Here is a 57,671-nt window from a genome sequence, read left to right on the forward strand (position 1 = left end):
CCATGCGGCGGCCGTTCAGCAGGGTCAGCGTGCGCATCGGCCCCAGGCCGCGCAGATTAAGCATCGGGCCTGCGGCACCGCTGTTGGTGCCCAGGGACAGCGACTGCGGCATCTCCAACACCAGGTCCTTGAGCTCGGTGTGGCCGCGGGCTTCGAGCTCCTCGGACTTGATCACCGACACCGGCAGCGCCGTCTCGCCGGCCAGGCGCTTGATGGAGGAGCCGGTGATCTGGATGCGCTCCAGCGTCGCGGGGGCATCGGGGGTTTGCGCATGGGCCGTGGCCATCAGGCTCAACACGGCGCTGGCGCACAGGGTCAGGCGGGCGTGCGGGTTTTTCATGTTCATCGTGTCTCCGTGGTGCTTCTTGCTTCGATGGCTCAGGGTGCCGGCACCCAGCCGCCGGGCGCGCCGGTGGCGATGGTCGAGTTCTGGAAGATCTCGGCGCGCGTGGTCAGGCCCGTGGCCGAACCGAGGGGCTTGGCCAACATGACATTGGTCGGCACATTGGCGACCTTGACCGAAGCCAGGCCCAAACGCGCGCTGACGTCCAGCGGCGCGCCGTTGAGGTCCATGCTGCCGACCTCGCGCCAGCCCACCGTGTCGGTGGTGCCGCCGTCGGCCGTGCCTGCCCAGGACGGTGGGTTGCTGCCGCAACTGCCCGTGCCCACGCCGGTCTTGCTCGTGCCCGTGCCTACGCACCAGCCGGCGGGCAGGATGTGCGAGCCCATCTTGGTGTTCACGAAGGCGATGTGGTCGATATAGGCCGTCGCCGTCGTGCCGCCACTGCGCGCCAAATAGGCTTGGCTCACTGCGGGCTCGGCGGTCAACCGGCTGTTCAGGAAAACAAAGCCTTTGTCGCCCGCGGTGGCGCGCGACTGCAGGATGAAGCCGGCCGAGCTGCTGGCCGTGTCGGCCACCGAGCGGATCTCGCAGTCCTCGAACAGGCTGGCCATCACGCTGCCCCAGATGAAGTCGACGTTGCCGGCCACCAGCGACTGGTAGATCCAGTTGTAGCCCTTGAGTTGCAACGTGTCCTGCTGGCTCAGGAAGTTCATCTGCTTGGCCACGAAGCGCGCGGCCGCAGCCGTCGTGCTGGTGTTGAAGTAGATGGCTTCGGCCTGGTTGTCCCAGCTCGTGCTGCGCACATGCGGGTTCTGCAGCGTGAAGTTCTGCAGCGTCAGCAGATCTGACGTCTCCACCAGCAGGGAGGAACGGCCGCCGCCGAGCACGCGGTGGCCCAGCGTCTTGCCCGAAGTGCTGAGCGCCGTGCCGGCGGCAGCGCTGCTCGCGCCGCTGCCCGAGTTCAGCGACTCAAAGTTGACCTCGCCCACCACCACGCCGTCGCGGCTCTCGCCGACGATGCTGAGGTTGGACACCTTGCGCAGCACGTTGAGCTCGGGGTAACTGCCATTGGCCAGGTGGATGGTCTTCGGTGTGGCAACGGTGTTGCAGCCATTGGCGGCCGGGCTGTTGGTCGAGCAGTTCTTCATGACCCAGTTCAACGCGCCTTGCAGCGTGCGGAAGTCGGCCGTCGTGCCCCCGTCGTCCACGTTGAGATTGGTGAAGCTCGCCGGAGCAGCGCGGGTGGTGAACTTCCAGCCGTCGGCCTTGGTGATGCCGGCGAAGGCGGCGCCCTTGATGGTGCCGACCAGCACCGAGGCGTCCATGGTCACGTAGTAGCTGGTGCCGAAGTCCAGCTTGTTGCTGTGCAGCTTGACGGAGGCCTTGGCTCCGCTGACGCTGAGGGGCCGGTACCAGACATAGCGCGCGAAGGTGGCACCGTCGGGCATGGCGCCGAGGCCCAACGCGTCGATCTCGAGGTTGCTGCGGGCCAGCACCGCCTGCGTGTCGCTGGACGACGGCGCGGTGCTCAGGTCGATGCTGTCCACCAGCACGTCGTCACTCGTGCGGTAGACGTTGACTTTGCCTGAAGTGCCAATGGCGGGCGGCGCATCGAAAGACAGGGACAGGCGCGTGTCGGTGTGGACGTTGGTCTCGTTCGCCGCAGGCGCCTTCGTGCCGCCCACCTCGCTGACGTTGCCGCTGCCGCTGATCTGCGTCGAGATCTTCCAGGCCCCCGCCAGGGCCAGGTTGTTGGCCTTGACCAGGGCCGCCGGCCGCGGCTTGTAGGTGTAGCCGGGCACGAAGGCCGTGCCGGCCTGCACGGCGCAGGCGCCCAGGGCGGCACCGTTGACGGTGGAGCCGCTGTCCCGGAATACGCCGGTGTGGTCGGAGCTGGCGTAGACGACGACGCTGTCACAACCCGCCGCGCCGTCGATGGCGAACACATTGCTGTGCGACAGGATATTGCTCGCCTTGCCCACACCGACGCTGTAGCTGTGCGGGTAGGGGTTGGCCGTCTTGCTGCCGACAAAATAGTTGTTGAAGACGTGGACCTGGCCAAAGCGCACGCGTGGCACGCGCTGGACCACGCCGTTGAAGACGTTGTTGGCGATGGTGATGCGCAGCTTGCCGGCATCGCTGGTCAGGCTGTCGGAGCCGCCGATCAGCATGCTCTTGTCATGCGCCGTGACGACGTTGTAGGAGACCGTGATCAGGTCCGCGCCCTTGGTGATGTCGATGGCGCCGTCGTGGCATTGCTTGGTCTTGCCGTTCTCGACGGGCAGCGTGTCGTCGGTGACGGGTGCGTCGGTGATGGTGTTGCGGTCGATCCAGACCTGGGTGGCGGTGACGATGCCGATGGCGTCGTAGGCCGAGTTCCAGTTGCCCAAGGCGCCATCGGTCGGGTCCCAGATCGGGCCGACGTCGCAGGGCGCGACCAGGTGCAGGTTGCGCACGATGACCTGGCTGACGCTGGTGATGTCTATCCAGGCATTGACGAAGCCGGCGCCCGGGCCTTCGCCGATCAGCGTGGTGTTGCTGGTCAGGCGCACGCGCGCCCTCACCTTCTGGTCGGCGGTGCTGGCGAAGGGCGTGCCCTCGGTCATGTCGATGGTGCCGGCCACCTTGATGATCTTGGCCGCGTTGCCGCCGTTGGCCAGCGCGTTCAGCAGCTCGGCGCGGTTGTGCACGGTGTAGATGTGCTCGGGCGTGGCGGCGCTGCCGCCGACGGTGCCGGCGCCCCAGCCGTCGCTGGGTGCGGTCTGTTGGGCGGCGTCAAGGGCGTGGACCGGCAGGCTCAGGGCCAGCAGCGCGGCGATGCCCAGGTGCTGGAGGGCTTTCATGCGACGGCCCTCCTGCGCAGGGCGATCACGCCCAGGCCAGCGCCCAGCAGCGCCAGGCTGCCAGGCTCCGGCACGGCGCTGACGGCGATCTGTGTCGTGAAGCTGCCGAACTCGCTCGTGAAGCTGACGTTGTTCAGCGTGAGGCTGACGGTGTGCTCATCCACCAGCTGCAGGCTGACGGTGCCGCCGGCAACACCCGTCATGTCCAGCGGCGCGAAGCCGGTGAGCGGCTGGCTCAGGCCGGCGAAGCTGAAGATGAAGCTGTAGCTGCCCGTCAGGCCGGTGGCGCCGGTGTTGTTCCAGACCTGCACATGGCCGTCACTGAAGAAATCGATACCGACCGCGGCGTCGCCGGTCAGGAATTCGAGGTCGGCAGCGGCCAGGGCCGTGGTGTTGCTGCCCGGCTCGTCGGCGAAGCCATGGTCCAGGCCGAGCAGCGTCGTGCTGGCGCCGCTGACTTGGGCCGTGATGAGGGTGCCGGCGGGCAAGCCGTTGACTGCCTGGGCGGCGGTGGCGATCAGCCATGCAGCGGCTGCGACCACCAGGGTCCTGTAGGTCTTCATGATTTGTCTCCGTGTGGTCGGGCTCGCCGCAGGGCGATCGACGCGTCTTCGGGATCAGGAGACCTGCAGGGTCCCGCAAGCAAAGAAGAGCACAGACGACAGGTCCATGCCCTTGCGGATCTAGGCGATCAGCGCCTTAGAACTTGTAGCGGCCACCGATGATGAACTCGCGGCCGGTGTAGTTGTTGACCACGACGTTGTCCATCGCCCGGGAGATGAACTGGTCGTTCGGCTGGTTGGTCAGATTGGTCGCTTCAAACGTCAGCTGCAGCTGCTTGTTGAGCTGGTAGCCCATCGACAGGTCGACATTGAAGGTCTTGTTCTTGCCGGCCACGTCCTGGTTGTTGCCCGCCGGGATGGTGGTCAGGAAGGCCGAGCGCGCCGAGGTCGACACGCGGCCGCTGAAGGTACCGTCGTCGTAGTAGACCGACAGGTTCCAGGAGCGCGGCGACAGGTTGACCAGGTCTTCCGTGACGGTGGCGGAGCCGACGGCGGTGGCCGACAACACGTATTCCATCTTGGACTTGACCTGCGTGTAGTTCGCCAGCAAGCCGAAATTCTTGCCCCAGCCCGGCAGGAAGGTGAAGGGCTGCTGCACGTTGATCTCGAAGCCGGTCAGCTTGCCGCCCGGGGTGTTGACGGGGGCGCTGACGCGAAAGATCTCGTCGCCGGTGAAGTTGCTTGGCAGCAGCGACATGGGCAGGCCGGTCTGGTTGTAGGGGATGTCGCGGCCCTGCGTCAGCACATAGCTCTTGATGTCCTTCTGGAACACGCCCAGGCCGATGAAGGCGTTCTTCGAGTGGTACCACTCGGCGCTCAGGTCCAGCGTCGTGGCGCGGAAGGGATCCAGCGAGGGATTGCCACCGGTGTAGCTCAGCGATCCCGTCGTGCTCAGCGTGCCGCCCGGGTTCAGGTTCTGCAGCGGCGGGCGCGACATGACCTTGGCCGCGGCGGCGCGCAGGATCAGGTCCTTGGCCAGGTTGACCGAGACATTGGCCGAAGGCAGCCAGTCGGTGTACTGGCGCGAGGCCGAGACCGCGCTGCCGCCGCCGGTGGCGAGGTAGCCGCTGGCGTCGATGGCGGTCTTCACATAGCGCGTGCCGACATTGCCGCGCACGGGCATGCCACCCAGGCGGGTCTCGAAGTCGGCCATGAACCATGTGCCGGTGTCGGTCTCGGTGATGGCGCGGTTGCCGCCACGGGCGCTGCCGTTGGTGATGGAGGTCAGCCTGTAGTCGCCCGGGCCGCCGGCCGGGCCGGTCTTCAGGCAGTTGCAGTAGATGTCATAGGCCTCGGCGATGGCGTCCAGGTTGGGGATGACCCAGGACGTGATCGAGCCATCAGGCAGGTTTTGGCCCTTGCCGAAGCCCGTCAGCGTCGTCACGAGGCTGGCCGGGATCACGTTGGCCGGCAGCGTGTTCATCGTCTCGACGGTGCGGCGGATGTCGTAGCTGGTGAACTTGAACTGCTTGTAGCTGGCGCCACCCTTGAGCGTCAGCACGTCGGGGATGACTTCCCAGGCCACGTCCGCGGTCAGCACGTCCTGGCGGTTGGTCACACCGTTGGGGCGGATGCGGATTTCGCTGGGCGTGAAGTTGGCGATGCTGGTCGAGCCGACGGGCACGCCGTAGATCTTCAGCGCGCCGTTGGGGTCGCTGGGGTTGAGGTTGCCGTAGCCGAGCAGCGGCGCGCGGTCGTCGCCGCGGGCGTCGAACACATAGCCGTTCACGTTGGGCGCATCCAGCGTCGTCGTGGTCTGGATGGGGTTCCTGAAGCGGGACGTCGCGCGGCCACCGCGCAGGGTCAGCTTGAGGGTGTCGGTGATGTCCTGCTCGACGGTCAGCGACGGCTGCGTGAACTCGGTGCTGAGCTTGTCGAAGCGCGATTCGGCGCGCACGTCGACGCCGTTGAACTTGCCGTAGAGCATCTGGCCGCTGGGCGCGAACTGCGCCTCGACGACGCTGGTCTGCTGCTTGCCGCCGGCCGACAGCGCGCGGCTGAAGGAGATGGCCTCCAGGAAGTCTTCCTGGCGGGTTGCCTCCAGCTTGCTGTACAGCATGTCGAAGGTGATCAGCATGCTGTCGGCCGGGCGCAGCTGGATGGCGCCGGTCAGCCCCAAGCGCTCCTGGTCATGCGTGAGGCGGCCGTAGCGGGGCAGGCGCGGGTGGAAGTTGGTGGCCAGCGAGGCGGCGTTGTAGGCAGCGAGGTTTTCCGGCGTGTTGGGCAGGCGGGCCACCGCCTGGGCGGCGGGGCCGCAGGTGGTGGCGGTGGAGCCGGTCGGCAGGTTGGCCGTCACGCCCTGGGGCGGGCACCAGCCGCTGAAGGCGTTGCCGCTGGAGGGGCCGTTGTCCCAGCGCACGGTGCTGAAGCCCTCTTCATAGACCTTGCGCTTGGAATAGGCGCCCGACAGCAGCACGCCGATCTTCTTGTCGGCAAAGGTGTTGGAGATCAGGAAGGAGGTCTTGGGCGTGGCCTTGCCGGACAGGTCGTTGTAGGTGCCTTTGACGGATACGGCGGCCGCGAACTTGTTCAGGTCGAAGGGGCGGGCCGTCTGCAGGTCGATGGTGGCGCCAAGCGAACCTTCATCCACGTCGGCCGAACTGCTCTTGCGCACGGTCAGCGAGTTGAAGAGATCGGCGGCGAAGACGTTGAAGTCGAAGGCACGGGTGCGGTTGGCGCCGCCGGAGCTGTCAGTACCGCCGGTGGTGGCCAGGGCCTCGATGCCGTTGATGCGGGTGCGAGCGAAGTCGCCGCCCAGGCCGCGCACGGTGATGTTGCGGCCTTCGCCAGCGTCACGGTCGATGACGACGCCCGGGATGCGCTGCAGCGATTCGGCCAGGTTGGTGTCCGGGAACTTGCCCATGTCCTCGGCCTTGATGACATCGACGATGCCCTTGTCCTGGCGCTTGGCGTTCAGCGCGCTCTCCAGCGAGGCGCGGATGCCGGTGACGGTCACGGTCTCCAGTTGCGCGGAGGGGGCCGGCGCGGTCTGGGCCCAGGCGGGCGCGGCAGACAACGTGGCAAGGGTGGCGGCCAGCGCCACCGGGCTCAGCGCCAAGCGGTGGGACGAGCGACGGAAAGGATGAAAGGCGGGCATGTGGTGTCTCCTGGTGCAGGCCGCCTGGGTGCGGTGTCGCGCCGGCGGCTCTCGGGTTATGCAAGGCTGTGAACCCGGGCGCACGCAGGGCACCCGTTGATTTCCTAAGCCGGCGACGCTGTAGTGCGAGCACCGGTTCTTTCGTCGTGACGACAGATCGTTGTCGCGGCGAGGGAAAAACTTGTCGGTCAGCGCAGGCCCGTCATGGGTAAACAGGGGCACATTGCTGAGTTCTTCGAAGTTCGTTGTGGACGATGATAGGGGGAAGATGCGAAAATCGGAACATCGGTTCACTAATTAGAAACCATGATTCCGCAACACTTGCGCGCTGCCTAAAGTCGTGGCATCGGAAAAAGTGGAACTGCGTTTCAACCAGCTGAACCACCTTGGCCACGACCCTCGCGCTGAACGGACGCAACAAAACATGGTGCTCAACAACTTCAACCTGGCCGGCAAGACGGCCATCGTCACCGGCTGCAACACCGGCCTGGGCCAGGGCATGGCGCTGGCGCTCGCCCAAGCCGGCGCTGACATCGTCGGCGTCAACGTGTCCGACCCGGATGAGACCAAGGCCGGTGTCGAGAAGCTCGGGCGCCGCTTCCTGGACATGCGTGCCAACCTGTCCGACGTGAGCGCCATTTCCGACCTGGTCGCCCAGGCCAGGACCTTCACGGGCGCGGTGCACATCCTGGTCAACAACGCCGGCATCATTCGCCGTGAAGACGCCATTAAGTTTTCGGAGGCCGACTGGGACGACGTGATGGACTTGAACCTGAAGTCCGTGTTCTTCCTGTCGCAGGCCGTGGCCAAGGTCTACCTGGCCCAGGGCAGCGGCGGCAAGATCATCAACATCGCGTCGATGCTGAGCTTCCAGGGCGGTGTGCGCGTGCCCTCCTACACGGCCAGCAAGAGCGGCGTCATGGGCATCACGCGGTTGATGGCCAACGAGTGGGCCTCGCATGGCATCAATGTGAACGCCATCGCGCCGGGCTATATGGCCACCAACAACACCGCCGCGCTGCGCGCCGACGAGCAGCGCAACAGCGCCATCCTGGACCGCATCCCGGCCGGCCGCTGGGGCAAGCCCGAGGACCTGGCCGGTCCGGTCGTGTTCCTGGCCTCGCAGGCGTCCGACTACGTCAATGGCTACACCATCGCCGTGGATGGCGGCTGGCTGGCCAGGTAAAACGCCCCTCGCCCAGCCTCGCCTGCTGAACGCGGCGAGTCTGGTCGGTCCCCCGAGGGGACGGCGATGCTTGCGGCATCGAGCCGCAAGCACATCGCCAGTCGGGCCGGCTTGGGAGCGGCCCGGCGCTCGGCCCCGAAACTTCTCACGCCGCGCCGACAGAAGCCCGCGCGAACGAGGATCAAGCCATGAAGTCCACCGAACGCAAGTTTGATTTCCTCACCCGCGAGGACCCCGACACCGGTGCGCGCGTCACGCGCCTGACACCGCCCGATGTCACCTGCCATCGCAACTACTTCTATCAGAAGTGCTTCACGAACGACGGTCGCAAGCTGATCTTCGGCGGCGAGTTCGGACCCAATCCGAGTCCGAACTGGAATTACCACCTGCTGGACCTGGGCACGCAGACGGCCATCCAGCTCACCGACGGCATGGGTGAGAACACCTTCGGCGGCTTCCTGAGCCCAGATGACAGGCACCTGTACTTCGTGCGTGACAAGCGCCAGTTCATCCGCCTGGAGCTCGCCACGTTGCAAGAGGAGGTCCTCTACGTCGTGCCCGACGCCTGGGTGGGCTACGGCACCTGGGTCAGCAACAGCGCCTGCACCAAGATCGTCGGCATAGAGATCGCCGCCGCCGATTGGTTCCCGCTGAATACCTGGCAGAAATTCAACGAGATGTTCCACAAGCGGCCGCTGTGCCGGCTGTTCAGCGTCGACCTGGCGACCGGCAAGCGCACGGTGATCCTGGAGCAACGCGGCTGGCTGGGCCACCCGCAGTACCGCCCGTTCGATGACAACACCGTCGCCTACTGCCACGAAGGCCCGCACGACCTCATCGACGCGCGGATGTGGTTCATCAACGAGGACGGCACGAACCGCCGCTGCGGCAAGGAGCACCTGGACGGCGAGAGCTGCACGCACGAGTTCTGGGTGCCGGACGGCAGCGCCATGATCTACGTCAGCTACAACGAGAAGTCGCCCGAGCGCTGGATCTACAGCCTGGACCCGGTCACGCTGGAGAACAAGCTGCTGACGGCCATGCCGCAGTGCTCGCACCTGATGAGCAACCATGACGGTTCGCTCATCGTCGGCGACGGCGTGGGCAAGGTCAGCCATGACAGCACGGCCAGCAACGCGATGCTGGTGGGCGACCCGTATCTGCACCTGTTCGACCTGAAAGCCGGCACGACCCGCCCCATCGCGCGGCACGACAGCGGCTGGGACGTCTACAAGGACGACCGCCAGGTCACGCACCCGCACCCGAGCTTCACGCCAGACAACAAGCAGGTGCTGTTCAGCTGCGACAAGGAGCGCGCGAACGGCGTCGAGCCGGCCCTCTACCTGGCCGACCTGTGAAGCTCGCGCTGGCCTTGGCCGCATCGCTTGCCGTAACGGCAGCTCAGGGGCAAGCACGCCCTCAGCTGCCGGCCGAGCAGGCCGCCGCGCACACCGCGGCGGCCTACCTCGGCGACTGGAAGCCAGGGCTGCTGGCCGACCTCACCGCGACCGCGCCTGACTTCGTCGTCAAGCCAGGTGAGTCGGTGCAAGCCGCCATCGACAAGGTGCCCGCTGAAGGGGCCAAGCGCTGGGTCATCCATATCCAGCCCGGCACTTACCGCGGTCCCGTCTGCATCAAGGACAAGGCACCGCTGGCCCTCGTCGGCTCGGCGCTTGACGCCAGCGCCGTGGTGCTGGTGGACAACCGCTTTGCCGGCAAGCCCAAGGGCGAGAACGAGCCCGCCCACCCCTGCTGGCCCGAACTCGGCAAGGCCTCCATCGGCACCAGCGGCAGCACCAGCATGCTGGTGCAGAGCAACGACGTGCAGTTGATCTCGCTGACTGTCGCCAACGACGCGATGGATGGCGTGCGCCGCGGCGAGGCCTATCCGCCGGGCGTGGGCGAAAGCGGCGGCGCGCAGGCCGTGGCGCTGACGCTGATGGGCGACCGCATCCAGCTCGAAGGCGTGCGCCTGCTCGGCCACCAGGACACGCTCTACGCCAAGCGCGCGAAGGCCGACCAGACCGCCCGCCAGTTGATCCGCCACAGCCTGATCGCTGGCGACGTGGACTTCATCTTCGGCAACGCGGTGCTTGTCATCGAGCACAGCACCGTCCTGACCCGCGCCAACCGCCGCACGCCGGGCCACGGCGGCATCATCCTGGCGCCCAGCACCGCGCCCAACGTGGCGCAAGGCTTTCTCATCACGCACAGCCGCCTGATCGGCGAGCCCGGCATCGCCGAGGGCGCCACCTCCCTCGGCCGCGCCTGGGATGCCGGCGTGAAGGCCGGCACGTGGCAGGCAGGCAGCAGCCCCAACGGCCTGGCCATCGTGCGCGACAGCGAGATCGGCGCCCATATCGGCCCCTGGTCGGCCAGCACCTCGCGCCGAGCTTTCGACGCTGCCAGCAACCGCCTGTTCGAGTTCAACAACCGCCCATGAAACGCCGCCACATCCTTGCCCTGAGCGCCCTGCCCGTCCTGGGCGGTTGCGCAGCCACTGCCCCCGCACCGGTGGAACTGCCGCTGGGTTGGGCCGGCGTCGGCAACACGACGGGCGGCGCCAAGGCCATCCCCGAACATGTCTTCGACGTTCACGATCGCGCCGGCCTGGACGCGGCGCTTCGCCTGGGCGACAAGCCCAAGATCATCCGCATCCACACCTTCATCGACCTCTGCCCCGGCGGCGTCGAGGCCTTCCGCGATCCCGAGTTCAACTTCGACGCCTTTGACCGCGCGTTCGACCCCGCCACCTGGGGCCGCGACGCCCCCCGGGGCCCACTGGAAGATGCCCGCAAGCGCTCCGAAAAGCGCCAGGCCGACGGCTCCGTCGTGCGCCTGCCGTCCAACACGACACTGCTGGGTGTCTCGCCGGGCGCCGGCTTCCTGCACGGCATGGTGCTGCTGGACAAGGTCAGCAACATCGTCATCCGCGACCTGCGCTTCTCCGACGCGTACGACCACTTCCCCGCCTGGGAGCCGCGCGACAACGGGCACGGCGAGTGGAACTCGGAGTACGACGCGCTGTCGCTGCGCGGCGCTGAGCGCGTGTGGGTGGACCACTGCCTGTTCGACGACGGCAACCACGCCGACAAGCTCGAGCCCATCCGCCTGGGCCAGCGCGTGCAGCACCACGACGGCTTGCTGGACATCACCAACGGCAGCGATCTCGTCACCGTGTCCTGGTGCCGCTTCCAGGCCCATGACAAGACCATGCTGATCGGCAACAGCGACGGCCGCATCACGGATGACGGCCTGCTGCGCGTCACGCTGCATCACAACCACTTCCACGCCTGCAAGGAGCGCACGCCGCGGGTTCGCTTTGGCCGCGTGCATGTCGTCGCCAACCTCTTCAGCGCCGAGCGCGCTGAGGACTTTGGCTACTCCCTGGGCGTCGGCATCCGCTCGCGCCTGTACAGCGAGCACAACCACTGGGAGTTGCCGCCCGAGATCAAGGCCGACCGGCTGATCCGCCGCCTCAAGGGCAGCGCCTTCACCGACCGTGAAAGCCGGCTCAACGGCCAGGCGGTCGACATCCTGGCCGCTTGGGCAGCCACGCACCCCGGCGAGACCATGTCCGCCGACGTCGGCTGGCGCCCCGACGAGTCCTACGACGCGGCAGCTTTGCGCCCGGCCCGTCCCGATCAATTGGTTGAGCAAATCCGCGCAGGCGTCGGGCCGCGCCGCGCCTGAGTCAGAATCCGGCTACTGAAACACGCACCCGAAAGAATCGAAACGATGGACGACGACATTGCTGATTCCAAGCAGCCGGAGTCGGTTGCCGCGGTGCTCAAGGTGTTCGCCATCCTGAATGCCCTGGGTGAGCGCAGTGACATCGGTATCACCGACCTGTCGGTGCGCCTGGCCATGCCCAAGGCGACGGTCTACCGTTTCCTGCAGACGATGAAGGGCCTGGGCTATGTGCGCCAGGAGGCCGACAGCGAGCGTTACGGCCTGGCCATGCGCATGTTCGAGATCGGCGCCAAGGCCCTGCCCTCGCCCGAACTCGTCGACCTGGCCAAGCACCACATGCAGATGCTGGCCGACGCCACCGGCGAGACCGTCCACCTGGGCAGCCTGATCGACAGCGAGATCATCTACATCCACAAGGTCGACTCGCGCCACATGCTGGGCATGTACTCGCGCATCGGCCGCCGCGCGCCGCTGCACTGCACGGCCATCGGCAAGGTGCTGATGGCCTGGGAACACCCCGAGCGCCGCGACCGCATCCTCGACGGCGCAGAGTTCAAGCGCTTTCGTGACAAGACCATCACGGAACGCCCGGCCTTCCTGGCTGAGCTCGAGCAGGTCAAACGCCAAGGTTTCGGCGAAGACCGCGAAGAGTTCGACGACCACATCCGCTGTCTGGGCGTGCCCATCTTCGACCGCCTGGGCCAGCCCATCGCCGGCATGAGCGTGTCCTTCCCGACCTTCCGCTTCGACGTCGAGAAGGCGCCCGAGGTGGTCCGGATGCTGCAGACGGCCAGCAAGGACATTTCCGAGAAGCTGGGTTGCACCAGCTATCCGATCACGATCGCGTCGTGAGTCGACCGCTCTAAAGCGTTGTCGCCCCTGGGACGCAGGGGTCCCGGTCAGGGTGCTTCAATGGCGGCTGTTACCTGAACAGACAGCCCCATGAGCCCCATCAATCGCCAGATCGTCCTCGCCTCGCGCCCCAAGGGCGAGGTCACGCCCGCCAACTTCCGCCTGGTCGAAGCGCCGCTCGCCGCGCTGGCCGACGGCCAGGTGCGCGTGCGCAACCATTTCCTCAGCCTCGACCCCTACATGCGCGGGCGCATGAACGAGAGCAAGAGCTATGCGGCCTCGCAGCCGCTGGACGAGGTGATGATCGGCGGCACCGTCGGTGAAGTGGTCGAGTCCAGGAACGCGAATTTCGCCGTCGGCGACAAGGTCGTCGGCATGGGCGGCTGGCAGGAGTACCAGACCGTCGACGCCACGCAGCGCGGCGTGCTGAACAAGGTCGACACCACCCACATCCCCCTGTCAGCCTATCTGGGCTCGGTCGGCATGCCCGGCGTGACGGCCTGGTATGGCCTGATGAAGATCATCAACGTGAAGGCCGGCGAGACCGTGGTCGTCAGCGCCGCCAGCGGCGCCGTGGGCAGCGTCGTCGGGCAGCTCGCCAAGGCGCGCGGCGCCCGTGCCGTGGGCCTGGCCGGTGGTGCGGACAAGTGCCGTTATGTCGTCGAGGAACTGGGCTTCGATGCCTGCATCGACTACAAGCAGCATCCCGATGTGAAGTCGCTGTCCGCCGCATTGAAGGCCGAGTGCCCGCAAGGCATCGACGGCTATTTCGAGAACGTAGGCGGCATGATCCTGGACGCCGTGCTGCTGCGCGCCAATGCCTTCAGCCGCATCGCCATGTGCGGCATGATTTCCGGCTACGACGGCCAGCCCATCCCGATGGCCGCGCCCCAGCTCATCCTCGTCAACCGCATGAAGGTCGAGGGTTTCATCGTGTCCGAGCACATGGACGTCTGGCCCGAAGCGCTCAAGGAGCTCGGCACGATGGTCGCCACCGGCAAGCTCAAGTTCCGCGAATCCATCGCCGAAGGCATCGCCGCGGCGCCCGAGGCCTTCATCGGCCTGCTCAAGGGCAGGAATTTCGGCAAGCAGCTCGTCAAGCTGGTCTGATGCGCTGGACCTGCGTCCCGTTCGACGGGCTGAGCACGACGCAGCTCTACGACGTGCTGGCCCTGCGGGCTGAGGTCTTCGTCGTCGAGCAGAACTGCGTGTTCCTCGACATCGACGGGCTGGACCGGCAGACCTGGCACTTGCTGGGCTCGGGCGACGACGGCAAGCTGAAGGCCTACGCGCGGTTGATCCCGCCGGGGCTGAAGGCGCCCGACGCCCTCATCGGCCGCGTCGTCACGTCGCCCGCCGCACGCAGCGGTGGTGTCGGCCGCGCGCTGATGGCCGAGGCCCTCGTTCACTGCGCGCGGCTGTGGCCCGCCCACCCGATCACGCTGCACGCCCAGGCACACCTGGAGCGCTTCTACGCCAGCTTCGGTTTTGCACCGGTCGGCGACCACTACATGGAAGACGGCATCTCCCACATCGAGATGCACAAGGAGACAAACACATGAGCAAGCAAACCGCCGTCATCACCGGCGCCGGCTCAGGCTTCGGCCTCGAAACCGCCCGCCTCGCCGCCCAGCGCGGCATGAACCTCGTCCTCGTCGACGTGCAGGCCGATGCGCTGGACAAGGCCGCGTCGGAGTTCAAGGACGTCGAGGTGCTGGCCCGCGTCGTCGATGTGGCCAAGGCCGATCAGATGGAAGCCCTGGCCGCGGCGGTGCAGGAGCGCTTCGGCGCGCCGCACTTCGTCTTCAACAACGCCGGCGTCGGCTCGGGCGGGCTGATCTGGGAGAACTCCCTGGCCGACTGGGAGTGGGTGATGGGCGTCAACGTGATGGGCGTCGTGCACGGCGTGCGCCTGTTCACGCCCATGATGCTGGCCGCCGCCAAGGCCGACCCGGACTATTCGGGCCACATTGTCAACACGGCGTCCATGGCCGGCATGCTGAACCCGCCCAACATGGGCGTCTACAACGTGTCCAAGCACGCGGTGGTGTCGCTGTCGGAGACGCTCTTCCAGGACCTGTCGCTGGTGACCGACCAGGTTCATGCCTCGGTGCTCTGCCCTTTCTTCGTGCCCACCGGCATCAACCAGAGCCACCGCAACCGCCCGAGCGAGTTGGCCGCGGCCAAGCCGACCAAGAGCCAGCTGATCTCGCAGGCCCAGACCGACAAGGCCGTGTCCTCGGGCAAGCTGACGGCAGCCGACGTGGCGGCGATGGTGTTCGACGCCATCGACTACAACAAGTTCTACATCTTCAGCCACCCGCAGGCCCTGGCCGGCGTGCAGACGCGTCTGGAGGACGTGATGCAGCTGCGCAACCCGACCGACGCCTTCGCCGACCGGCCCGAGATTGGCGCCGGCCTGCGCGCCAAGCTGCGCGCCGACTGAGCCCCTCCGAGGGCTAGCCGCCCCTGGCCACCATCAGCCGGCCCGGCCGCGGTCTGCTGCTCTCCCGTGATTGACCCGATTTGCTGGCGCTCCCTGAGCGCCGGCAGGCAGCGCCATGTCGAGCCTGCCCAGGGTTCCCGGCAGGTTCCAAAGCGATCCGAAATGGGATACTCGCCACACGGAACGACAGGCCACAAAAAATGAAACTGTCTTCCATTCCAACGAGAGACAGCACCTCATGAGCAGATCCATCTCGATGCGGCACACGCTGAGCTACGGCAGTGCCAACTTGCTGGGCAGCGGCGCCCTGGCCATCGCGGCGGCCTGGCTGCTCTATTTCTACACGACCTTCTGCGGGCTGACGGTGGTGGAGGCGGCCACGATCTTCTCCGTGGCCAGCATCCTGGACGCCATCAGCAACCCCGTGATGGGGTATATCAGCGACAACTTCTACAACACCCGGCTCGGTCGCAAATTCGGGCGCCGACGATTCTTCATATTGGTCGGCATCCCCGCGGTGCTGCTGTATCCGCTGATGTGGATCGAGGGTTTCGGGTTCTGGTACTACCTGAGCATGTATGCCCTCTTCGAGCTGGTCTACACCATGATCATGGTGCCCTATGAAACCCTGGCAACTGAGATGACCACGGATTTCGCCGTCCGCTCCAAGCTCACCGGTTCGAAAGCCATGTTCGGCAAGGGCGCCAACTTCCTGGCCGCCTTCATCCCGGCCCAGCTCTTCCTGATCTACAGCAAGGACTCGGCCACGCCCTTCCTGCTGACCGGCATCATCTACGCCCTCATCATGTGCGCGGCGATGACGGCGCTCTACCTGTCCTCCTGGGAGCGGCCCGTCAACGAGGTGGTGCAGGAGCGCGCCGGCAGCCTCGGCAAGGCCCTCAAGAAACTCGCGGTGGACATGCTGTCCACCTTCCATCTGAAGATATTCCGCAAACACCTCGGCATGTATTTGCTTGGTTTTGGGGCGGAATGGCTGTTCGCCTCGATATTCACGTATTTCATCGTCTTCTGCATGGGGCAGGACAAATCCGTTGTCGGCTACCTCAACAGTTTCAGCTCGGTGATGCAGCTGATATCGACGATGCTGTTCATCGGCCTGTGCATCAAGTTCGGCTTTGCAAAACCCTACCGCCTGGCCCTGCTTGTCGTCTGCGGCAGCGTGCTGGCCTATACCGCGCTGTTCTACCTGGGCTTGTCCAAGCAGACCACCGCCATTGCCCTCTTCGCCATCACGGCCGTGTTCGGCCTCGGAACCGGCGGCGTGTACTACATCCCCTGGACGGTCTACACCTTCCTGGCCGACGTCGACGAAGTGCTGACCGGCCGCCGGCGTGAAGGCATCTATGCCGGCGCCATGACCTTTGCCGGCAAGATCACCCGCTCGGCCATCGTCTTCGCCATGGGCTGGACACTGGGCCAGTTCGGCTTCCTGTCCGGCCAGGCCACCCAGCCGGCCATCGCCATCGACGCCATCATCGGCATCTTCACGGTCGGCGTGATCGGCCTGGGCCTGGGCGGCATCTACTACACCACGCAGATGAAGCTCGACCGCAGGAACCATGCCGTGCTGCTGGAGGAAATCGCCCGCATCAAGGCCGGTGGCCGCATCGCCGACGCCACCGCAGAGGCCCGGGCCGTCGCCGAAGAACTGACGGGCTGGAAGTACGAGCAGTGCTGGGGCAACAACGCGCTGGCGCCGGCAACGGCGAAACCGTCCGCAGCCGTCTGAGGCGGGAGGCGCTGCGAGCCCGGTTCCTAGAATCGGGCATGCAACCCAAAGATCCCACGGCCGACATCGCCATCATTGGCGGCGGGCCGGCCGGCCTGATGGCGGCCGAAGTGCTGGCCGCCGCCGGCCACGCCGTCACGGTTTTCGACGCCAAGCCCAGCGTCGGCCGCAAATTCCTGCTGGCCGGCAAGGGCGGCCTCAACCTGACCCACTCCGAACCCTTCGAGCCTTTTGTCGCGCGCTTCGGCGAGCGGGCCACGCACATCGAGCCGCTGCTGCGCAGCTTTGACGGCGACGCGCTGCGCGACTGGGCCGCGGGCCTGGGCGTCGAGACCTTTGTCGGCACTTCGGGCCGCGTGTTTCCGAAAGATCTGAAGGCCGCGCCGCTGCTGCGCGCCTGGCTGCACCGCCTGCGCGCGGCCGGCGTGAAGTTCGCGATGCGGCATCGCTGGACGGGTTGGGACCACGACGCCGCTCTGCGCTTCGACACACCCGACGGCGAGCGCCTGGTGACACCACACGCCACGCTGCTCGCGCTGGGCGGCGCCTCTTGGCCCCAACTCGGCTCGGACGGTGCCTGGGTCGAGCGGCTCGCCGCGCGGGGCGTCGACGTCGCGCCGCTGCATCCCGCCAATTGCGGCTTCGATGTTGGGCGCACCGCGGCCCACGCCGAAGGCCCCGGCTGGAGCGAACGCTTCGCCACCGAGTTCGCCGGCCAACCGATCAAGCCGGTCGCACTCGAGACCGAAGGCTTCGCCAATCGCGCCGGCGAGTTCGTCTTCACAGCCACAGGCATCGAAGGCTCGCTGGTGTACGCAGCGAGCAGCAGATTGCGCGAGCAGATCGCGCGCACCGGCTCGGCCACGCTGCACCTGGACCTGCTGCCCCAACTGGCGCCCGAGCGCGTGCTCGCCGAAGTGAAGCATCCGCGCGGCAGCCGGTCGCTGTCTTCGCACCTGAAGAGCCGCCTGCACCTCAACCCGCTCAAGCTCGGCCTGCTGCACGAGTTGCTGACCCGCGAGCAGATGCTCGACCCAGCCACGCTGGCCGCTGCGATGAAGCACCTGCCGCTGACGCTGCAGGCGCCCCGCCCCGTGGCCGAGGCCATCAGTACGGCCGGCGGCGTGCGCTTCGAGGCGCTGACTCAAGGACTGATGCTGAAGGCCCTGCCCGGCGTGTTCGTCGCGGGCGAGATGCTGGACTGGGAAGCGCCCACCGGCGGCTATCTGCTGACGGCCAGCATGGCCAGCGGGCGCGCCGCAGCCGCAGGGCTTGCGGCTTGGCTGACTTCTTGACAGTCACAGTTGGTTGCAACCCGAACGGCAGGCATCCCTAGCCCTTGGGTGCCGCGGGGATGGGGTGAGCCGAAGCGGCTCCTAGACTCCGCCGTCCCTGCTAACGACACATCTCATGACGCCCCTGCGCCTCGCCACCCTGGCTCTGAGCCTTACCGCCGCGTTTGTCCACCCGCCGGCGTCGGCCGATGCGACATTGCCGCCCATTGGCCTGGGCATGCCCAATGCGTCCAACCTGTACGGGCTGGAGCTGAACCAGTGGTTTGTCGCCACCAACGAGGCCACGGCCGCCACGATCATCGATGGCACGATCAGCCAGGACGGCGCCTGGTTGAAGTTTCCTTCCGTCGCCCAGCTGAGTCACAGCGCGACCGACTCGCAAGCCGCCAATGACAAGCTGGCCTCTGCCTTCGCACGCGTCGGCCCGACCAGCCTCGGGGCGTCGGCCTCCGCGCTGGCGCCATTGAATCCGACCGCCATCAGCAGCGTTGCAGTCGGCCATTCCTTCGTGGGCTACTGGGCCATGCTGGACCAGGACACGACCGTTCAGTTTGACCTGAAGCTCGATGGCCACCTGGCGACGACGGGTGACCGCGCGCTGGGCGCCGACCGATCGGGTTCGGCCGTCACTGCCTTCGTCGTCGGCTCGCAGGCCAACTTCACGGCCGAAAGCCAGTACGCCTTGTTCAAGACCGCGGGGCTCGATGCCTTCGAAGTCGGGGGTGATCCCCTGCTGCAGCAGCTCGTCGCTGCACACCCCAGCACGCAGACCCATCTCGACGTGTTCGGTGCGCAAAGCGACACCATGGGCCGCTCGCTGGACGTCGACACCACGCTGCATGTGAGCGCGAATGGCACGCGGATCGACTGCCAGACTCCCATCTCGCCAGCCTGCGGCCGCTACTTCTACATGGTGGGCGCCTTCCTGTTCACCGGCGCGCAGAACGGCGGCGCCGCCGACTTCTCGCACACGCTCGACGTCACAAGCATCCGCGTCGGCAACGGCGCGGCACAGCCCTTCAACGCCGTCTCGGCCGTGCCCGAGCCAGCAGCGGCTGCGATGCTCGTGGCCGGCCTTACCGGCCTGGGTCTGGCCACGCGCCGCCGCCTACGCTGCTGACCGCCGGTCTGCGCCAGCGGGCGGTGCCCTGCACGACGGAAAACCTGGAGAAGCGTGCGACGGGTTTCAGATACCCCGTTGCAGGAAGCCCGTGTGGGAAAATCGCAGGCTTTTCGCCCGATTTCCCGAGCCCGTTTTGGACAACAAGCTGATCGTTTCCCAGATTGCCGCCGAACTGAAGGTTCGGCCCGCCCAGGTGCAGGCTGCCGTCGAGCTGCTGGATGGCGGGGCCACCGTGCCCTTCATCGCCCGCTATCGCAAGGAGGCCACCGACGGCCTCGACGACATCCAGTTGCGTGAGCTCGACGCGCGACTGGCGTACTTGCGCGAACTGGCCGAGCGCCGCGAGGCCGTGCTCAAGTCCATCGCCGAGCAGGGCAAGCTGACACCCGAACTCGAGGCCGCCATCCGCACGGCGCCAACCAAGCAGGAACTGGAAGACCTTTACCTGCCTTACAAGGTCAAGCGCCGCACCAAGGGCCTGATCGCCCGTGAGGCGGGGCTGGAGCCGTTGGCGGACAAGCTCTTCGCAGACCCCTCACTGACGCCGCTCGATGAAGCCGCGAGCTTCATCAACGCCGAGGCCGGTTTTGCCGACGCCCACGCTGTGCTGGATGGCGTGCGCGACCTGCTGGCCGAACGCTGGGCCGAGGACGCTGTGCTGGTGGGCAAGCTGCGTGAATGGCTGTGGGATGTCGGCCTGTTCCAAAGCAAGCTGATGGACGGCAAGAGCCCCGACACGCCGGACCACGCGAAGTTCCGCGACTACTTCGACTATGCCGAGACCATCAAGACCGTGCCCTCGCACCGGGCGCTGGCGGTCTTCCGTGGCCGCACGCTGGAACTGCTGGACGCAAAGCTGGTGCTCGCCGAAGAGGTCGTCGCCGGCCAGCCCAAGGGACCGTCAGGGACCCCTTCGGTGTCCTTGGCGGAAGGCCGCATCGCCTCCCACCTGGGCTGGCGCCATGCCAATCGCCCGGGTGATGCACTGATCCGCAAGACCGTTGGCTGGACCTGGAAGGTCAAGCTCAGCCTGAGCCTGGAACGCGACCTGTTCGCCCGCCTGCGTGAGGCGGCAGAAGCCACCGCCATCAAGGTGTTCGCCGAAAACCTGCGGGACCTGCTGCTGGCCGCACCCGCCGGCAAGCGTGTCGTCATGGGGCTGGACCCGGGCATCCGCACGGGCGTGAAGGTCGCTGTCGTGAGCGACACCGGTCGCGTGCTGGACACGTCCACCGTCTACCCGCACGAGCCGCGCCGTGACTGGGACGGCTCGCTGCACACGCTGGCCAAGCTGTGCGCGACGCATGGCGTCAACCTGATCGCCATCGGCAACGGCACCGCCAGCCGCGAGACCGACAAGCTGGCCGGTGAGCTGATCAAGAAACTGCAGGCGCTGGACGCGTCGGTGCAGATCGAGCGCGTCGTCGTCAGCGAGGCCGGTGCGTCGGTCTACTCGGCGTCGGAATTCGCGTCCAAGGAGCTGCCCGACCTGGACGTGTCGCTGCGTGGCGCCGTGTCGATTGCCCGCCGCCTGCAGGACCCGCTGGCCGAGCTGGTCAAGATCGACCCGAAGAGCATCGGCGTTGGCCAGTACCAGCACGACGTCAACCAGAGCGAGATGGCCCGCGCGCTGGATGCGGTCGTCGAGGACTGCGTGAACAAGGTCGGCGTGGACCTGAACACGGCGTCGCAGGCCTTGCTGGCCCGCGTGTCGGGCCTGTCGGCGTCGGTTGCCAGCAGCATCGTGCGCTGGCGTGACGCGAACGGCGCCTTCAAGAGCCGCCAGCAGCTGCTGGATGTCAGTGGCCTGGGCCCCAAGACCTTCGAGCAGGCGGCAGGCTTTTTGCGCATCCGTGGCGGCGACAACCCGCTGGACTTCAGCGGTGTGCATCCTGAGACCTATCCGCTGGTCGAGAAGGCGCTCAGCATCCTCAAGCGCCCGGCCGCAGATGTCGTCGGCCGCAGCGAGGTGCTGCGCACGCTCAAGCCGGAGTTGCTGGCCGACGAGAAGTTTGGCCTCATCACCGTCAAGGACGTGCTCGCCGAGCTGGAAAAGCCTGGCCGCGACCCGCGCCCCGACTTCAAGGTGGCGCGCTTCAACGACGGCGTCGAGGACGTCAAGGACCTGCAACCGGGCATGCTGCTCGAAGGTACCGTCAGCAACGTCGCACAGTTCGGCGCCTTCGTCGACCTGGGTGTGCACCAGGACGGGCTCATCCACGTCAGCCAGTTGGCCAACAAGTTCGTCAGCGACGCGCGAGAAGTCGTGAAGACCGGCGACATCGTCAAGGTCAAGGTGCTGGAGGTGGACCTGGCCCGCCAACGCATTTCCCTGACGATGAAGCTGGACGCCCAGGCACCGCGAGGCCCGAAGCCGGACAACAACTTCCGCCCCGCGGCGCGCAATGAACGTGGCCCACGGGAAGCCCAGGCCCCGGCTGGCAGCGCGATGGCCGCAGCCTTTGCCAAGCTCAAGCGCTGACCTTAGTCATTGACACGGCGGACTGCCATGATCGCGGCCCGCATCGCCGGGCGTCGATTGATGCCGCCGAACTTGCAACTGGTCGCAGTACCTCTGCGCCATGACAGCGCTGCCGCTATGGTGCGCGCCGAATCGAACCCTCGGAGTCCGTCTTGAAAACCCCCGCCCTCGCCTTGCTGCTTCTGCTCAGCCCAGCCCTGGTCCTGGCCCAGCAGGAGGTCGACCGCGCCTCGAACAACTCGCCCACGCCCAGCAACAACCAGCTTGAACGTGTCTCGGTGACGCGCCAGCAGACCGACACCGACCTGCGCCGCCGCGAGCCCGTGGCCAAGCAGCTCTATGGCCGCGACGAGCTGGACAAATACGGCGACACCCAGCTCAGCGATGTGCTCAAGCGCCTGCCGGGCATCAACGTCTCCGGCGGCCAGCTGCGCATGCGCGGCCTTGGCGGTGCCTACACGCAGATCCTCGTCAACGGCGAGCCGGCGCCCCCGGGCTTCAGCCTGGACAACCTGAATCCCGCCCAGGTCGAGCGGCTGGAGGTCAGCAAGGCGCCCACGGCCGACCAGAGCGCCCAGGCCATCGCCGGCACGCTCAACATCATCCTGAAGGACGCCCCGCGCGTCGTGCAGAAGGACCTGCGCCTGGGGATGGCCTATGCGTCGGAAAAGCCCGTCGTCAACGCCGGCTTCACCTATGGCGACCGCGTCGTCGGCGGCCTGGGCTTCGTGCTGCCGATCAATGTCCAACAGTGGAATTTCGTCAACGAGAACGAGGGCGACCGCGTGCGTGACCACGGCCTCACCGGCCTGCGCAACAGCGGGCGCGACCGCTCGTTCGGCCAAGGCTTCAACATGGCGCCGCGCCTGAACTGGAAGCTCGGCGACGACGAGACGCTGAGCGTGCAAGGGTTCTTCATCCAGAACCGCTTCCGCAGCGAAGGCAGCAACACCACCGAGGTGCTGTTCGCAGACCCGGCCACGCCGAGCAAGAGCGTGCTGCCGCCCAGCCTGCTCGACACGACCCGCAACCGTGGCACCTTTTCGGCCCAGCGGGTCAACCTGCAATACAACAACCGCTTCGGCGAGGACCGCCGCATCGAGCTGCGCGCCGGTGTGGGCAGCGGCGGCGCGGACTTCAACTCCGGCTTCTTCGGCCGCAACAAGGACGGCACGCCGGCCATCGACCGCCTCACCACCGGCGAAAACCGCAATCGCAACACGACGCTGTCGGGCAAATACAGCCAGTACGCTGGCGATGCCCACACCGTGACCACCGGCGCCGAACTGGAACGTCGCACCCGTGACGAAAGCCGTCGCACCCAGCAGTTCGACTACCGCAAGGCCAACCCCAAATGGGAGGACCTGCTGACCGGCGTCGAAGGCCAGCCCTTCGACGCGACGATCACGCGCTCGGCCCTGTATGTGCAGGACGAGTGGGAGATCAACCCGCAATGGTCGGCCTATGCCGGCGTTCGCCACGAGCAGATCAAGATGGCCAGCGAAGGCGCAAGCAGCCAGTTCGCCAGCACCAGCAAGGTCACCACGCCATTGCTGCACCTGAACTTCAAGCCCGACCCCAAGGGCCGAGATCTGGTGCGCGCCAGCCTCACACGCAGCTACAAGGCTGCCGACGTGCAGCAGCTCATCGCCCGGCCAACCGTCAACACCGATTACGAGGTGCGCGGCCCCAACGCCCGCATCAACACCGAGCTCGGCCCTGACCGCATCGGCAACCCGCAGCTCAAGCCTGAACTGGCCACGGGGCTGGACGTGGCCTACGAGAAGTACCTGCCGGCCGGGGGGCTGATCTCCGTTGGCGTTTTCCATCGCCGCATCACCAACCTGATCCGCACCGACCGCCCGCGGTTGATGACGGTCGACTATGCCGACACGCAGCGCTACGTCATCACCCAGGTCAACCTCAGCAAGGCCACGACCCAGGGGCTGGAGCTGGAGGTCAAAGGCCGCGCCGGCGAACTCTTCCCCAGCCTCTTCGAGCCCAACACCAACCTCAACCTGCGTGCCTCGCTGAACCTGTACCGGTCCACGGTCGCTGATATTCCCGGCCCTGACAACCGCCTGGAAGGCCAGCAGCCGTGGCAATTCAACTTCGGTGCGGACTACCGACTCAAGAGCCTGCCGATCAACATGGGCTTCAGCGCGCAGATCGCGCCCGAGTTCGACGTGCGCCAGAGCGTGCTGCAGAGCCAGACCTCGCTGGCCTCGCGCTCGCTCGACGCCTTCGCGGCGATGCAGGTCAGCAAGCAGGACAGCGTGCGCGTCAGCGTCAACGGCCTGTTCCAGCCCCAGCAGGGCACGCGGGTCGTCATCATCGGCACGCCCGACTACAACCTGAACCGTCGCGACCCGGTGCCCTGGTGGGCCGTGAATTGGGAACACAAGTTCTGAGCCCGGCTATCTTCGACGCATGAGCTCAGGCGCCCTGCAGGTCTTTGCCGGCCCGGCTGCAAGAACGCGGCTGGCCGAGCGCGGCCTGCGCGCCGAGGACATCGGCCTGATGCCCGCCGCCGCCGGTGGCCCCAAGGGCCTGATCCTCAACGGCCTGGACCGTTTCATCTTCGGCGACTGGCTGGCGCATAGCCACCAGACCGTCCACCTTGTCGGCGCCAGCATCGGCGCCTGGCGCATGGCCACGGCTGCGCTGGCGCACCGCGACGTGCCCGATGCGTTCAACACCATGGCCGAGGCCTATGTGACGCAGGAGTACGACGTACTGCCGGGCGAAAAACGCCCGCGGCCCGAAGGGGTGAGCAAGCGCTTCGGCGAGATCCTGGGCGAAATCTTCCAGGGCCGTGAGGCTGAGGTGCTGGCCCATCCGCGGCTGCGCCTGCATATCGTCACGTCGCGCGGCCGGGCGGGCCTGCTCGCCCGGGAAGGCAAGTTGCGCACGCCGCTGGGCTATCTCGGCGCCTTCGCGGCCAATGCCCTGTCTCGGCCGCTACTGGGCCGCTTCCTGGAGCGCGTGGTCTTCTCCGACCCGCGTGACCGACTGCCGCTGAAACTCAACGACTTCACCAGCCGCGAGGTGCATCTGTCGCGCGCCAACCTGCGCGGCGCACTGCTGGCAAGCTGCTCCATCCCATTCTGGCTGCAGGCCCAGCACGACCTGCCGGGCGCACCGCGTGGCGCCTACTGGGACGGCGGCATCACCGATTACCACCTGCACCTGGACTACCGTGCGCTGCAAACGTCAAGTAGCCCACTGGTGCTCTACCCGCATTTCCAACGTCAGGTCGTACCCGGCTGGTTGGACAAGGCGCTGAAGCACCGCCACCGCTCGACAGATTTCCTCGACAACGTCGTGCTGCTCTGCCCTTCGCCGGACTTCATCGCCAGCCTGCCCGGCGCCAAGCTGCCGGACCGCAACGACTTCATGGCGCTGGACGCCACCGAGCGCCGCCGTCGGTGGCGAATCGCCGTGACGCAAGGCCAGCGCCTGGCCGACGAATTCGCTGCGTTGGCCCAGCGCGACTCCATTCAGGCGCTCAGCCTTTAGAATCGCCGCTCCTCCCCTCACAAGAGCGAGAAAGGCACCCTGGTTATGACACCGCGAACTACGACCACCTTCACAGGTACCTAGTCGGCCGCGGCTCGTCACGCCAGTCCTTTTCGGACTTCACCAATCAAGCGCGGCAAGTGGCCGCGCTTTTTTGTTTTCGCTCTTTCTCTGCGCTCTGGAGCACCCCATGATCTCGATTCAACTCCCCGACGGTTCCCGCCGTGAATACCCCGCTGCGCTGTCCGTCGGCGACGTCGCTGCCAGCATCGGCACCGGCCTGGCCAAGGCCGCCCTCGGTGGCAAGGTCGACGGCAAGGTCGTCGACCTCAGCCACGTCATCGATCACGATGCCCAGGTCGCCATCGTCACCGAGAAGGACGCCGACGGCCTGGAACTGATCCGCCATTCGACGGCCCACCTGCTGGCCTATGCCGTCAAGTCGCTCTATCCCGATGCCCAGGTCACCATCGGCCCGGTCATCGAGAACGGCTTCTATTACGACTTTGCCTACAAGCGCCCCTTCACGCCCGAGGATCTGGCGGCCATCGAAGCCAAGATGACCGAACTGGCAAAGAAGGACGAGAAGGTCGTGCGTCGCGTGCTGCCGCGTGACGAGGCCGTCGAGCACTTCAAGGCCATGGGCGAGGCGTACAAGGCAGAGATCATCGAGAGCATCCCCGCCGACCAGGACGTGTCGCTGTACGCCGAGGGCGCCTTCGAAGACCTGTGCCGCGGCCCCCACGTGCCCAGCACGGGCAAGCTCAAGCACTTCAAGCTGATGAAGGTGGCCGGCGCCTACTGGCGCGGTGACCACCGCAACGAGATGCTGCAACGCATCTACGGCACGGCGTGGGCGACGAAGGACGACCTTCAGAAGTACCTGCTGATGCTCGAGGAGGCCGAGAAGCGCGACCACCGGCGCCTCGGCCGCGAGCTGGACCTCTTCCATATCGACGAACACGCCCCCGGCGTCGTCTTCTGGCATCCCAAGGGCTGGACGGTGTGGCAGGAGGTCGAGCAGTACATGCGCCGCGTCTACCGCGACAACGGCTACCAGGAGGTCAAGGGCCCGCAGCTGCTCGATAGGACGCTGTGGGAGGCCACGGGCCACTGGGACAAGTACCGCGACAACATGTTCACGACGGAATCGGAAAAGCGCGACTACGCGCTCAAGCCGATGAACTGCCCGGGCCACATCCTGATTTTCAAGCACGGCGTCAAGAGCTACCGCGACCTGCCGTTGCGCTTCGGCGAGTTCGGCCAGTGCCACCGCAACGAGCCCACGGGCGGCCTGCACGGAATCATGCGCGTGCGTGGCTTCACGCAGGACGACGGCCACATCTTCTGCACGGAAGACCAGATCCTGCCGGAGTGCGTCGCCTACACGGCCCTGCTGCAGAAGGTCTACAAGGACTTCGGCTTCACCGACATCATCTACAAGGTCGCGACGCGCCCGGACGCCCGCATCGGCTCGGACGAGGTCTGGGACAAGGCCGAGCACGCGCTGATGGAATCGCTGCGCGCCTCGGGGGTCGATTTCATCATCTCGCCCGGCGACGGCGCCTTTTACGGTCCCAAGATCGAGTACACGCTCAAGGATGCTCTGGGCCGGCAGTGGCAGTGCGGCACGATGCAGGTCGATTTTTCGATGCCCGCGCGCCTGGGCGCAGAGTTCGTCGATGAGGATGGCCAGCACAAGACGCCCGTCATGCTGCACCGCGCCATCGTCGGCAGCCTGGAGCGATTCATCGGCATCCTGATCGAACAGCACGCCGGCGCCCTGCCCGTCTGGCTCGCTCCGACGCAGGTCGTGGTGGCCAATATCACCGACGCGCAGGCCGATTACGTGTCTGAAATTGTGAAATCGCTGCAAAAACAAGGGCTTAGGGCCTCAGCGGATTTGCGCAATGAGAAGATCACCTATAAAATCCGCCAGCATTCCATGCAAAAGCTGCCGTACATCCTCGTCGTAGGCGACAAGGAAAAGGCGAATGGCAGCGTTGCGGTACGCGCCCGTGGCAACCAGGACCTCGGCGTGATGCCCCTGCAGGACTTCCTCTCTCGGATCTCCGCAGACATCACCAACAAGGTCTGAAGCCTTCCGGGCGCGATTTGTTTTGTTTGGGCCTCTCGCCTTGGGGGCCCGTTGAAAGGTCTACACCATCGCTACGTTTGCTGACCGTCGTGCGATTCCGGAGCGCAAGCACCGGTTGAACCGCGAAATCATGGCTCCCGAAGTCCGCCTGAACGGCCCCGAGAACGAACCCATCGGCGTCGTCAGCATCCAGGAAGCCCTGCGTATGGCGGGCGAGCTGGACGTGGATCTGGTCGAGATCTCTGCCACCGCCAATCCGCCGGTCTGCCGGCTGATGGACTACGGCAAGTTCAAATACCAGGAGCAAAAGCGCGCTGCCGAAGCCAAATCCAAGCAGAAGATCATCGAAATCAAGGAAGTCAAATTCCGCCCGGGCACGGACGAAGGCGACTACCAGATCAAGATGCGCAATCTGCGCCGCTTCATCGCTGAAGACGGTGACAAGGGCAAGGTGACGCTGCGCTACCGGGGCCGTGAAATCACCCACCAGGACATCGGTATGCGCCTGCTGGAGCGGATTCGCGACGAACTGGCCGACGTGGCGATCGTCGAGAACATGCCGAAGCTCGAAGGTCGGCAGATGATCATGGTCCTGGCGCCCAAAAAGCGCTGAAGACCGAAGAGTTCAACCCGCCGGTTTGGTCGCCGACGGGTTCATTAGTCTCCTGAGGCCAACAAGTGCGCCGGGCTCACCGGCGCCGCCCCAGGGACACACTTAGAAGGAGCATCAACATGCCCAAAATGAAGACCAAGAGCAGCGCGAAAAAGCGTTTTCGCGTTCGTCCGGGTGGCACCGTCAAGCGCGGTCAGGCGTTCAAGCGCCACATCCTGACCAAGAAGACCACGAAGAACAAGCGTCAGCTCCGCGGCGCCGTCACCGTGCACGAAACCAACATGGGTCACATCGCTCAGATGCTGCCCTTTGCTGGCCTGTAATTCATCACTGACTCAAGGAGAAACACATGCCTCGCGTCAAACGTGGTGTAACCGCTCGTGCCCGTCACAAGAAGGTCTTGGCTCTGGCCAAGGGCTTCCGGGGTCGTCGTAAGAACGTCTTCCGCATCGCCAAGCAGGCGGTGATGAAGGCGGGCCAATACGCCTACCGTGACCGTCGTACCAAGAAGCGCGTCTTCCGCCAGCTCTGGATCGCCCGTATCAACGCTGCATCGCGTGGTCTGGGTCTGTCCTACAGCAAGTTCGTGGCGGGTCTCAAGAAGGCCCAGATCGAGATCGACCGCAAGGTCCTCGCCGATCTGGCCGTCAACGACCCGGCTGGCTTTGCCAGCATCTTCGCCAAGGTGAAGGCCGCGCTCGCCTGATTGCGATTCGCCCCGGCTCACGTCGGGGCACGCAAACTTTCAGGGCCGGCCCACCAGGGTCGGCCCTTTCTCATTCTGAATTCCATGTCTGATCTCGACGCTTTGCTGCAAGCGGCCACGGCTGATTTCGCCGCCGCGCCAACGCCCGCCGAACTGGAAAACGCCAAGGCGCGCTTCCTGGGCAAGTCCGGCCGCGTGACCGAACTGATGAAGGGCCTGGGCGCCCTCAGCATCGAGGAAAAGAAGACCCGCGGCGCCGAGATCAATCAGCTCAAGGTCGGAATCGAAGCCGCCCTCACCGCCCGCCGCGATGCGCTGGCCGCCGCCGAACTCGAGAAGCAGCTCAAGGCCGAGGCCCTGGACGTGACGCTGCCTGGCCGCCAGCGTGGCACGGGCGGTCTGCACCCGATCACGCGCGCCATGGAGCGCATCGAGGCGATCTTCGGCTCCATGGGCTTCGACGTCGCCGATGGCCCTGAGATCGAGACCGACTGGTACAGCTTCTCGGCGTTGAACAACCCCGAGAACCACCCGGCCCGCTCGATGCAGGACACGTTCTACGTCGACATGAAAGACGAGAACGGAGCCTGGCTGAACCTGCGCCCGCACACCAGCCCGATGCAGATCCGCTACGCGCAGGCCCACGCCAAGCGCTATGCCGGGCAAGACACCATGCCCGAAATCCGCGTCATCGCGCCGGGCCGCACCTACCGCGTCGACAGCGACGCGACACATTCGCCGATGTTCCACCAGGTCGAAGGCCTGTGGGTGGGCGAAAACATCTCGTTCAAGGACCTGAAGGCGGTCTATCTCAATTTCATCACCGCTTTCTTTGAGACCGACCAGCTGCAGCTGCGCTTTCGCCCCAGCTACTTCCCGTTCACCGAGCCCAGCGCCGAGATCGACATCATGTTCGAGAGCGGCCCGCTGAAGGGCCGCTGGCTGGAGGTCTCGGGTTCCGGCCAGGTCCACCCGCAAGTGATCCGCAACATGGGGCTGGACCCGGAGCGCTACATCGGCTTCGCCTTCGGCTCCGGCATCGACCGCCTGGCCATGCTGCGCTATGGCGTCAACGACCTGCGCGCCTTCTTCGACGGCGACCTTCGCTTCCTCGCTCAGTTCAAGTAATCAGCACGTTATGCAATTCCCCGAGTCCTGGCTGCGCGAGTTCTGCAATCCGCCGCTGTCCACTGAAAAACTGGCCGAACTGTTGACCATGTCCGGCATGGAGGTCGAAGAGCTGCGGCCGGTCGCGCCGCCCTTCCATGGCATCGTCGTCGCCGAGATCCTCGAAGCCGAGCAGCACCCGAACGCTGACAAGCTGCGCGTGTGCAAGGTCAACGCTGGTGGCGCGGAGCCGCTGCAGATCGTATGCGGAGCACCAAATGCGCGCGCCGGCATCAAGGTGCCGCTGGCCACCGTCGGTGCGGAGCTGCCGCCCGGTGAAGACGGCAAGCCCTTCAAGATCGGCGTCGGCAAGCTCCGCGGCGTCGAGAGCTTCGGCATGCTGTGCTCTGCCCGCGAACTCAAGCTGAGTGAAGACCACGGCGGACTGCTGGAACTGGCTGCCGATGCCGTCATCGGCGAGGACATCCGCAAGCACCTGAATTTGGATGACACGCTGTTCACGCTGAAGCTCACGCCCAATCTAGGCCATGGCCTGAGCGTGTTCGGCATCGCTCGCGAAGTGGCTGCATTGACCGGCACGCCGCTGCTCAAAGCTGAATTCCCGGCCGTCAAGCCTACGACGGATGACAAGCTGCCCATCCGCATCGATGCGCCGGACCTGTGCGGCCGCTTCTCCGGCCGCATCGTGAAGGGCATCGACACGATGGCCAAGACACCGGCCTGGATGGTCCAGCGCCTGGAGCGCTGCGGCCAGCGCTCGGTGACCGCACTCGTCGACATCTCCAACTACGTGATGTTCGAGTACGGCCGCCCGTCGCACATCTTCGACCTCGACAAGATCAGCGGCGAGCTCGTCGTGCGCTGGGGAAAGGCGGGCGAACAGCTCAAGCTGTTGAACGGCAACACCATCACCGTCGATGAGAAGGTCGGCGTCATCAGCGACGCACGTGAGGTCGAGTCCCTCGCCGGCATCATGGGCGGCGACCACACCGCAGTCTCCGACGACACCCGCAACGTCTACGTCGAGGCTGCGTTCTGGTGGCCCGAGGCCGTCATGGGCCGCGGCCGACGCTTCAACTTCTCGACCGACGCCGGCCACCGCTTCGAGCGGGGCGTCGACGCCTCGCAGACTGTCGAGCACATCGAGCGCATCACCCGTCTCATCATCGACATCTGCGGTACCCCGGACACACGCGTCGGTCCGATGGACGACCAGTCGCCCAACGTGCCGGTGCGCAGGCCCGTCGCACTGCGTGTGGCACGCGCCGCCAAGGTCATCGGCATGCCGCTGACCCAGGCGCAGTGCGAAGGTGTGTTCACGCGCCTGGGCCTGCCGTTCACCGCGACGGACGGCGTCATCACGGTGACCCCGCCAAGCTGGCGCTTTGACATCCTCATCGAGGAAGACCTCATCGAGGAAGTCATCCGCGTGCTGGGCTATCCCACGCTGCCGTCCACCGCACCGCTGGCGCCTATCGTGGGCCGCACGGGCTCTGAATCGCGCCAGAGCGCGCATGCGCTGCGTCGTGCCGTGGCCGCACGCGACTACTTCGAGACAATCAATTTCAGCTTCGTCGAGGAGCGCTGGGAGCGTGAGCTGGCCGGCGTCACCGATCCCATCAAGCTGCTGAATCCCATCGCCGCCCCACTGTCAGTGATGCGCACCAGCCTCATCGGCAGCCTCGTGCAGGTGCTACGCCACAACCAGGCCCGCCGCGCGACCCGTTTGCGCGTGTTCGAACTGGGCCGCGTGTTCAAGCGCGACGCCAGCGTGGCCAATGGCCCGTTGTCCGTGGCCGGCATCGATCAGCCACTGCGCCTGGGTGGTCTGGCCTGGGGCCCAGCCGATCAGCAGCAGTGGAGCCAGCGTGACCGCGCCGTCGACTTCTTCGACGTCAAGGGCGACCTCGAAGCCCTGTTCGCACCGCAGACGCTGAGCTTCGAAGCCGCCGAGCACCCTGCCCTTCACCCCGGCCGCAGCGCAAGCGTCAAGCTGAATGGGGTCGCTATCGGCATCGTCGGCGAACTGCACCCGCGTTGGCGCCAAGCCTATGAGATCAGCGGCGGCGCGCCCGTCGTCTTTGAGCTCAATCTCGACGCCGCGCTGGCTCGCACGCTTCCGCATGGCCAGCCGCTGCCACGCCAGCAGGCCGTGCAGCGCGACCTGGCCCTGGTCGTCAAGGACAGCACGCCCCACGACGCGCTGATGGCCACCATCACGGCCGCTGGCGGCGCGCTGCTGCGCTCAGCCAAGCTCTTCGACGTCTTCAAACCCGCTGCTGGCGCCAGCACGGATCTGCAACCCGACGAGCGCTCCATGGCCGTGCGCCTGGAACTGCTTGATGACGAAGTCACGCTGACCGATGACCGTATCGAGGCCGTCGTGTCGACCATCGTCGCTGCAGCCAGCAACCAGCTCGGCGCCCGCCTGCGCGGCTGACCCCAGGAACAGGAACCCGAATGGACGCGAACGACGCCAAGAAATCCGAATCCGCTCCGGTCGTCATCGGCAGCCTGGAAACGCCGACCTTGACCAAGGCCGAACTGGCCGAGCTGCTGTTCGACAAGCTGGGCTTGAACAAGCGCGAGTCCAAGGACATGGTCGAGGCCTTTTTTGACATCCTGCATGACAGCCTCGTCAAAGGCCAGGACGTCAAGCTTTCAGGCTTTGGCAACTTCAACATCCGCCGCAAGGCGCCGCGCCCGGGTCGCAACCCGCGCACCGGCGAGTCCATCCCGATCAAGGCCCGCAACGTCGTGACTTTTCACGCCTCCCACAAGCTCAAGGGGTTGGTGCAAGGCGATACGCCCAGCGGTGAAGACTTCGAGTAGAGTCTGACGCCTTGCCTCAGCTTTCGCTCCGAAGCCCTTGATTTCAATGGACAAAGCGCTGCCTTCCATTCCCGCCAAACGCTACTTCACCATCGGTGAGGTCAGCGAGCTGTGCGGCGTGAAGCCCTATGTGCTGCGCTATTGGGAGCAGGAGTTCACCCAGCTCAAGCCCATGAAGCGGCGCGGCAACCGGCGCTATTACCAGCACCACGAGGTGCTGCTGATACGCCGCATCCGCGACCTGCTCTACGACCAGGGCTTCACCATCAGCGGCGCGCGCAACCAGCTCAGCGAAGGCCTGCCATCGGCGGCCGCGGCGCAGAACTTCCGAGATGAAGCCGAGGCCGCGCAGGCGCTCGAAGCCATGGATGGGGAACTCGACGGTGACGACGACGCCAACGCGCCGGTCGAACTGGCGCATCTGCCCGCCGTCCGGTCGGCATCGCATGCACACGCCCAGCCGTTGAAGGCCGGCGGAGCATCCTTGACGTTGCCGGTGCTCGCCATGGACCCTTTGACCTCGCTGGAACAGGTTCGAGCCGAACTTCTTGCGATCCGAGCCAGCCTTCTGGGCTGAGAGCGCGATTCCTCGGTTATACTGCTTGGCTCAGTCGGGGCGTAGCGCAGCCTGGTAGCGCACTTGCATGGGGTGCAAGGGGTCGCGAGTTCGAATCCCGCCGTCCCGACCAAAAATAAGAAGAGAAATCAAGGACTTAGAAGCGAAAGCCTCTAGGTCCTTTTTCCATTCTGGGCTCGAAAAAGTGCTGGGGGGTCCACCCAGGGGTCCACCAAAAGAAGGCTAAACGTAAACGTCTGGCAAAGTCATCTTCAGCCGGCAGTCGCTTGCAACAAGGATGCTGCCCGAGCGAGGCGCCTGCTACACGCGTACCCAATGGGTAAACCGGCGACAAGCAGCTCCTCTCACCCATCGCACTTCAGACACCTTCTTGGCTACCTGAGAGGGGTGGTTGGACATTCGCCGCAGCCCGGCACATTGATTGCCGCCGCTGTCCATGCAAGCGACGAGCTCCTCCATGCTGAAACGTCCATCTCCATCCACTGACTTCATCCACGTCGTCGGTGCCCGCGAGAACAATCTGCGCAACGTCAGCGTCGACATCCCCAAGAAGCGCATCACGGTGTTCACAGGGGTCTCGGGCTCGGGCAAGTCTTCGCTCGTTTTCGACACCATTGCTGCGGAGTCGCAGCGGCAGTTGAACGACACTTTTTCAACCTTCGTGAGGCATCGCCTGCCGCATCACGCCCAGCCCGATGCCGACGTGCTGGAGAACCTCTGCGCGTCCATCGTCATCGATCAACGCCGCCTGGGCGGAAACGCGCGCTCCACGGTCGGCACAGCCACCGACATCCTCGCGCTGATCCGCCTGCTGTTCTCGCGGGTGGGACAGCCCTTCGTCGGCTACTCCAACATCTTTTCGTTCAATCACCCTGACGGCATGTGCCCGCGATGCGAGGGTCTGGGGAAGGTCGACACGATCGACGTCGACCGGTTGTTCGACAGGCAACGCTCGCTCAACCAGGGAGCGATCCGCTTCAGCGCGTTCGCGGTCGGCGGCTATCGCTGGAAGCGCTATGTGCACAGCGGCCTGTTCGATAACGACAAGCCACTCAAGGACTACACCGACGAGGAGTGGAAAACGCTGCTCCACGCGCAGGACGTGCCCATCCTGAACCCCGGGCCCGGCTGGCCGCCGACGAGCCGCTACGAGGGGGTGCTGCCACGCATACGCCGCAACTTCCTGACCCGCAGCATCAGCGAGGTCAAAGGGCTGGACCGTTCCGAATGGGATAGGTTGGTGACGGCCGGGCCCTGCCCGCGATGCCACGGGGCACGCCTCAACGAGAAGGTGCTAGGTTGCCGCATTGACGGCAGGAACATCGCCGACTGGTGCGCGATGGAGGTGGGTGAGCTGCTGGCCGTCATCGACGAGGTCGACGCGCCGCTTGCTGCCAGCATGGTGCCGGCCCTGGCCTACCGGGTCCAGCATCTGGTTGACATTGGTTTGGGCTACCTGAGCCTCGGCCGCGAAACGACGAGCCTGTCGGGCGGGGAATCCCAACGCGTGAAGATGGTTCGCCACCTGGGCAGCGGCCTCAGCGACATGAGCTACATCTTCGACGAACCCAGCGTGGGCTTGCACCCACGGGACGTCGCGCGCCTGAACAAGCTGTTGCGCCACCTGTGCGACAAAGGCAACACGGTGCTGGTGGTGGAACACGACCCGGACATCATCGTGGCGGCGGACCATGTCATCGACATGGGCCCGGGTGCTGGGGACGCGGGCGGTACCGTGGTCTTCGAGGGCGATGTGCAGGCCCTGCGGCAGGCCGACACGCCCACGGGGCGCAGCCTGTCTCGCGCGGCGCGCATCAACACCACACCGCGCACTCCATCGGGCTGGCTGCCGATCACGCACGCCACTCAGCACAACCTAAAAGACGTGAGCGTTTCGATCCCGATGGGCGTCCTGACGGTCGTGACAGGCGTGGCCGGTTCCGGCAAGAGCAGTCTGATCAACGCCGCCTTCGCCCGCACCTACCCCGAGGTCGTGTGCATCGACCAGGGTGCGATCACAGGTTCGCGCCGCTCGAACACGGCGACCTACACGGGCATCCTCGGTCCCATCCGGAGCCTCTTTGCCCAGGCGAATGCGGCCAGCGCGTCGCTGTTCAGCGCCAACTCGGGCGGCGCCTGTCCGGTGTGCAAAGGCCTTGGCACCACGGAGACAGACCTCGCATTCATGGAACCCATCGTCAGCATCTGTGAGCGCTGCCAAGGACGCCGGTTCACGGAAGAAGCTCTTCAATTCCGCCTGCGCGGCAAAAACATCGCCGAGGTGCTGGCGATGCGCGTGGCCGAAGCGAGCGCCTTCTTTGCCGAGCCGGAGATCGCGCCTGCGCTGGCCCGCCTCGAGGAAGTCGGGCTAGCCTACCTGTCGCTCGGCCAACCGTTGTCCAGCCTGTCAGGCGGGGAACGGCAACGTCTGAAGCTGGCCACTGAACTGGGCCAGTCGGGCCGAATCTATGTGTTCGACGAGCCCACTTCGGGCCTGCATCTTTCGGACATCGATCGATTGTTTCGATTGCTCGACCAACTCATCGACCGCGGCGCCACCGTTGTCGTGATCGAACATCAGCTGGACATGATCGCCCGAGCAGACTGGCTGATCGACATGGGGCCGGAAGCAGGCCAACGCGGCGGTCGTGTGGTGTTCGAGGGGGCTGTGGCGGAGATGGTCGCCAGGGGCATTGGCGAGACGGCCACGCATCTGCGAAGGTACGCCAATTCGCAGGGTTCCGGCAGCGCTCAATGACGTCGGGTAACCATCGAGCGAGACGCCATGTCGGCCCGCCAGCCGCTCGGTGACTGCCCCGTTAGCCGAAGGAAGAAGCGCGTGAAATAGGCAGGGTCTGCAAAGCCCAGGCCATCGGCGATCTGGCGCACCTGCAAGGTCGTGTAGCTCAGTTCACGCTTGGCCTCCAGCAGCAGGCGCTGGTGCAGCACGTCCAGTGCCGAGCAGTGCAAGTGCAGGCGGCACAGGCGGTTGAGCTGCGTCGTCGTGATCCCCAGCGGCGCGGACAGCGTGTCCAGCGTCGGGTGGCTGCGGTAGTGGCGCTCGACCTGCTCGCGGTAGCGAGCAAGGTGCTGCATGGCGCGGCCTTCTGGCTCGGCGACTTCCGTTGCGTCAGCAGTCAGCGGAGGCAGGCGGGCTATGAGGGCGGCAGCCATCAGCACCGCGCCGTCCAGCACCTGGGCGCGCCAGGGCGAGGTGCCGGCGTAGTCGTCGCGCAACGCGTGGGCAATGGCGCACAAGGTTTGACCTTGCGGTGAGCCGGCTTCCAGCGCCGCAGCACGCGAGGCGCCCAAGCCTTCCCAGAGACCGCGCGAGCGGCCGATCAGGCTCCTGACCCGCGCCTGGTCCAGCGTGATGACGTGCCCCTCGGTCTCTGGCGAGAATGCGAAGCCGTGCACCACCAGCATCGGTACCCAGACCACGGCGGGCGCATGAAGTTCCAGCAACTGCCCGTCGATCTGCACACGCGCAGTGCCGGCCTCGATCAGCAGCAGCTGCACCAGTGCCGCATGCCGATGCGGCTGGATTTCCCAATTGTGCAATCGGCTGCGGTCGGCAATGGACTCCAGGTGCAGACCATCCAGTGCTTCATCCCGTCCCAGCTCACCATAGAGCTCATACAGCGGGGGAGAAGAAGTGGCTTGGGACCTTGGCATAGGTTCGAATTGTGCAAGCGCACGTTCCTGTCGTCCATTGCTCCCACCTCCTCACCGGCCTACGCTCACAGGTATCAGACAAGAACGGAGCGAGACATGAAAACACTGCGCACCCAGGTGCTCATCGTCGGCGCGGGGCCATCGGGTTTGCTGCTGGGGCAGCTGCTGCACAAGGCTGGCGTGGCCAACCTGATCGTCGAACGCCAGACAGGCGACTACGTGCTCGGCCGCATCCGCGCCGGCGTGCTGGAGCAGACCACCGTGGACTTGCTGGACGAAGCCGGTGTCGGTGCGCGCATGCATGCCGAAGGCCTGGAGCACCATGGCTTCGAGCTGATGTTTGACGGCCAGCGCCATCACATCGACCTGAGCCGGCTGACGGGTGGCAAGTCGGTCATGGTCTACGGCCAGACCGAGGTGACGCGCGACCTGATGGAAGCCCGCGCCGCCGTGGGCGAACAAACACTTTATTCGGCCTCGGACGTGGAGCTGTTCGGCTTCGACGGCGACATACCCGGCGCGCGTTGCACGGTGAACGGCGAGCGCATCGAGATCCTGTGCGACTACATCGCCGGCTGCGACGGCTATCACGGCGTCAGCCGCGCCAGCGTGCCGGCAGACGCGATCAAGACGCACGAGAAGGTCTACCCGTTCGGCTGGCTGGGCCTGCTCAGCGACACGCCGCCGGTGTCGCACGAGCTGATCTACGGACGCCACGAGCGCGGCTTCACGCTGTGCAGCATGCGCTCGGCCACGCGCAGCCGCTACTACCTGCAGGTGCCACTGACCGACCAGGCCAGCGACTGGAGCGACGAGCGGTTCTGGCACGAGCTGCGCCTGCGCCTGGATCCTGCGGCGGCGGCAGCTCTCGTCACGGGCCCGTCGCTGGAGAAGAGCATCGCGCCGCTGCGCAGCTTCGTCGCCGAGCCGATGCGCTTTGGCCGCCTCTTCCTGGCCGGTGATGCCGCCCACATCGTGCCGCCCACGGGCGCAAAGGGACTGAACCTGGCGGCCTCTGATGTGCGCTACCTGTCGCAGGCGCTGATCGAGCACTACCGGGAGCAAAGCCGCGCGGGCATCGATCACTACTCCGCCCGCTGCCTGTCACGCATCTGGAAGGCCGAGCGCTTCTCCTGGTGGTTCACCAGCCTGATGCACAACCTACCGCACGAGCCGGAGATCGACGCCAAGCTGCACCGCGCCGAGCTGGAATACGTCGTCAGCTCCGAGGCCGCCATGACGTCGATGGCGGAGAACTACGTCGGCCTGCCCTGGTAGGGCTCGCGCACCAGCTTCATCAACAGCGCGGCGGTGCGCTGCGTCAGTGGCGTGGAGCGCTTGAGCGCCGGCGTGACGAGGCAGAGCGTCGTCTTCACATCGGCGGCTTTGAAGCGCGTAACGGCCAGGCGCTCCGGGTGCTCAAAGGCGCGCAGCACGTCTTCGCCCAACGCCGCATGGCCCAGGCCGGCGGCCACCAGATCCAGGATGGCCGGCACGCTGGACACCTCCCAGTCAACCCGCAATTGCACGCCCGCCATGGCGGCGGCCTCCTCCATGCGCTTGCGGAACACATGGCCCCGCTGCGGCATGATCAACGGCAGGCGCGACAGCTCCTCCAGCGTCAGCGGCCCGCTCGGTGCCGCCTCGGGCGGGCTCAGCAGCAGCAGTGATTCCTCGCGCAGCGGCAGGATCTCCAGCGACGGCAGCGGCTCGGGGTTGTAGACCAGGGCGAGATCGGCCCGCCCAGACACCAGCCACTCGGTAAGGTGGGTCGAGAAGCCCTCCATGATGACCAGCCGCGCCCGCGGGCAGCTGGCGCTGAAAGCTTTGATCAAAGGCAGCGTGTGCATGCGCGCCTGGGTCGGCGGCATGGCCACGACGATCTGGCCGACCGGCTCGTTGCGGTGTTCGCTGAGGTCCTCGCGCGCTTGCGACACGAGATGCAGGATGCCCTGCCCGTGCTCGAACAGGCGGCGCCCGGCCTCGGTCAGCTCCACGCCGCGGCCGTTGCGCAGGAAGAGCGTCTCGTGCAGTTCCGTCTCCAACGCCCGCACCTGCCGGCTCAGCGCCGGCTGCGCCACGCCCAGCACCAGCGCGGCCTTGCTGAAGCTGCCGTGCTCGGCGACCTGGATGAAGTACTCGATCTGGTTCAGCGTCATGCGCGCATCTTGGCAGAGGCCATGCCGGATCGCTATAGCTGCTAGCGGCAGCCAGACCTAGCGTGACAGGGCCGCACTGCGAAGAATCGCGCCCCATGAGCACCGCCCTCACCCTGATCTCGTCCATGGCCACGCGCCATCTGCTGACGGCCCTGGCGCAAGCGCATGCGCAAACCGGCGCGCCGGCCGTGCACCTCGAGTCGGTCGGCGGGGTGGACGCCGCGCGTCGCGTGCAGGACGGCGAGAGCTTCGACGTCGTCGTGCTGGCCAGCGACGCCATCGCCAAGCTGCAGGCTGCCGGCCGCCTGAAGCCCGGCAGCGTGCGTGTCATCGCCGACTCCAGCGTCGCCATTGCCGTGCGTGCCGGTTCGGCCCAACCCGACATCGGCACGGAAGCCGCCCTGCGCGCCACTGTGCTGCAGGCCCGCGCCATCGGCTACTCGACCGGCCCCAGCGGCACGGCCTTGATGAAGCTCTTCGAGCGCTGGGGCCTGGCCGACACGCTGAAGGACCGCCTGGTGCAGGCCCGCCCCGGCGTGCCGGTCGGCGGCTTGGTGGCCAGCGGCGAGGTCGAGTTGGGCTTCCAGCAGTACAGCGAGCTGATGGATGTTTCCGGCATCACGCTGCTCGGCGGCATGCCGCCGGAGATCGACATCGTCAGCCGCTTCAGCGGCGCCGTCACGACCCACGCGGCCCAGCCCGAAGCGGCACAGGCGCTGCTGGAGTTCATGGCCAGCCCCGCCACCGAGGCGATCAAACGGCAACACGGCATGCGCGCGGCTTCGGACGCGCGCTGACCCCAACGACAACAGGAGACAAGCTTGCAGACCTCAAAGATTCCTGCTCCCGGCACGCGCGCCGTGGACGTGCAGCGCCTCATCGACGACCACCCGCTCTCCGGCTGGCAATGGGTGGTGTTCGCGCTGTGCTTCTTCGTCGTGCTGCTGGACGGCTTCGACACCGCGGCCATCGGCTACATCGCGCCGTCGCTCATCAAAGACTGGGGCGTCACCAAGCCCATGCTGGCGCCGGTGCTCAGCGCCGCCCTGTTTGGCCTGGCAGCGGGCGCGCTGCTGTCCGGCCCCATCGCCGACCGCCTGGGCCGCAAGCGTGTGCTGACAGTGACGGTGCTGATCTTCGGCATCGCCACGCTGGCCTCCGCCTTCGCCACCAACCTCACAGAGCTCAGCGTCTTGCGCTTCATCACCGGCCTGGGCCTGGGCTCGGCCATGCCCAGCGCCGTCACCCTGATGAGCGAGTACTGCCCCACCGCGCGCCGCTCCACGCTGACCAACCTGATGTTCTGCGGCTTCCCGCTGGGTGCGGCCTTCGGCGGCTTCCTGGCGGCCTGGATGATCCCGCAATGGGGCTGGCAGAGCGTGCTGGTGCTGGGCGGCATCGCGCCGCTGGTGCTGACGGTCGCCCTGCTGACGCTGCTGCCCGAGTCGGTGCGTTTCATGGTCACGCGCCGCCAACCCGTCGAGCGCATCCGCGCCGCGCTGGCCCGCATCGCCGGCCCGCAGGTGCACCAGATCGAGCGCTTCACGCTCAGCGAAACCCGCGTCGTCACCAACGAGCGCGGCGGCCTGGCGCAGGTGCTGGCCCGCTCCTACCGCCTGGGCACGCTGATGCTGTGGGTGGCCTACTTCATGGGCCTGGTGATCTTCTATGCGCTGATCAACTGGATGCCGCTGCTGTTCAAGGAGGCCGGTATCGAGCCGCGCACCGCCACGCTGATCTCCGCGCTCTTCCCGCTCGGCGGCGTGGGCGCCGTGTTCTTCGGCTGGCTGATGGACCGCGTCGAGCCCAACCGCATCGTGGCACTGGGCTTTGCGCTGACGTCGGTGGCCATCTGGTCCATCGGCCAGATGACGGGCAACGTGGCCGCGCTGGTCGTCTGCGTCTTCCTGGCCGGCGTGCTGATGAACACCGCGCAGTCGTCGCTGCCGGCGCTGGCCGCGGCCTTCTATCCCACCAATGCCCGCGCCACCGGCGTGTCGTGGATGCTCGGCATCGGCCGCTTTGGCGGCATCCTGGGCTCGCTGCTGGTTGCACAAATGGCCGCCATGCATGCCAGCATCGGTACGGTGTTCCTGGTACTGGCCGTGCCCGGCGCCCTTGCAGCCGCAGCGCTGTGGATCAAGCGCGATGCCGATGGCTTCGCCGACGATCGCGAGGCTCGCACCGCACTCGCGCACTAAAACAGACAAGGAGAAGCTCTGATGATCATCGACGTCCACGGCCACTACACGACCGCGCCGGCGGCCCTCGGCGCCTGGCGCGACCTGCAGATCGCCGGCCTGAAGGACCCGTCCCGCGCGCCAAAGGCCAGCGAGCTGAAGATCAGCGACGACGAACTGCGCGAGTCCATCGAAAGCAACCAGCTCAAGCTGATGAAGCAGCGCGGCTCGGACCTGACCATCTTCAGCCCGCGCGCCAGCTTCATGGCCCACCACATCGGCGACTTCAACACGTCCGCCACCTGGGCCGCCATCTGCAACGAGCTCTGCTACCGCGTGGCCCAGCTCTTCCCCGATCACTTCGTGCCCGCCGCCATGCTGCCGCAGTCGCCTGGCGCGGACCCGGCCAGCTGCATCCCCGAACTGGTCAAGTGCGTGGAGGAGTACGGCAATGTCGGCATCAACCTCAACCCCGACCCGTCGGGCGGCCACTGGACCAGCCCGCCGCTGACCGACCGCCACTGGTACCCCATCTACGAGAAGATGGTCGAGCTGGATATCCCCGCGATGATCCATGTCTCCACCAGCTGCAATGCCTGCTTCCACACCACCGGCGCCCACTACCTGAACGCCGACACGACGGCCTTCATGCAGTGCCTGACCAGCGACCTGTTCAAGAACTTCCCGACGCTGAAGTTCCTGATCCCACACGGCGGCGGCGCGGTGCCCTACCACTGGGGGCGCTTTCGCGGCCTCGCGCAGGAGCTCAAGAAGCCGCTGCTGGACGAGCACCTGCTGAACAACATCTTCTTCGACACCTGCGTCTACCACCAGCCGGGCATCGACCTGTTGACCAAGGTGATCCCGGTGAAGAACATCCTGTTCGCGTCCGAGATGATTGGCGCCGTGCGCGGCATCGATCCCGAGACCGGCCACTACTACGACGACACCAAGCGCTACGTCGAGGCCACGGCCAACCTCAGCGCCGAAGATCGCCACGCCGTCTACGAGGGCAATGCGCGCCGCGTGTTCCCGCGTCTGGATGCGCAACTCAAGGCGAAAGGGCTCTGACCATGTACGAACTCGGCGTCGTCTATCGCAACATCACCCGCGCCGACCGCACGGCCGCCGATGGCCTGGCTGCCTTGGGGTCGGCGACCGTGCACGAGGCCATGGGCCGCGTCGGCCTGCTCAAGCCGTACATGCGGCCCATTTACCCGGGCGCGCAGGTGTCCGGCACCGCCGTGACCGTGCTGCTGCAGCCGGGTGACAACTGGATGATGCATGTCGCCGCGGAGCAGATCCAACCGGGCGACATCGTCGTCGCCGCCGTCACGGCCGAGTGCACCGATGGCTATTTCGGCGACCTGCTTGCCACGTCCTTCCAGGCCCGCGGCGCGCGGGCTCTCGTCATCGACGCCGGCGTGCGCGACGTGAAGACGCTGCAGCAGATGGGCTTCCCGGTCTGGAGCAGGTGCATCAGCAGCAAGGGCACCATCAAGGCGACGCTGGGTTCGGTCAACGTGCCGGTGGTATGCGCCGGCATGTGGGTCACGCCGGGCGACGTCATCGTGGCGGATGACGACGGCGTCGTCTGCGTGCCGGCGGCACGAGCTGTCGAGACGCTGGAAGCAGCGCTGAAGCGCGAAAGCTTCGAAGGCGAGAAGCGCGCCAAGCTGGCCTCGGGCGTGCTTGGCCTGGACATGTACAAGATGCGTGAGCCGTTGGCAAAAGCCGGCCTGCGCTATATCGACTGAAACCAATGGACTTCACCAAGACCCCTGGCTGGCTGGACTGGTACGCCGGCCCTTCCAAACCGCGTTTCCAAGTCCCGGCTGGCGCCGTCGATGCGCACTGCCATGTGTTTGGCCCCGGTGCGCAGTTCCCGTTCGCGCCGGAGCGCAAGTACACGCCCTGCGATGCCAGCAAGGAGCAGCTCTTCGCGCTGCGCGATCACCTCGGCTTCGCGCGCAACGTCATCGTGCAGGCCACCTGCCATGGCGCCGACAACAATGCGCTGATCGATGCGCTGCAGAGCTCGGGCGGCAAGGCCCGCGGCGTGGTCACTGTCAAGCGCGGCATCAGCGACGAGGAGCTGCAGCGCATGCACGAGGCCGGCGTGCGCGGCGTACGCTTCAACTTCGTCAAGCGGCTGGTGGACTTCACGCCCAAGGACGAGCTGCAGGAGATCGCCGCGCGCATCGCCAAGCTGGGCTGGCATGTCGTCATCTACTTCGAGGCGGCCGACCTGCCCGAGCTGTGGGACTTCTTCACCGCCCTGCCCACCACCGTCGTCGTCGACCACATGGGCCGGCCTGATGTAAGCAAACCAGTGGACGGCCCCGAGTTCGAGCTCTTCCTGAAGTTCATGCGCGAGAACGACAACGTGTGGAGCAAGCTCAGCTGCCCCGAGCGCCTGTCCGTCACCGGCCCGCGCGCGCTGGACGGCGAACAGGCCGCCTATCGTGACGTCCTGCCCTTCGCCCGCCGCGTCATGGACGAATTCCCCGACCGCGTGCTGTGGGGCACCGACTGGCCCCATCCCAACCTGAAGGACCACATGCCCGACGACGGCTTGCTGGTGGACTTCATCCCGCACATCGCACCGACACCCGAGCTGCAGCGCAAGCTGCTGGTCGACAACCCCATGCGGCTTTACTGGCCGGAGGAAAGCTGATGCCTCTCGACAAGTCCTACACCGACATCCCCGGCACCACCATCTTCGATGCCGAGCAGTCCCGCAAGGGCTACTGGCTGAACCAGTTCTGCATGTCGCTGATGAAGGCCGACAACCGTGCCCGCTTCAAGGCTGACGAGCGCGTCTATCTCGACGAGTGGCCGATGACCGACGCGCAGAAGGCGGCAGTGCTGGCGCGCGACCTGAACGAGTGCATCCGCCTGGGCGGCAACATCTACTTCCTGGCCAAGATCGGCGCCACCGACGGCAAGAGCTTCCAGCAGATGGCGGGCAGCATGACGGGCATGACCGAAGAGGAATACCGCAACATGATGATCTCCGGTGGCCGTTCGGTGGAAGGCAACCGGCGCATCGGCGAGGACGGCGACGCGCAGGCGCACCGCCAGCCCCAGGGCAAAGCAGGAGACAAGTAACCGTGGCCCGCATCACCGCATCCGTCTACACCTCGCACGTGCCCGCCATCGGCGCGGCGCTGGACCTGGGCAAGACCACCGAGCCCTACTGGCAGCCCGTCTTTGCCGGCTACGACTTCTCCAAGCACTGGTTCAAACAGCAGCGGCCGGATGTCGTCTTTCTCGTCTACAACGACCACGCCACGGCCTTCAGCCTGGACATGATCCCCACCTTCGCCATCGGCACCGCCGCGCGCTTCGAGCCGGCCGACGAAGGCTGGGGCCCGCGCCCGGTGCCGCCTGTCATCGGACACCCCGAACTGGCCGCGCACATCGCGCACAGCGTCATCCAGGACGACTTCGACCTGACCATCGTCAACAAGATGGACGTGGACCATGGCCTCACGGTGCCGCTGTCGCTGATGTGCGGCCAGCCCGATCCGGTCCAGGGCGCCTGGCCCTGTCCTGTCATCCCCTTCGCCGTCAATGTCGTGCAGTACCCGGTGCCGTCGGGCCGGCGGTGTTTCATGCTGGGCCAGGCCATCCGCCGCGCGGTCGAGTCCTACGGGCCGGACCTGAACGTACAGATCTGGGGCACCGGCGGCATGAGCCACCAGTTGCAGGGCGCGCGCGCTGGCCTCATCAACCGCGAGTGGGACCAACGTTTTCTGGACCGCCTGATCGCCGAGCCCGACGCCTTGTCGCGCGTGCCGCATGACGAATACGTCCGGGAAGCCGGCTCGGAAGGCATCGAGCTGGTCATGTGGCTGATCGCCCGCGGCGCGATGGCTGACGTCAATGGTGGTGCGGCCCCGCGCGTCGCGCATCGCTTCTATCACGTGCCTGCCTCGAACACGGCGGTCGGCCATCTGATCCTGGAGAACACATGACTCAACCAATTCGTGTAGCGCTGGCCGGCGCCGGCGCCTTCGGCATCAAGCATCTGGACGGCATCAAGAACATCGGTGGCGTCGAAGTCGTGTCGCTGATCAGCCGCGACCTGGACAAGACCCGCGAAGTGGCGAACAAGTACGGCATTGGCCACGTCACCACCGACCTGGCCGACGCGCTCGCCCTGCCCGGGGTCGACGCCGTCATCCTCTGCACGCCCACGCAGATGCACGCCAGCCAGACCCTCGCCTGCCTGAAGGCCGGCAAGCATGTGCAGGTGGAGATCCCGCTGTGCGACGTGCTGGCGGACGGCGAGGAAGTCGTCAGCGTGGCGAAGCAATCCGGCCTGGTCGCCATGTGCGGCCACACGCGGCGCTTCAACCCCAGCCACCAGTGGGTGCATAAGAAGATCACGGCCGGCGAGTTCAATGTCCAGCAGATGGACGTGCAGACCTATTTCTTCCGCCGCACCAACATGAACGCGCTCGGCCAGCCGCGCAGCTGGACCGACCACCTGCTGTGGCACCACGCCGCCCACACCGTCGACCTGTTCGCTTACCAGGCGCAGAGCCCTGTCGTGCAGGCCCACGCGCTGCAAGGTCCCATCCATCCGACGCTGGGCATCGCGATGGACATGAGCATCCAGCTCAAGGCCGCGAGCGGCGCCATCTGCACGCTGAGCCTGTCCTTCAACAACGACGGCCCGCTGGGCACCTTCTTCCGCTACATCGGCGACACCGGCACCTACTTGGCGCGCTACGACGACCTGTTCGACGGCAAGGAAAACAAGATCGACGTGTCGGCGGTGGACGTGTCCATGAATGGCATAGAGCTGCAGGACCGCGAGTTCTTTGCCGCCATCCGCGAGGGCCGTGAGCCCAACAGCAGCGTGGCGCAAGTGCTCCCTTGCTACCGCGTGCTGCACATGCTTGAGCACCAACTCAACGCGGCATGAAGACACGCCGATGAAAGCGAAAAAGATCGGCCCCTTCGAGGTCTCGGCGATCGGCCTGGGCTGCATGAACCTCAGCCATGCCTACGGCACGCCGCCACCGCGCGATGTGGCGGTCAAGGTGGTGAACGGCGCTCTGGACGGTGGCATCACGCTGTTCGACACCGCCGCGCTGTATGGCTTTGGCGCCAACGAGGAACTGCTGGGTGATGTGCTGGCTCACCACCGCGAGCGCATCGTGCTGACAAGCAAGTGCGGCATGCAGGGCGTCAACGGCCAGCGCGTCATCGACGGCCGGCCCGAGACCCTCCGCGCCAGCGTCGAGGCCAGCCTGAAGCGGCTGCGCACCGAGGTCATCGATGTGCTCTATCTGCACCGGCTGGACGCCAAGGTACCGGTGGAGGACAGCGTGGGCGCGATGGCCGAGCTGGTGACGGCCGGCAAGGTGCGGGCGCTGGGCCTCTCGGAAGTTTCAGCCGCTACCTTGCGTCGCGCACATGCGGTGCATCCGATTGCCGCGCTGCAGACCGAGTACTCGCTGTGGACGCGCAACCCCGAAATCGCCGTGCTCGAAGTCTGCCGCGAGCTGGGTGTCGCCTTCGTCGCCTTCAGCCCGCTGGCGCGCGGCTTCCTCGGTGGTGAGCTGCGCGACGTGAGCAAGCTGGAGCCGAAGGACATCCGCCGCGCCATGCCGCGCTTCTCGCCGGAGAACTACAGCGCCAACCTGCGCCTGCTGGACGCTTTCGTCGCAGAAGCGGCCCGGCTGGGCTGCGCGCCGGCCACGCTGGCCCTGGCCTGGCTGCTGCACCAGGGCGACGACATCGTGCCCATTCCCGGCACCTCGCGCCCCGAGCACCTGGGCGAGCTGCTCGCGGCGCCGCAGCTGGCGCTCGACGCCGCCACGCTCGCCCGGCTCGATGCCCTGATCAACCGCCACACGGTCAGCGGTGCGCGCTACAGCGCCGCCACGCAGGCAGAGATCGGCACCGAGGAGTTTTGACCGCCGGCCGCACGGCGCGCGCGCGCACCTGGTAAACCACTTCACTGACTTGCTCCCAGCCCCAATATCCAAGCGGTTCTGCAGGCCTCGTGCGCGCTTTCACTAGGGCCAGCGCGCGAACGCCGCCACTAAACTGCCAAGGCAGCATGGGCTGAGAGACAAGATGCATCACACACACTGGTCGACGAACCGGGTTCTCGCTTGCGATCGGGCGCAGGCCTGGAGCGATATCACCACGCGCTACTTCGGCCGGCTGCGCGTTTCCAGCCTGCACGACGGCCCCTTGGACGCATCCCTCGATGCCTTCGACGTCGGGGCCCTGCGCATGTACCGCATCGACGCGCCGGCACATCACATCGAACGTGACGCTGCCTGCGGCGAATTGCCGACCGACGACTTCTACAAATTGGTGCTGCAGGTCAGTGGCTGCGGAACTGTCGAACAGCAGCAGCGCCGAGTGGTCCTGCAGCCCGGCCGCTGGATCCTCTACGACCCGCGCGCGCCCTATTCGATCACCAATCCCGAACGCTGCACCCTGCTCGTGACACATGTGCCGCGCGGCCTGCTCGCGGGGCTTCGACTGCCCGGGCCGCACGCCGGCGAATTGGGCAGCGACAACGTGGCTGGGCTGCACGGCGTGTTCGGCAGCTACCTCCGTGCGCTGAGCGACCAACTGCCCGGCCTGCCGGACGGAGCGGGCCAGGCCTTGAGTGAGTCCATCATGGGCCTGCTCGGCTCGACGCTGGCAGAAACGCTGCGCCGAGTCGGCGAGCCGGTGTCCCTGCCTGCAGTGCTCAAGTTGCGCGCACGCCAGTATGTGCAGACGCATCTTTCAGATCCGGAGCTGAGCATCCAACGCATCGCCGACGCACTTCGCTGTTCCAAGCGCTATTTGCACCGCGTGTTCGAGGACGACGATGTCAGCCTGGAGCGCCAGATCTGGAACAGCCGTCTGGAGCGCTGCCACGCCGCGCTCACACACGAGGCCAACGCGCAGCGCTCAGCGGCGGAGATCGGTTTCGCGTGGGGCTTCAGGAGCGGCGCGCACCTGAATCGGCTGTTCAAGCAGCGTTATGGCCTCACGCCAGGCGCCTGCCAGCGGCAGGCCGCCGAGGCGCGAGGCGAGGCGATGACGCAGTAATGCTGCGTCAGCCGAGGTAGCTGCCGTGCAGGATCTCGGGTTGCTCGCGCAGCGTCTGCGCCGCGCCCGACCACACCGTCCGCCCGCGCTGCAGCACAAAGGCACGGCTCGCTAGCTTCAACGCCAGCGTGGTGAACTGCTCGATCAACAGCACACCGACGCCATCGGCCGCGGCATGCCGCAGCACCTCGGCGAGGCGCAGCACGACGAGTGGCGCTAGCCCGAGCGACAACTCGTCCACCACCAGCACCTTGGGCCGGGCGAGCAGGGCCTGCGCCATGCAGACCATCTGCTTCTGGCCTCCTGACAGTGATCGGCCGGGCTGGGCGAGCTTGGCTTCGAGTTCCGGAAAAATCTTCAGCACGCGCACGATGGCGGGCTCGACCTCGGCGCTGGGCAGGACCATCGCAGCGGCTCGCAGGTTGTCGTGCACCGACAGGCTGCCGAGCAGGTGGTGGCCTTCCGGCACGATGGCCAGGCCGGCCCGGCGTACCGCGTCGGGCGAGAGACCTTGCAGGCCTGCGCCATTGACGCGCACCTGGCCTTGGCTGCAGGCGATGGCGCCGGCCAGCGCAAGCACGATGCTCGACTTGCCGGCACCGTTGGGGCCGAGGAGCGCGACGATTTCTCCGGCCGCGACATCAAGGTCGAAGCCGTGCACAACGGCTTTGCCGCCGCGCGAAACGTGGAGTTGGCGAACTTCAAGCATTGCAATCCGTGAGGTCAGGCGCCGAGGTAGGCCTGGCGAACGAGGGGGTCGTCCAGCACTGAACGCGTGGCGCCCAGAGCAAGCCGGCGACCGAAGTCCAGCACCAGGGTCTGCGTGCAGATGGCTGCGATCAGGTCGACGTCGTGATCGATCAACAGCACCTGGGCGCCGAAGGCATCTGGGATCGCCGCGATTGCGTCGCGCAGCACGCGCGATTCGCGCTCGTCCAGGCCGGCGCCCGGCTCATCGAACAGGATCAGGCGGGGTGTGCCGACCAGGGCCTTGGCCACTTCCACCATGCGGCGCCGGAACAGGTCAAGCTCGGCACCCGGCACCTCGGCGCAATCCAGCAGCCCGGCGTGCGCAAGCGCCCGGAGCACCTGCGCGTCGGCCTGGTCGCGGCGATGCGGCACATGGTCGAGCATGGATTGCACGTTGTCCCAGACACTCAGGTCCTCCACCACCTGCTCGGTCTGGAACGAGCGGCGCAGGCCGAAGCGCACGCGGCGTGCGGCGTTCATGCCAAGCAAGCCCATGCCGTCCACACGCACCTCGCCCGACCTTGCCGGCACGAAGCCGCTGAGCAGGTTGACGAGTGTGGTCTTGCCCGCGCCGTTCGGGCCGATCAGGCCGCACACCGGGGCGTCCAGCACGGCGTCGAGCGCGTCGATCACCGTGACGGCGCCAAAGGCCACGGTCAGGCCACGGATCTCGATCATGGCCGACCCTTTGCTGCCAAGCGCTGGAAGGCCGCCAGCCACTGGCCGGCCAGCCCGCGCGGCGCGGTGATGAGCGCATGCAGCAACGCGGCACCGAAGAACACCATCGCCAGGTAACCGTTGACACCCAGGTCGACCAGCAGCGAAGGCACGGCGCGCAGCAGCAGGCCTGCCACCAGTGCGCCCACCCAGTGGTAGGCGCCGCCGATCAGCGTCAACGCGAACAGCATCACCGACTCGCTCGCGGCGAAGGCGCGGCCGTCGAGCTGGCCCACGGCACCGGCCAGCAGCGCGCCCGCAACGCCTGCGCACGCGCCAGCCAGCCCGAAGGCCCAGGTCTGGTACAGCAGGACATTGACGCCCGCGCCCTCGGCCACGGCTTCGCCGCGGCGGATCAGCGCCCAGGAGCGGCCGGCCCGCGTGCGCCGGTGCACCTCCAGCAGCGCCAGCATGGCAGCCAGCCAGGCGGCCACGTAGGCGAAGTAGGCGCCCTCGCCCTGCGCGATGGCGGGGCGGGGCAGCATCAGGCGCTCGCTGCCACTGATGCGGCCGAGAAAGCCAGCGCCACCGTCGGGGAAGCCGGCCGCGCTGATCACCACCTGGAAGCCGCCCGCCAGCATCAGCGTCACCAGCGCCAGGTAGAGGCTCTTCAGACGCAGGGCCGGCAGCCCGGCCAGCATGCCCACCGCGCCCGCAGACAGCCCGCCCGCCAGCACGCAGGCCTCGAACGGCCATTGCAGCCCGTGGCCCACACGCAGCGCGACCCAGCCGCCCACGCCCAGCAAGGCGTACTGGCACAGGCTCACCAGGCCGAGCTGGCCGTACAGCAGCGCCACACCGGCGGCGGCGATGGCCAGTGCCAGCGACGAGGTCAGCGTCTTGATCCAGTAGGCATTGGCCAGCCAGGGCAGCAGCGCGCCGACGGCCAGCACGACAAGCGCCATGCGCAGCAGGGCCAGGCGGGCGGCACGCCGCTCGCGTTTGATGGAGTCGGGAGTCATGCTTTGCGTGAGGCGTCGCGCCACAGCACGATGGCCAGCAGCGCAATGAGAAAGGGAGTCGCGGTGCGGAAGGGCGAGAAGCCGGGCACCAGCACAGCGACGGCTTCGAGCATGCCGATGGCCAGCCCGGCCGCCGCGGTTACGGGCAATGAGGACAGGCGGCCGATGATGGCGGCGGCGAACGCGGGGATGACGAGGAAGGTCAGCACCGTGGCCTGCATCCGCACGATGTTGGCCAGCAGGAGCCCGCACACGCCAGCAAAGGCGCCGGAGATGACCCAGGCCGCCGTATCCACCTGGAGCACGCGGATGCCCAGGATGGCGCTCAAGCCCCGCTTATCGGCCAGCGCGCGCATCGCCAGCCCGATGCGCGTGCGGGCCAGCAGCAGGCCCACCGCTGCCATCATCGCCACCGCAGCGGCGAGACCGAGCACGCGGGTGTAGGTGAGGCGCACATCGGCAAACTCGATGGCGCCCGCATCGGTGGGCAGCACGAGCCGGCGCGGCTGCTCGCCCCAGAACCATTCGGTGAAGCCCAGCACGATGAGCGCCAGGCCCAGCGTGCCGATCGAGCGCACCGTGGGTTCGCGCTCGGCCAGGCGTGGCGCGAGCAGCCGGCCGTAGGCCAGCGAGATGGCGACCGACGTGGCCACCGCCGCCAGCGCGGCCAGCCAGAGCGGCCACTCGCGGTCCAGGGCCGACCAGGCCACGTAGGCAGCCACCGCGCCGAGGGCGCCGAACGCGAAGTTCAGCACCCCCGACGAGCGGTACAGCACGACCAGCCCGACGCCCGACAGCGCATAGACCGCACCCACGCCGAGACCCGAGATCAGGAAAGGCAACAGATCGGGCATCTCAGCAGTTCCGGTTCAGAGCCCGAGCTTCTTTTCCTGCTCGCGCAGGTCGCTCAACTCAGGGTCCGCGGCCATCAGGCAGCCATTGCTGACCTGCTTGAAGCCGTTGCCGCTGACCTGTGCGATCGGACCGCTGCTATTGGCGTTGTGGCGCGCAGCGTCGCCCACATAGAACGGCCGACACAGGATGTCACTCTTGAAGCCCTTGACGTTGCGCAGCGCGGTGCTGACGCTGGCGCGGTCGATCTTCTTCGGGTCCATCTTCAGCAGCGCCTCGGTGACGATGCGCGCCGCCAGGTAGCCGCCCTGCGCGAACGAATCACGCGGATCGCTCTTGCCGCCGAAGGCCTCCATCGTCGCCTTCCAGTTCAGGTTGTCGGCGCCGGCCGACTCCACCGGCATGAACTCGAGATGGAGGTCGAAGTTGCCGTTCCAGGCCGCGCCGATGGTCTTGGGCACGTCGACGTTGTAGGCCGGCGTGCTGGAGACAAAGTGGATCTTCTTCGCCAGGCCCTGCTGCTCGGCCGCCGCCAGCATCGGCACCATGATGCCCTTGGGCAGGTTCAGGACGATGGCGTCCGGCTTCTTCGAGGCCGCCTGCAGCATCGTCGACGTCGCGTCCGGCGAACCCGGATCGACCGCGATCACCTCCACGTCCACGCCGTTGGCCTTGCCCCAGTCCTTCGCACCGTCACAGGCCCAGTTGCCCAGACTCGGGATGTTGGGAATCACGCAGACCATCTTCTTGGCCTTGTAGGCCTGCGCTGCATACATCGCGGCCACCGTGCCCGAGACACGCGGCCCCGCATTTACCGGCACATAGTTCTTCGCGAAGAAGCACTCGCGCGGCACGCCGACGCCGGCAATGACCATCACGTCTTCCTGGGCGTACATCTTCGCGTTGACGCCGCACTCGACGAAGCTGGAGCTGCCCACCATCGCGAGCACCTTGCGGTCCTTCACCAGCTTGGCGGCCGCCTGCGCAGCGACCTCGGGGTTCCACTGGTCGTCGACGATCGTCAGTTCGACCGGCCGGCCGTTGATGCCGCCGTTGGCATTGACGCACTTGAAATAGGCCTGTGAGGCCAGCGCGGAGGCGCTGAAGTCATCGGGCCCGGTCTTGCCAACGACGGCCCCGAGCGCGATCGGTTCACCGCTTGCGGCCTTGCCGTTGTTGAGTCCGCAGACGGGCTTGGCCTGCGCCATGGCGGCGCCGGTAAAGAGCAAGGCCGCAACGGCGGCAAAGCATTGCAATGTGATCTTCATGATGGGTCTCCAGGTTCAGAACGGCAGGATGGTCTTGATCCAGAGGGCGCTGCCTTCGGGTCGGTTGCGCACCGACATCTCGCGCGTCCACTTGGCGGTGAGGAACCAGCCCTTGCCGTTGTCGTACTTCAACGAAGGGCCGAAGGCGAAGGCCGCGCCTTTGCTGTCGGCCAGGGAGGCACCGGACTGGCTGTCGCTCGTGAGCTGGCGCATCGCGTAGCCCCCGGCACCCAGCACCCAGCCGTTGCCCAGTCCCCAGCCGGCGGAATAGTCGAGGTAAACCTCGTTGCCCGACTTGTAGTCCGTGTCGCTGTTGCGGCGGCTGAAGTTGCCCGTGAGCTTGAAGTCGCCGTTGAAGCCGGCCGCATCGATGTAGCTCACGGTATACAGCGGCTGGATCGACCAGTAGTTGCGGCCGATGTTGGCCACGTCAGTCTTGGCGTAGCGACCGACCGGGGCGACAACGTCCAGCCCCAGCACGCTGTGCAGGCTGGGTGAATGGTGAAAGGAAATGGCCGGGCCGAATGTGATGTCGCCCAGGCCGGTCTTGCGCTGCGCCAGGCCGGGCACTTCGACCTTCAGGCCCACCAGTGGCACGATGGCGTGATACACCACATTGCCGCCGGCCACCATGGTTGTCGTGGACCACACGAAACGCGTGGCGGCGACGTCCGCGGCGACGTTGAAGACTGGCAGCGGGATGGTGTTGCCACTGCCGTCCTTGAGCTTGTCGGCGCGGTAGACGTTGCCGTACTCCAGCACATAGAAGCCGGGCGGTGGTGCTGCACCGGTCAGGAAGTTCTCCACGCCGCCGGGGTAGCTCGACCCACCGCCTTCACCCGCCAGGGCGGCAGGCGCGACACAGACCATTGCCATCGCTGCAGCCGCAGCGGGCATTGCCAATTTCTTCATGTTGTCTCCGTTAGATTTTTGGATTGCCGATGCGTCAGACCGACATGCAGACGCTCTTCAACTCGGTGTACGACTCGACGGCGGAGCGGCCCAGGTCGCGGCCCATGCCGCTCTGCTTGTAGCCACCGAAGGGCAGGTTGGCGTCGAGCATGTTGTGGGTGTTGACCCACACGGTGCCGGCCTTCAGGCGCGGCACGATGCGGTGCACGGCCGACAGGTTGTTGGACCAGACGCTCGCCGTGAGACCGAATGGCGAGGCATTCGTTTCCCGGATCACGTCCTCGACATCGTCGAAGGGCATGGCCGCGAGCACCGGGCCGAAGACCTCCTCCCGCACGACCTGCATCCCGGGGTTCACATCGACCAGCACGGTGGGCTGGATGAAGCATCCGGCGTCGCGTGCGCGCTTGCCACCGGTCAGCGCCGTGGCGCCGGCGAGGCGCGCGCCGTCGAGGTAGCCCATCACCCGGTCGAACTGCCGGCGCGAGACCACCGGGCCAAGCTCTGACGCAGGGTCGAAGCCCGAGCCGATGCGCATGCGCTCGGCATGGCTGGCCACTCCCTGCACCACCTGGTCGAACAAGCTGCGATGAACGTAGAGCAGCGAGCTGGCGGCGCAGACCTGGCCCTGGTTGAAGAAGATGCCCATCGCCGCGCCGATGGCTGCGGCGGCCGGGTCGGCATCGGGCAACACGATCATGGGCGACTTGCCGCCCAGCTCCAGCGTGAACCGGGTCATGTGGTCCACCGCGGCGTGGCCGATGGCGCGCCCCGTGGGCGTGGACCCGGTGAAGCTGATCTTGTCGACGCCCGGATGCGCACACAGTGCGGCACCCGTTGCACCGCCGCCGCACACGACGTTCAGCACTCCCGCCGGCAGGCCGGCCTCCATCGCCAGCGCGGCAAGGCGCAGTGCGGTCAACGGCGTCTCGGGCGATGGCTTGACGACGACGGTGCAGCCTGCGGCCAGCGCCGGCGCGATCTTCCACAGCGCGATGGCGAGCGGGAAGTTCCACGGCACGATCGCGGCCACGACACCCACGGGCTCGCGCTGCGTGTAGGTGTGGTAGCGGGCGCCGGGCGGGAACGGGATCGAGTTCTGCAGCGTGCTGCCTTCGAGCTTGGTGGCCCAGCCGGCCATGTAGCGCACGAACTCGGCCGAGAAGCCCACGTCGATCATGCGCGCCACGCCCTGCAGCTTGCCGCTTTGCAGCGTCTCCATGGCGCTGAGCTCGTCGCCGTGCTCCTCGATCAGTTGCGACAGGCGAAAGAGGATGCGCTCGCGGTCAGCCGGCCGCATGCGCGACCAGGCGGAGTCCTCCAACGCCCGGCGCGCGGCGGCGACAGCCGCATTGACATCGTGTTCATCGCTGTCGGGCGTCTCCGCCACGACCATCTCGGAGGCTGGGTCGACCACCTCGAAGCGCCGGGTGGCGTGGGCCTCGCAGAACTGGCCGTTGATGAAATTGCCATGGCTGCGCTGCGAAAGAAAGCCGATGCGTGCCAGTTCTTGCTGAGTCAGGTCTTGAGTGTTCATGGGGCGTGGTGGTGGGTCGTTGAAGGAAACCGCCGCCATCAGCGCGCGAGCATCAGCTCGGCACCACGCTCGGCGATCATGATCGTGGGGGCGTTGGTGTTGCCGCTGCAGATCGTGGGCATCACGGACGCATCGCAGACGCGCAGCCGGCCGATGCCATGCACGCGCAGCTGCGGGTCGACGACGGCCAGCGCGTCGCTGCCCATGCGGCAGGTGCCCACCGGGTGGTAGACGGTCTTGGCGTACTGCCGCACGAACTGTTCAAGCTCGGCGTCGGGCATGTGCTCGTTAGTGCCGGGATAAAGCTCTTCGGCAATGACCTTGTTCAACGAAGGCATGCGCAGGATGCGGCGCGCCAGCTTCAAGCCGCGCACAAGCGTGTCCACGTCTTCCTGTGCGCTGAGGAAGCCGCCGTCGAACTCCGCCTGCTCCATCGCGTCGGCACTCTTGGCCCGAACGCGCCCGCGTGATTTCGGCCGCAGGAAGCAGGGGTCTATCGAGATGCCGTGCACCTCGGGCATCGGCCGGTCCACATCGCCCACCAGCACCGGCAACACATGGAATTGGATGTCGGGCCGGCCACTTCCCGAGGTATCGACAAAGCCGCCGCTCTCGACGACGTTGGAGGTCAGCAGCCCGGTCTTGAACAACTCCCACTGCAGGCCATGCTTGAGCGCCGTGAGGCCCTTGTCCTGCCCGAGCAGGCTGATCGGTTCACGGCAACGGCCGTGGGCAATGATCTCAAGGTGGTCCTGGAAGTTCTCGCCGACACCCGCAAGCTCGCGCTGCACCGGCACGCCGATGCGTTGCAGCAGCTCCCCCGGCCCAACGCCAGAGACCTGCAACAGCTTGGGGCTGGCCAGTGCGCCGGCGCTGAGCACGACCTCGCGGTTCGCCATCGCCCGCTTCGTCGTGCCGTCGCTCAGGCGGTACTCGACACCCGTCGCCTGGCCGCCTTCGATGGTCACGCGCAGCACATGCGCGCCGTTGACCAGTGTGAGCTTCGGGTCGCCCAGCACTGCGGCCAGATAGGTCGCCGCCGTGCTGCCGCGCGTGCCGTCGATGGTCGTGGTCTGGTAGAAGCCCACGCCGTCCTGGCGGCCGCCGTTGAAGTCGTCGTTGTACGGCAAGCCCGCTTCCTGAGCCGCCTTCAGAAAGGCCAGGCTCAAGGGGTGGCGGAACTTGGTGTCACTGACGCGCAGCGGGCCCTCCGTGCCGTGCATCTCGCCCGAAAATCGCATGTTGCTCTCGGCACGCTTGAAGACCGGCAACACGTCTTTCCAGGACCAGCCCGTGCAGCCTGCTTCGGCCCATGCGTCGTAATCCGCCGCAGCGCCGCGGATGTAGACCATCGCATTGAGCGAGCTGCCGCCGCCGTTCATGCGGCCTTGCGGCACATACATCTTGCGGCCGTTGGCGTGCTGCTGCGGGGTGGTCTCGTAGACCCATGAACGCTCCGTGCCGATCACGCGCACGAAGGTCGCTGGCATCTTGACGAACTTGCTGGCGTCGGTCGGGCCTGCCTCGAGCAACAGAACCGAGTGGCCCGCCTTGATCAGGCGGTGGGCGATCACGCAACCGGCCGAGCCGGCTCCGACCACGATGTAGTCGACGATTTGCTTGTCCAACGTATGTCTCCATTTGTGCTGCGACCCTGCACGGCAAGCGCCGCTTGAGTCGTCGGGAGTCATCGTCGCGAACAGGCAGTTGCGAGCGAAGCAACTTCGCGCGGAGTGCGCTTTGGATCAATCCGCAGTGCGCGTTTGTTTATTTCCTGGCGCGTCCGGCAACGCGAAGCTCAAACAGAGTCTGACCAAAGGAAGGCGTCGGCTCACCCGAAAACCGAGATGAAACGCAAAGGCGACCACAGAGGCACAGAGGCACAGAGGCACAGAGGAAGCCACAGAGTTCTTCTCTGTGCCTCTGTGCCTCTGTGGTTGCATTTCCGTAGCCGTCTAAGGCAACGGGGTCTGGCCGCCCGGTTCAGCGTCGTTTCGAGCCCGCCTGGCCGCCGGCCGGGCTGCCTTGCCAGCCCAGGCCTCGCGAGATCTGGGCTGCGGCAGCGCGCACCGCGTCGGCCACCGATGAGTTCCAGTCGATCGGGAAATGATCCTGGTGACCCAGCGCGGTGATGACGAGGGCAGGCTGGCCTTCATGATCGAACGCCGGGGCACTGAAGGCATTGACGCCCGGGATCGGGCGTCCTTCCGCGCGGACAAGCCCGTGCGCGCGCAGGTCCTGTCGGGCCTGGCGCAGCACCTTGAGCTCGGCCGCTGAGAACACGATGGCCTGGCCGGGTTCGTCGCCCACCGGCACGGCCCGGACCACGCGCTCCTCAGGCAGAGCGCCAGCAAATGCCCGCCCGGTGGCGGTGCCCAGCATGGACATAACGGTGCCGGAGCGCATGGCTACCAGCAGCGGCTGGCGCGCTTCGATCAT

Annotated in this window: 49 protein-coding genes and 1 tRNA gene (2 of these 50 running past the window's edge); 35 read left to right on the forward strand and 15 right to left on the reverse strand. The window is 66.5% G+C overall.

The genetic code is table 11. The features are described from left to right. From ASC95_RS25125 to ASC95_RS25140, 4 genes are all read right to left on the reverse strand, one after another. Positions 1-340, reverse strand: the 5' portion of a protein-coding gene (locus ASC95_RS25125) for a TonB-dependent receptor domain-containing protein (RefSeq protein ID WP_235538045.1). 2,546 nt of this gene lie to the left of the window's left edge; the window shows 340 of its 2,886 coding nt (coding positions 1-340); its start codon is at positions 338-340; the stop codon falls past the left edge of the window. 38 nt (positions 341-378) lie between these two features. After that, positions 379-3,186 carry a hypothetical protein gene (locus ASC95_RS25130; protein WP_057300368.1) on the reverse strand — a complete coding sequence of 936 codons (2,808 nt, stop codon included), beginning with the start codon at positions 3,184-3,186 and terminating at the stop codon, positions 379-381. After that, a complete protein-coding gene (locus ASC95_RS25135; RefSeq protein ID WP_057300369.1) occupies positions 3,183-3,749 on the reverse strand; it encodes a PEP-CTERM sorting domain-containing protein in 567 nt (188 codons plus the stop codon). Before ASC95_RS25135 ends, ASC95_RS25130 begins: the two co-directional genes overlap by 4 nt. Positions 3,750-3,885: 136 nt before the next feature. After that, the gene (locus ASC95_RS25140; RefSeq protein WP_157256496.1) at positions 3,886-6,846 is read right to left on the reverse strand and encodes a TonB-dependent receptor; all 2,961 of its coding nucleotides are present in this window, start codon (positions 6,844-6,846) and stop codon (positions 3,886-3,888) included. Positions 6,847-7,270: 424 nt separating this feature from the next. Between ASC95_RS25140 and kduD the strand changes: the two genes are divergently transcribed. The 24 genes from kduD (at position 7,271) to ASC95_RS25260 (ending at position 35,904) form a co-directional block, all read left to right on the forward strand. Beyond that, complete coding sequence (gene kduD, locus ASC95_RS25145; RefSeq protein WP_057300515.1) at positions 7,271-8,032, forward strand: 2-dehydro-3-deoxy-D-gluconate 5-dehydrogenase KduD; 762 nt, start codon at positions 7,271-7,273, stop codon at positions 8,030-8,032. 188 nt (positions 8,033-8,220) lie between these two features. Next, complete coding sequence (locus tag ASC95_RS25150) at positions 8,221-9,390, forward strand: oligogalacturonate lyase family protein (protein ID WP_057300371.1); 1,170 nt, start codon at positions 8,221-8,223, stop codon at positions 9,388-9,390. After that, positions 9,387-10,475: a pectinesterase family protein gene (locus ASC95_RS25155; protein ID WP_057300372.1), complete on the forward strand. Its 1,089-nt coding sequence runs from the start codon at positions 9,387-9,389 to the stop codon at positions 10,473-10,475. Before ASC95_RS25150 ends, ASC95_RS25155 begins: the two co-directional genes overlap by 4 nt. Next, positions 10,472-11,725 carry a polysaccharide lyase family 1 protein gene (locus ASC95_RS25160; RefSeq protein WP_057300373.1) on the forward strand — a complete coding sequence of 418 codons (1,254 nt, stop codon included), beginning with the start codon at positions 10,472-10,474 and terminating at the stop codon, positions 11,723-11,725. The genes ASC95_RS25155 and ASC95_RS25160 overlap by 4 nt, the downstream gene beginning before the upstream one ends. Positions 11,726-11,770: 45 nt before the next feature. Then, positions 11,771-12,577: a DNA-binding transcriptional regulator KdgR gene (kdgR, locus tag ASC95_RS25165; RefSeq protein ID WP_057300374.1), complete on the forward strand. Its 807-nt coding sequence runs from the start codon at positions 11,771-11,773 to the stop codon at positions 12,575-12,577. Between the two features lie 90 nt (positions 12,578-12,667). After that, complete coding sequence (locus ASC95_RS25170; RefSeq protein WP_057300375.1) at positions 12,668-13,687, forward strand: NADP-dependent oxidoreductase; 1,020 nt, start codon at positions 12,668-12,670, stop codon at positions 13,685-13,687. After that, complete coding sequence (locus ASC95_RS25175) at positions 13,687-14,139, forward strand: GNAT family N-acetyltransferase (protein ID WP_057300376.1); 453 nt, start codon at positions 13,687-13,689, stop codon at positions 14,137-14,139. Before ASC95_RS25170 ends, ASC95_RS25175 begins: the two co-directional genes overlap by 1 nt. Beyond that, positions 14,136-15,023: an SDR family oxidoreductase gene (locus ASC95_RS25180; protein WP_057300377.1), complete on the forward strand. Its 888-nt coding sequence runs from the start codon at positions 14,136-14,138 to the stop codon at positions 15,021-15,023. The genes ASC95_RS25175 and ASC95_RS25180 overlap by 4 nt, the downstream gene beginning before the upstream one ends. Before the next feature lie 238 nt (positions 15,024-15,261). After that, positions 15,262-16,773 carry an MFS transporter gene (locus ASC95_RS25185; protein ID WP_057300378.1) on the forward strand — a complete coding sequence of 504 codons (1,512 nt, stop codon included), beginning with the start codon at positions 15,262-15,264 and terminating at the stop codon, positions 16,771-16,773. A 38-nt stretch (positions 16,774-16,811) separates the two neighbouring features. Further along, the gene (locus ASC95_RS25190) at positions 16,812-18,068 is read left to right on the forward strand and encodes a TIGR03862 family flavoprotein (protein ID WP_057300379.1); all 1,257 of its coding nucleotides are present in this window, start codon (positions 16,812-16,814) and stop codon (positions 18,066-18,068) included. A 115-nt stretch (positions 18,069-18,183) separates the two neighbouring features. Next, entirely contained in the window at positions 18,184-19,188 is a 1,005-nt protein-coding gene (locus tag ASC95_RS31245; RefSeq protein WP_057300380.1) for a PEP-CTERM sorting domain-containing protein, read from the forward strand. Positions 19,189-19,324: 136 nt separating this feature from the next. Then, entirely contained in the window at positions 19,325-21,673 is a 2,349-nt protein-coding gene (locus ASC95_RS25200; RefSeq protein ID WP_057300381.1) for a Tex family protein, read from the forward strand. A 152-nt stretch (positions 21,674-21,825) separates the two neighbouring features. Beyond that, on the forward strand, positions 21,826-24,084 hold the full coding sequence (locus tag ASC95_RS25205) for a TonB-dependent siderophore receptor (protein ID WP_082568086.1): 2,259 nt from the start codon (positions 21,826-21,828) through the stop codon (positions 24,082-24,084). A 19-nt stretch (positions 24,085-24,103) separates the two neighbouring features. Next, positions 24,104-25,192 carry a patatin-like phospholipase family protein gene (locus ASC95_RS25210; protein WP_057300383.1) on the forward strand — a complete coding sequence of 363 codons (1,089 nt, stop codon included), beginning with the start codon at positions 24,104-24,106 and terminating at the stop codon, positions 25,190-25,192. Between the two features lie 190 nt (positions 25,193-25,382). After that, the gene (gene thrS, locus ASC95_RS25215) at positions 25,383-27,290 is read left to right on the forward strand and encodes a threonine--tRNA ligase (RefSeq protein WP_057300516.1); all 1,908 of its coding nucleotides are present in this window, start codon (positions 25,383-25,385) and stop codon (positions 27,288-27,290) included. Positions 27,291-27,357: 67 nt separating this feature from the next. Continuing rightward, positions 27,358-27,903, forward strand: coding sequence for a translation initiation factor IF-3 (infC, locus tag ASC95_RS25220; protein WP_082568087.1), 546 nt, complete (start codon positions 27,358-27,360; stop codon positions 27,901-27,903). A 119-nt stretch (positions 27,904-28,022) separates the two neighbouring features. Beyond that, positions 28,023-28,226 carry a 50S ribosomal protein L35 gene (gene rpmI, locus ASC95_RS25225; protein WP_056197410.1) on the forward strand — a complete coding sequence of 68 codons (204 nt, stop codon included), beginning with the start codon at positions 28,023-28,025 and terminating at the stop codon, positions 28,224-28,226. 26 nt (positions 28,227-28,252) lie between these two features. Further along, complete coding sequence (rplT, locus tag ASC95_RS25230; RefSeq protein ID WP_025564000.1) at positions 28,253-28,609, forward strand: 50S ribosomal protein L20; 357 nt, start codon at positions 28,253-28,255, stop codon at positions 28,607-28,609. Between the two features lie 84 nt (positions 28,610-28,693). Continuing rightward, positions 28,694-29,737 (forward strand): phenylalanine--tRNA ligase subunit alpha, encoded by a 1,044-nt coding sequence (gene pheS, locus ASC95_RS25235; protein ID WP_057300384.1) that lies wholly within the window; start codon positions 28,694-28,696, stop codon positions 29,735-29,737. Positions 29,738-29,747: 10 nt separating this feature from the next. Beyond that, the gene (pheT, locus tag ASC95_RS25240) at positions 29,748-32,177 is read left to right on the forward strand and encodes a phenylalanine--tRNA ligase subunit beta (protein WP_057300385.1); all 2,430 of its coding nucleotides are present in this window, start codon (positions 29,748-29,750) and stop codon (positions 32,175-32,177) included. 20 nt (positions 32,178-32,197) lie between these two features. Then, positions 32,198-32,569: an integration host factor subunit alpha gene (locus ASC95_RS25245; protein ID WP_057300386.1), complete on the forward strand. Its 372-nt coding sequence runs from the start codon at positions 32,198-32,200 to the stop codon at positions 32,567-32,569. 46 nt (positions 32,570-32,615) lie between these two features. After that, entirely contained in the window at positions 32,616-33,146 is a 531-nt protein-coding gene (locus tag ASC95_RS25250; RefSeq protein WP_057300387.1) for a MerR family transcriptional regulator, read from the forward strand. Positions 33,147-33,181: 35 nt separating this feature from the next. Beyond that, a tRNA-Pro gene (locus ASC95_RS25255) sits at positions 33,182-33,258 on the forward strand. Between the two features lie 345 nt (positions 33,259-33,603). Beyond that, positions 33,604-35,904 carry an excinuclease ABC subunit UvrA gene (locus ASC95_RS25260; protein WP_057300388.1) on the forward strand — a complete coding sequence of 767 codons (2,301 nt, stop codon included), beginning with the start codon at positions 33,604-33,606 and terminating at the stop codon, positions 35,902-35,904. Here the strand turns inward: ASC95_RS25260 and ASC95_RS25265 are convergent. Then, on the reverse strand, positions 35,898-36,821 hold the full coding sequence (locus ASC95_RS25265) for a helix-turn-helix domain-containing protein (RefSeq protein WP_082568088.1): 924 nt from the start codon (positions 36,819-36,821) through the stop codon (positions 35,898-35,900). The genes ASC95_RS25260 and ASC95_RS25265 overlap by 7 nt on opposite strands. A gap of 105 nt (positions 36,822-36,926) precedes the next feature. Here ASC95_RS25265 and pobA point away from each other — a divergent pair, with 105 nt between their 5' ends. Beyond that, on the forward strand, positions 36,927-38,099 hold the full coding sequence (pobA, locus tag ASC95_RS25270) for a 4-hydroxybenzoate 3-monooxygenase (protein ID WP_057300518.1): 1,173 nt from the start codon (positions 36,927-36,929) through the stop codon (positions 38,097-38,099). Here pobA and ASC95_RS25275 read toward each other — a convergent pair. After that, on the reverse strand, positions 38,078-38,980 hold the full coding sequence (locus ASC95_RS25275; protein WP_057300390.1) for a LysR family transcriptional regulator: 903 nt from the start codon (positions 38,978-38,980) through the stop codon (positions 38,078-38,080). The two genes, pobA and ASC95_RS25275, sit on opposite strands and share 22 nt — an antisense overlap. 95 nt (positions 38,981-39,075) lie before the next feature. Between ASC95_RS25275 and ASC95_RS25280 the strand changes: the two genes are divergently transcribed. The 10 genes from ASC95_RS25280 (at position 39,076) to ASC95_RS25325 (ending at position 48,234) form a co-directional block, all read left to right on the forward strand. Beyond that, the gene (locus ASC95_RS25280; RefSeq protein WP_082568089.1) at positions 39,076-39,777 is read left to right on the forward strand and encodes a substrate-binding domain-containing protein; all 702 of its coding nucleotides are present in this window, start codon (positions 39,076-39,078) and stop codon (positions 39,775-39,777) included. 24 nt (positions 39,778-39,801) lie between these two features. Continuing rightward, complete coding sequence (locus tag ASC95_RS25285) at positions 39,802-41,181, forward strand: MFS transporter (RefSeq protein ID WP_235538046.1); 1,380 nt, start codon at positions 39,802-39,804, stop codon at positions 41,179-41,181. Between the two features lie 21 nt (positions 41,182-41,202). Further along, positions 41,203-42,231 (forward strand): amidohydrolase family protein, encoded by a 1,029-nt coding sequence (locus tag ASC95_RS25290; protein ID WP_057300391.1) that lies wholly within the window; start codon positions 41,203-41,205, stop codon positions 42,229-42,231. A gap of 2 nt (positions 42,232-42,233) precedes the next feature. Beyond that, entirely contained in the window at positions 42,234-42,917 is a 684-nt protein-coding gene (gene ligK, locus ASC95_RS25295; protein ID WP_057300392.1) for a 4-carboxy-4-hydroxy-2-oxoadipate aldolase/oxaloacetate decarboxylase, read from the forward strand. A 5-nt stretch (positions 42,918-42,922) separates the two neighbouring features. Then, complete coding sequence (locus ASC95_RS25300) at positions 42,923-43,837, forward strand: amidohydrolase family protein (protein WP_057300393.1); 915 nt, start codon at positions 42,923-42,925, stop codon at positions 43,835-43,837. Next, positions 43,837-44,271 (forward strand): protocatechuate 4,5-dioxygenase subunit alpha, encoded by a 435-nt coding sequence (gene ligA / locus ASC95_RS25305; protein WP_057300394.1) that lies wholly within the window; start codon positions 43,837-43,839, stop codon positions 44,269-44,271. Before ASC95_RS25300 ends, ligA begins: the two co-directional genes overlap by 1 nt. A gap of 2 nt (positions 44,272-44,273) precedes the next feature. Next, positions 44,274-45,140 carry a class III extradiol dioxygenase subunit beta gene (locus tag ASC95_RS25310; protein WP_057300395.1) on the forward strand — a complete coding sequence of 289 codons (867 nt, stop codon included), beginning with the start codon at positions 44,274-44,276 and terminating at the stop codon, positions 45,138-45,140. After that, on the forward strand, positions 45,137-46,096 hold the full coding sequence (locus ASC95_RS25315) for a Gfo/Idh/MocA family oxidoreductase (protein ID WP_057300396.1): 960 nt from the start codon (positions 45,137-45,139) through the stop codon (positions 46,094-46,096). The genes ASC95_RS25310 and ASC95_RS25315 overlap by 4 nt, the downstream gene beginning before the upstream one ends. A 10-nt stretch (positions 46,097-46,106) precedes the next feature. After that, on the forward strand, positions 46,107-47,093 hold the full coding sequence (locus ASC95_RS25320) for an aldo/keto reductase (protein ID WP_057300397.1): 987 nt from the start codon (positions 46,107-46,109) through the stop codon (positions 47,091-47,093). Between the two features lie 163 nt (positions 47,094-47,256). Then, a complete protein-coding gene (locus ASC95_RS25325; RefSeq protein WP_057300398.1) occupies positions 47,257-48,234 on the forward strand; it encodes a helix-turn-helix domain-containing protein in 978 nt (325 codons plus the stop codon). Between the two features lie 7 nt (positions 48,235-48,241). Here ASC95_RS25325 and ASC95_RS25330 read toward each other — a convergent pair whose 3' ends face one another. From ASC95_RS25330 to ASC95_RS25370, 9 genes are all read right to left on the reverse strand, one after another. After that, the gene (locus ASC95_RS25330; protein WP_057300399.1) at positions 48,242-48,943 is read right to left on the reverse strand and encodes an ABC transporter ATP-binding protein; all 702 of its coding nucleotides are present in this window, start codon (positions 48,941-48,943) and stop codon (positions 48,242-48,244) included. 14 nt (positions 48,944-48,957) lie between these two features. Next, positions 48,958-49,662, reverse strand: a complete 705-nt coding sequence (locus ASC95_RS25335) for an ABC transporter ATP-binding protein (protein ID WP_057300400.1) — start codon at positions 49,660-49,662, stop codon at positions 48,958-48,960. Next, positions 49,659-50,663: a branched-chain amino acid ABC transporter permease gene (locus ASC95_RS25340; protein ID WP_082568090.1), complete on the reverse strand. Its 1,005-nt coding sequence runs from the start codon at positions 50,661-50,663 to the stop codon at positions 49,659-49,661. Before ASC95_RS25340 ends, ASC95_RS25335 begins: the two co-directional genes overlap by 4 nt. After that, positions 50,660-51,517, reverse strand: a complete 858-nt coding sequence (locus ASC95_RS25345; protein ID WP_057300401.1) for a branched-chain amino acid ABC transporter permease — start codon at positions 51,515-51,517, stop codon at positions 50,660-50,662. Before ASC95_RS25345 ends, ASC95_RS25340 begins: the two co-directional genes overlap by 4 nt. A gap of 15 nt (positions 51,518-51,532) precedes the next feature. After that, the gene (locus ASC95_RS25350) at positions 51,533-52,783 is read right to left on the reverse strand and encodes an ABC transporter substrate-binding protein (RefSeq protein ID WP_057300402.1); all 1,251 of its coding nucleotides are present in this window, start codon (positions 52,781-52,783) and stop codon (positions 51,533-51,535) included. 15 nt (positions 52,784-52,798) lie between these two features. Continuing rightward, positions 52,799-53,695 (reverse strand): transporter, encoded by an 897-nt coding sequence (locus ASC95_RS25355; protein WP_082568091.1) that lies wholly within the window; start codon positions 53,693-53,695, stop codon positions 52,799-52,801. Positions 53,696-53,729: 34 nt separating this feature from the next. Next, positions 53,730-55,232: an aldehyde dehydrogenase gene (locus ASC95_RS25360; RefSeq protein ID WP_057300404.1), complete on the reverse strand. Its 1,503-nt coding sequence runs from the start codon at positions 55,230-55,232 to the stop codon at positions 53,730-53,732. Positions 55,233-55,270: 38 nt separating this feature from the next. Beyond that, on the reverse strand, positions 55,271-56,860 hold the full coding sequence (locus ASC95_RS25365) for a GMC family oxidoreductase (protein WP_235538047.1): 1,590 nt from the start codon (positions 56,858-56,860) through the stop codon (positions 55,271-55,273). Between the two features lie 355 nt (positions 56,861-57,215). Beyond that, positions 57,216-57,671, reverse strand: the 3' portion of a protein-coding gene (locus ASC95_RS25370; RefSeq protein ID WP_235538048.1) for an IclR family transcriptional regulator. Its footprint extends 387 nt past the window's final position; only the last 456 of its 843 coding nucleotides appear in the window; its start codon lies beyond the right edge, outside the window — the gene reads right to left on this strand; its stop codon occupies positions 57,216-57,218.

Source organism: Pelomonas sp. Root1217 (assembly GCF_001425705.1).
In the GTDB taxonomy this organism is placed as follows: domain Bacteria; phylum Pseudomonadota; class Gammaproteobacteria; order Burkholderiales; family Burkholderiaceae_C; genus Pelomonas.

What these genes read in the sequence shown, in the direction of transcription:
- ASC95_RS25185 (WP_057300378.1), top strand. Translation starts at nt 15,262, where the DNA reads ATGAGCAGATCCATCTCGATGCGGCACACGCTGAGCTACGGCAGTGCC.
- rplT (WP_025564000.1), top strand. Translation starts at nt 28,253, where the DNA reads ATGCCTCGCGTCAAACGTGGTGTAACCGCTCGTGCCCGTCACAAGAAG.
- ASC95_RS25250 (WP_057300387.1), top strand. Translation starts at nt 32,616, where the DNA reads ATGGACAAAGCGCTGCCTTCCATTCCCGCCAAACGCTACTTCACCATC.
- ASC95_RS25135 (WP_057300369.1), bottom strand. Translation starts at nt 3,749, where the DNA reads ATGAAGACCTACAGGACCCTGGTGGTCGCAGCCGCTGCATGGCTGATC.
- pheS (WP_057300384.1), top strand. Translation starts at nt 28,694, where the DNA reads ATGTCTGATCTCGACGCTTTGCTGCAAGCGGCCACGGCTGATTTCGCC.
- ASC95_RS25315 (WP_057300396.1), top strand. Translation starts at nt 45,137, where the DNA reads ATGACTCAACCAATTCGTGTAGCGCTGGCCGGCGCCGGCGCCTTCGGC.
- ASC95_RS25260 (WP_057300388.1), top strand. Translation starts at nt 33,604, where the DNA reads ATGCTGAAACGTCCATCTCCATCCACTGACTTCATCCACGTCGTCGGT.
- ASC95_RS25140 (WP_157256496.1), bottom strand. Translation starts at nt 6,846, where the DNA reads ATGCCCGCCTTTCATCCTTTCCGTCGCTCGTCCCACCGCTTGGCGCTG.
- ASC95_RS25345 (WP_057300401.1), bottom strand. Translation starts at nt 51,517, where the DNA reads ATGCCCGATCTGTTGCCTTTCCTGATCTCGGGTCTCGGCGTGGGTGCG.
- ASC95_RS25320 (WP_057300397.1), top strand. Translation starts at nt 46,107, where the DNA reads ATGAAAGCGAAAAAGATCGGCCCCTTCGAGGTCTCGGCGATCGGCCTG.
- ASC95_RS25160 (WP_057300373.1), top strand. Translation starts at nt 10,472, where the DNA reads ATGAAACGCCGCCACATCCTTGCCCTGAGCGCCCTGCCCGTCCTGGGC.
- ASC95_RS25130 (WP_057300368.1), bottom strand. Translation starts at nt 3,186, where the DNA reads ATGAAAGCCCTCCAGCACCTGGGCATCGCCGCGCTGCTGGCCCTGAGC.
- ASC95_RS25360 (WP_057300404.1), bottom strand. Translation starts at nt 55,232, where the DNA reads ATGAACACTCAAGACCTGACTCAGCAAGAACTGGCACGCATCGGCTTT.
- ASC95_RS25170 (WP_057300375.1), top strand. Translation starts at nt 12,668, where the DNA reads ATGAGCCCCATCAATCGCCAGATCGTCCTCGCCTCGCGCCCCAAGGGC.
- ASC95_RS25325 (WP_057300398.1), top strand. Translation starts at nt 47,257, where the DNA reads ATGCATCACACACACTGGTCGACGAACCGGGTTCTCGCTTGCGATCGG.
- ASC95_RS25245 (WP_057300386.1), top strand. Translation starts at nt 32,198, where the DNA reads ATGGACGCGAACGACGCCAAGAAATCCGAATCCGCTCCGGTCGTCATC.
- thrS (WP_057300516.1), top strand. Translation starts at nt 25,383, where the DNA reads ATGATCTCGATTCAACTCCCCGACGGTTCCCGCCGTGAATACCCCGCT.
- ASC95_RS25210 (WP_057300383.1), top strand. Translation starts at nt 24,104, where the DNA reads ATGAGCTCAGGCGCCCTGCAGGTCTTTGCCGGCCCGGCTGCAAGAACG.
- ligA (WP_057300394.1), top strand. Translation starts at nt 43,837, where the DNA reads ATGCCTCTCGACAAGTCCTACACCGACATCCCCGGCACCACCATCTTC.
- ASC95_RS25350 (WP_057300402.1), bottom strand. Translation starts at nt 52,783, where the DNA reads ATGAAGATCACATTGCAATGCTTTGCCGCCGTTGCGGCCTTGCTCTTT.
- pheT (WP_057300385.1), top strand. Translation starts at nt 29,748, where the DNA reads ATGCAATTCCCCGAGTCCTGGCTGCGCGAGTTCTGCAATCCGCCGCTG.
- ASC95_RS25340 (WP_082568090.1), bottom strand. Translation starts at nt 50,663, where the DNA reads ATGACTCCCGACTCCATCAAACGCGAGCGGCGTGCCGCCCGCCTGGCC.
- ASC95_RS25300 (WP_057300393.1), top strand. Translation starts at nt 42,923, where the DNA reads ATGGACTTCACCAAGACCCCTGGCTGGCTGGACTGGTACGCCGGCCCT.
- ligK (WP_057300392.1), top strand. Translation starts at nt 42,234, where the DNA reads ATGTACGAACTCGGCGTCGTCTATCGCAACATCACCCGCGCCGACCGC.
- ASC95_RS25290 (WP_057300391.1), top strand. Translation starts at nt 41,203, where the DNA reads ATGATCATCGACGTCCACGGCCACTACACGACCGCGCCGGCGGCCCTC.
- ASC95_RS31245 (WP_057300380.1), top strand. Translation starts at nt 18,184, where the DNA reads ATGACGCCCCTGCGCCTCGCCACCCTGGCTCTGAGCCTTACCGCCGCG.
- kduD (WP_057300515.1), top strand. Translation starts at nt 7,271, where the DNA reads ATGGTGCTCAACAACTTCAACCTGGCCGGCAAGACGGCCATCGTCACC.
- ASC95_RS25175 (WP_057300376.1), top strand. Translation starts at nt 13,687, where the DNA reads ATGCGCTGGACCTGCGTCCCGTTCGACGGGCTGAGCACGACGCAGCTC.
- ASC95_RS25150 (WP_057300371.1), top strand. Translation starts at nt 8,221, where the DNA reads ATGAAGTCCACCGAACGCAAGTTTGATTTCCTCACCCGCGAGGACCCC.
- rpmI (WP_056197410.1), top strand. Translation starts at nt 28,023, where the DNA reads ATGCCCAAAATGAAGACCAAGAGCAGCGCGAAAAAGCGTTTTCGCGTT.
- kdgR (WP_057300374.1), top strand. Translation starts at nt 11,771, where the DNA reads ATGGACGACGACATTGCTGATTCCAAGCAGCCGGAGTCGGTTGCCGCG.
- ASC95_RS25180 (WP_057300377.1), top strand. Translation starts at nt 14,136, where the DNA reads ATGAGCAAGCAAACCGCCGTCATCACCGGCGCCGGCTCAGGCTTCGGC.
- ASC95_RS25265 (WP_082568088.1), bottom strand. Translation starts at nt 36,821, where the DNA reads ATGCCAAGGTCCCAAGCCACTTCTTCTCCCCCGCTGTATGAGCTCTAT.
- ASC95_RS25355 (WP_082568091.1), bottom strand. Translation starts at nt 53,695, where the DNA reads ATGAAGAAATTGGCAATGCCCGCTGCGGCTGCAGCGATGGCAATGGTC.
- ASC95_RS25330 (WP_057300399.1), bottom strand. Translation starts at nt 48,943, where the DNA reads ATGCTTGAAGTTCGCCAACTCCACGTTTCGCGCGGCGGCAAAGCCGTT.
- ASC95_RS25335 (WP_057300400.1), bottom strand. Translation starts at nt 49,662, where the DNA reads ATGATCGAGATCCGTGGCCTGACCGTGGCCTTTGGCGCCGTCACGGTG.
- ASC95_RS25190 (WP_057300379.1), top strand. Translation starts at nt 16,812, where the DNA reads ATGCAACCCAAAGATCCCACGGCCGACATCGCCATCATTGGCGGCGGG.
- ASC95_RS25280 (WP_082568089.1), top strand. Translation starts at nt 39,076, where the DNA reads ATGAGCACCGCCCTCACCCTGATCTCGTCCATGGCCACGCGCCATCTG.
- ASC95_RS25275 (WP_057300390.1), bottom strand. Translation starts at nt 38,980, where the DNA reads ATGACGCTGAACCAGATCGAGTACTTCATCCAGGTCGCCGAGCACGGC.